Source organism: Pseudomonas akapageensis (genome assembly GCF_011355085.1).
In the GTDB taxonomy this organism is placed as follows: domain Bacteria; phylum Pseudomonadota; class Gammaproteobacteria; order Pseudomonadales; family Pseudomonadaceae; genus Aquipseudomonas; species Aquipseudomonas akapageensis.
In genome coordinates, this window is the sequence record NZ_VXCP01000010.1 from 390327 (window position 1) to 445852 (window position 55526).

General features: G+C 60.4%; 58 protein-coding genes and 1 tRNA gene (2 of these 59 cut by a window edge). 17 read left to right on the plus strand and 42 right to left on the minus strand.

All coding sequences use genetic code 11. The annotated features are described in order from the left end of the window. From xseA to leuA, 3 genes are all read left to right on the plus strand, one after another. Positions 1–501, plus strand: the 3' portion of a protein-coding gene (gene xseA / locus F2S13_RS08845; protein WP_166360089.1) for an exodeoxyribonuclease VII large subunit. The gene continues 879 nt to the left of window position 1, outside the view; the window shows 501 of its 1380 coding nt (coding positions 880–1380); its start codon lies beyond the left edge, outside the window; it ends in the stop codon at positions 499–501. 3 nt (positions 502–504) lie between these two features. After that, positions 505–1332: a peptidoglycan DD-metalloendopeptidase family protein gene (locus F2S13_RS08850; RefSeq protein ID WP_166360090.1), complete on the plus strand. Its 828-nt coding sequence runs from the start codon at positions 505–507 to the stop codon at positions 1330–1332. 310 nt (positions 1333–1642) lie between these two features. Continuing rightward, positions 1643–3313 carry a 2-isopropylmalate synthase gene (gene leuA / locus F2S13_RS08855; protein ID WP_166360091.1) on the plus strand — a complete coding sequence of 557 codons (1671 nt, stop codon included), beginning with the start codon at positions 1643–1645 and terminating at the stop codon, positions 3311–3313. A gap of 171 nt (positions 3314–3484) precedes the next feature. Here leuA and F2S13_RS08860 read toward each other — a convergent pair whose 3' ends face one another. From F2S13_RS08860 to trmJ, 21 genes are all read right to left on the minus strand, one after another. Further along, complete coding sequence (locus F2S13_RS08860) at positions 3485–4276, minus strand: amidohydrolase (protein ID WP_166360092.1); 792 nt, start codon at positions 4274–4276, stop codon at positions 3485–3487. Then, on the minus strand, positions 4264–5412 hold the full coding sequence (locus F2S13_RS08865; protein ID WP_166360182.1) for a pyridoxal phosphate-dependent aminotransferase: 1149 nt from the start codon (positions 5410–5412) through the stop codon (positions 4264–4266). Before F2S13_RS08865 ends, F2S13_RS08860 begins: the two co-directional genes overlap by 13 nt. A 213-nt stretch (positions 5413–5625) precedes the next feature. Continuing rightward, positions 5626–7089, minus strand: a complete 1464-nt coding sequence (gene der, locus F2S13_RS08870; RefSeq protein WP_166360093.1) for a ribosome biogenesis GTPase Der — start codon at positions 7087–7089, stop codon at positions 5626–5628. A 140-nt stretch (positions 7090–7229) separates the two neighbouring features. After that, positions 7230–8381: an outer membrane protein assembly factor BamB gene (bamB, locus tag F2S13_RS08875; protein ID WP_166360094.1), complete on the minus strand. Its 1152-nt coding sequence runs from the start codon at positions 8379–8381 to the stop codon at positions 7230–7232. Continuing rightward, positions 8374–9015, minus strand: coding sequence for a tetratricopeptide repeat protein (locus F2S13_RS08880; RefSeq protein ID WP_166360095.1), 642 nt, complete (start codon positions 9013–9015; stop codon positions 8374–8376). Before F2S13_RS08880 ends, bamB begins: the two co-directional genes overlap by 8 nt. A 39-nt stretch (positions 9016–9054) precedes the next feature. Then, complete coding sequence (gene hisS / locus F2S13_RS08885; RefSeq protein WP_166360096.1) at positions 9055–10344, minus strand: histidine--tRNA ligase; 1290 nt, start codon at positions 10342–10344, stop codon at positions 9055–9057. 36 nt (positions 10345–10380) lie between these two features. Next, entirely contained in the window at positions 10381–11490 is a 1110-nt protein-coding gene (gene ispG / locus F2S13_RS08890) for a flavodoxin-dependent (E)-4-hydroxy-3-methylbut-2-enyl-diphosphate synthase (protein ID WP_166360097.1), read from the minus strand. Positions 11491–11493: 3 nt separating this feature from the next. Beyond that, on the minus strand, positions 11494–12546 hold the full coding sequence (locus F2S13_RS08895; protein ID WP_166360098.1) for a RodZ domain-containing protein: 1053 nt from the start codon (positions 12544–12546) through the stop codon (positions 11494–11496). Beyond that, positions 12546–13304: a type IV pilus biogenesis/stability protein PilW gene (gene pilW, locus F2S13_RS08900; RefSeq protein WP_166360099.1), complete on the minus strand. Its 759-nt coding sequence runs from the start codon at positions 13302–13304 to the stop codon at positions 12546–12548. The genes F2S13_RS08895 and pilW overlap by 1 nt, the downstream gene beginning before the upstream one ends. A 13-nt stretch (positions 13305–13317) precedes the next feature. After that, on the minus strand, positions 13318–14463 hold the full coding sequence (gene rlmN / locus F2S13_RS08905; RefSeq protein WP_166360100.1) for a dual-specificity RNA methyltransferase RlmN: 1146 nt from the start codon (positions 14461–14463) through the stop codon (positions 13318–13320). Between the two features lie 29 nt (positions 14464–14492). Continuing rightward, a complete protein-coding gene (gene ndk, locus F2S13_RS08910) occupies positions 14493–14918 on the minus strand; it encodes a nucleoside-diphosphate kinase (RefSeq protein WP_166360101.1) in 426 nt (141 codons plus the stop codon). An 89-nt stretch (positions 14919–15007) separates the two neighbouring features. Next, a complete protein-coding gene (gene iscX / locus F2S13_RS08915; protein ID WP_166360102.1) occupies positions 15008–15208 on the minus strand; it encodes a Fe-S cluster assembly protein IscX in 201 nt (66 codons plus the stop codon). Positions 15209–15222: 14 nt separating this feature from the next. Beyond that, complete coding sequence (gene fdx / locus F2S13_RS08920; RefSeq protein ID WP_166360103.1) at positions 15223–15564, minus strand: ISC system 2Fe-2S type ferredoxin; 342 nt, start codon at positions 15562–15564, stop codon at positions 15223–15225. A gap of 2 nt (positions 15565–15566) precedes the next feature. After that, positions 15567–17429, minus strand: a complete 1863-nt coding sequence (gene hscA / locus F2S13_RS08925; protein WP_166360104.1) for a Fe-S protein assembly chaperone HscA — start codon at positions 17427–17429, stop codon at positions 15567–15569. A gap of 42 nt (positions 17430–17471) precedes the next feature. Continuing rightward, a complete protein-coding gene (hscB, locus tag F2S13_RS08930) occupies positions 17472–17993 on the minus strand; it encodes a co-chaperone HscB (RefSeq protein ID WP_166360105.1) in 522 nt (173 codons plus the stop codon). An 8-nt stretch (positions 17994–18001) separates the two neighbouring features. Next, complete coding sequence (iscA, locus tag F2S13_RS08935) at positions 18002–18325, minus strand: iron-sulfur cluster assembly protein IscA (protein WP_166360106.1); 324 nt, start codon at positions 18323–18325, stop codon at positions 18002–18004. Positions 18326–18353: 28 nt separating this feature from the next. Further along, positions 18354–18740 (minus strand): Fe-S cluster assembly scaffold IscU, encoded by a 387-nt coding sequence (gene iscU / locus F2S13_RS08940; protein WP_002552476.1) that lies wholly within the window; start codon positions 18738–18740, stop codon positions 18354–18356. Positions 18741–18787: 47 nt separating this feature from the next. Next, positions 18788–20002 carry an IscS subfamily cysteine desulfurase gene (locus F2S13_RS08945; RefSeq protein WP_166360107.1) on the minus strand — a complete coding sequence of 405 codons (1215 nt, stop codon included), beginning with the start codon at positions 20000–20002 and terminating at the stop codon, positions 18788–18790. 55 nt (positions 20003–20057) lie between these two features. Then, on the minus strand, positions 20058–20549 hold the full coding sequence (gene iscR / locus F2S13_RS08950) for a Fe-S cluster assembly transcriptional regulator IscR (RefSeq protein ID WP_166360108.1): 492 nt from the start codon (positions 20547–20549) through the stop codon (positions 20058–20060). A gap of 149 nt (positions 20550–20698) precedes the next feature. Then, positions 20699–21481: a serine O-acetyltransferase gene (cysE, locus tag F2S13_RS08955; protein ID WP_166360109.1), complete on the minus strand. Its 783-nt coding sequence runs from the start codon at positions 21479–21481 to the stop codon at positions 20699–20701. After that, complete coding sequence (gene trmJ / locus F2S13_RS08960) at positions 21481–22254, minus strand: tRNA (cytosine(32)/uridine(32)-2'-O)-methyltransferase TrmJ (RefSeq protein ID WP_166360110.1); 774 nt, start codon at positions 22252–22254, stop codon at positions 21481–21483. The genes cysE and trmJ overlap by 1 nt, the downstream gene beginning before the upstream one ends. Positions 22255–22398: 144 nt before the next feature. Here trmJ and suhB point away from each other — a divergent pair, with 144 nt between their 5' ends. Continuing rightward, entirely contained in the window at positions 22399–23214 is an 816-nt protein-coding gene (gene suhB, locus F2S13_RS08965) for a type III secretion system regulator SuhB (protein WP_166360111.1), read from the plus strand. 163 nt (positions 23215–23377) lie between these two features. Here suhB and F2S13_RS08970 read toward each other — a convergent pair whose 3' ends face one another. From F2S13_RS08970 to queA, 6 genes are all read right to left on the minus strand, one after another. After that, positions 23378–23926, minus strand: coding sequence for a glycine zipper 2TM domain-containing protein (locus F2S13_RS08970; RefSeq protein ID WP_166360112.1), 549 nt, complete (start codon positions 23924–23926; stop codon positions 23378–23380). 123 nt (positions 23927–24049) lie between these two features. Beyond that, complete coding sequence (gene secF / locus F2S13_RS08975) at positions 24050–24961, minus strand: protein translocase subunit SecF (protein WP_166360113.1); 912 nt, start codon at positions 24959–24961, stop codon at positions 24050–24052. A 9-nt stretch (positions 24962–24970) separates the two neighbouring features. After that, complete coding sequence (gene secD, locus F2S13_RS08980) at positions 24971–26839, minus strand: protein translocase subunit SecD (protein ID WP_166360114.1); 1869 nt, start codon at positions 26837–26839, stop codon at positions 24971–24973. A gap of 63 nt (positions 26840–26902) precedes the next feature. Further along, positions 26903–27244 (minus strand): preprotein translocase subunit YajC, encoded by a 342-nt coding sequence (gene yajC, locus F2S13_RS08985; protein ID WP_166360115.1) that lies wholly within the window; start codon positions 27242–27244, stop codon positions 26903–26905. 46 nt (positions 27245–27290) lie between these two features. Further along, positions 27291–28406 carry a tRNA guanosine(34) transglycosylase Tgt gene (gene tgt / locus F2S13_RS08990; RefSeq protein ID WP_166360183.1) on the minus strand — a complete coding sequence of 372 codons (1116 nt, stop codon included), beginning with the start codon at positions 28404–28406 and terminating at the stop codon, positions 27291–27293. Between the two features lie 14 nt (positions 28407–28420). Further along, positions 28421–29485, minus strand: coding sequence for a tRNA preQ1(34) S-adenosylmethionine ribosyltransferase-isomerase QueA (gene queA / locus F2S13_RS08995; RefSeq protein WP_166360116.1), 1065 nt, complete (start codon positions 29483–29485; stop codon positions 28421–28423). 108 nt (positions 29486–29593) lie between these two features. Here queA and F2S13_RS09000 point away from each other — a divergent pair. After that, positions 29594–29678 (plus strand) — tRNA-Leu (locus F2S13_RS09000). A 272-nt stretch (positions 29679–29950) separates the two neighbouring features. On the opposite strand, the gene F2S13_RS09005 is transcribed toward F2S13_RS09000, so the two are convergent. Continuing rightward, on the minus strand, positions 29951–30319 hold the full coding sequence (locus F2S13_RS09005; protein ID WP_166360117.1) for a PH domain-containing protein: 369 nt from the start codon (positions 30317–30319) through the stop codon (positions 29951–29953). Positions 30320–30582: 263 nt separating this feature from the next. Between F2S13_RS09005 and F2S13_RS09010 the strand changes: the two genes are divergently transcribed. Both F2S13_RS09010 and F2S13_RS09015 read left to right on the plus strand, forming a co-directional pair. Further along, a complete protein-coding gene (locus tag F2S13_RS09010; protein ID WP_166360118.1) occupies positions 30583–32004 on the plus strand; it encodes a PAAR domain-containing protein in 1422 nt (473 codons plus the stop codon). Continuing rightward, entirely contained in the window at positions 32001–32390 is a 390-nt protein-coding gene (locus tag F2S13_RS09015) for a hypothetical protein (RefSeq protein ID WP_166360119.1), read from the plus strand. The genes F2S13_RS09010 and F2S13_RS09015 overlap by 4 nt, the downstream gene beginning before the upstream one ends. A 117-nt stretch (positions 32391–32507) precedes the next feature. Here F2S13_RS09015 and F2S13_RS09020 read toward each other — a convergent pair whose 3' ends face one another. Beyond that, a complete protein-coding gene (locus F2S13_RS09020; protein ID WP_218583867.1) occupies positions 32508–33125 on the minus strand; it encodes a hypothetical protein in 618 nt (205 codons plus the stop codon). Positions 33126–33852: 727 nt separating this feature from the next. Between F2S13_RS09020 and F2S13_RS09025 the strand changes: the two genes are divergently transcribed. Then, the gene (locus F2S13_RS09025; protein WP_166360121.1) at positions 33853–34704 is read left to right on the plus strand and encodes a universal stress protein; all 852 of its coding nucleotides are present in this window, start codon (positions 33853–33855) and stop codon (positions 34702–34704) included. A gap of 139 nt (positions 34705–34843) precedes the next feature. On the opposite strand, the gene F2S13_RS09030 is transcribed toward F2S13_RS09025, so the two are convergent. From F2S13_RS09030 to F2S13_RS09045, 4 genes are all read right to left on the minus strand, one after another. After that, entirely contained in the window at positions 34844–36181 is a 1338-nt protein-coding gene (locus F2S13_RS09030; protein WP_166360122.1) for an MFS transporter, read from the minus strand. 67 nt (positions 36182–36248) lie between these two features. Continuing rightward, on the minus strand, positions 36249–37187 hold the full coding sequence (locus F2S13_RS09035) for a hydroxymethylglutaryl-CoA lyase (protein WP_166360123.1): 939 nt from the start codon (positions 37185–37187) through the stop codon (positions 36249–36251). Then, a complete protein-coding gene (locus F2S13_RS09040) occupies positions 37184–38377 on the minus strand; it encodes a CaiB/BaiF CoA transferase family protein (RefSeq protein WP_166360124.1) in 1194 nt (397 codons plus the stop codon). The genes F2S13_RS09035 and F2S13_RS09040 overlap by 4 nt, the downstream gene beginning before the upstream one ends. Positions 38378–38498: 121 nt before the next feature. Beyond that, positions 38499–39410, minus strand: coding sequence for a LysR family transcriptional regulator (locus F2S13_RS09045; protein ID WP_166360125.1), 912 nt, complete (start codon positions 39408–39410; stop codon positions 38499–38501). A 159-nt stretch (positions 39411–39569) separates the two neighbouring features. Here F2S13_RS09045 and F2S13_RS29385 point away from each other — a divergent pair, with 159 nt between their 5' ends. After that, a complete protein-coding gene (locus F2S13_RS29385) occupies positions 39570–39809 on the plus strand; it encodes a prevent-host-death protein (RefSeq protein ID WP_246237815.1) in 240 nt (79 codons plus the stop codon). A 144-nt stretch (positions 39810–39953) separates the two neighbouring features. Here the strand turns inward: F2S13_RS29385 and F2S13_RS09055 are convergent, their stop codons facing one another. Next, positions 39954–40907 carry a GlxA family transcriptional regulator gene (locus tag F2S13_RS09055; RefSeq protein WP_166360126.1) on the minus strand — a complete coding sequence of 318 codons (954 nt, stop codon included), beginning with the start codon at positions 40905–40907 and terminating at the stop codon, positions 39954–39956. A gap of 115 nt (positions 40908–41022) precedes the next feature. On the opposite strand from F2S13_RS09055, the gene F2S13_RS09060 reads away from it, so the two are divergent. The 8 genes from F2S13_RS09060 to phnE all read left to right on the plus strand — a co-directional run bounded on the left by F2S13_RS09060 (position 41023) and on the right by phnE (position 47974). Next, entirely contained in the window at positions 41023–42024 is a 1002-nt protein-coding gene (locus F2S13_RS09060; protein ID WP_166360127.1) for an SLAC1 anion channel family protein, read from the plus strand. Between the two features lie 67 nt (positions 42025–42091). After that, a complete protein-coding gene (locus F2S13_RS09065; protein ID WP_166360128.1) occupies positions 42092–42418 on the plus strand; it encodes a DMT family transporter in 327 nt (108 codons plus the stop codon). Between the two features lie 70 nt (positions 42419–42488). Further along, on the plus strand, positions 42489–43523 hold the full coding sequence (gene selD / locus F2S13_RS09070) for a selenide, water dikinase SelD (protein ID WP_166360129.1): 1035 nt from the start codon (positions 42489–42491) through the stop codon (positions 43521–43523). Then, positions 43523–44626 (plus strand): tRNA 2-selenouridine(34) synthase MnmH, encoded by a 1104-nt coding sequence (gene mnmH / locus F2S13_RS09075; RefSeq protein ID WP_166360130.1) that lies wholly within the window; start codon positions 43523–43525, stop codon positions 44624–44626. The genes selD and mnmH overlap by 1 nt, the downstream gene beginning before the upstream one ends. 102 nt (positions 44627–44728) lie before the next feature. Continuing rightward, positions 44729–45583: a putative selenate ABC transporter substrate-binding protein gene (locus F2S13_RS09080; RefSeq protein ID WP_166360131.1), complete on the plus strand. Its 855-nt coding sequence runs from the start codon at positions 44729–44731 to the stop codon at positions 45581–45583. Next, positions 45580–46389, plus strand: a complete 810-nt coding sequence (locus tag F2S13_RS09085; RefSeq protein WP_166360132.1) for an ATP-binding cassette domain-containing protein — start codon at positions 45580–45582, stop codon at positions 46387–46389. The genes F2S13_RS09080 and F2S13_RS09085 overlap by 4 nt, the downstream gene beginning before the upstream one ends. After that, on the plus strand, positions 46386–47210 hold the full coding sequence (locus F2S13_RS09090) for a PhnE/PtxC family ABC transporter permease (RefSeq protein WP_246237817.1): 825 nt from the start codon (positions 46386–46388) through the stop codon (positions 47208–47210). Before F2S13_RS09085 ends, F2S13_RS09090 begins: the two co-directional genes overlap by 4 nt. Then, positions 47207–47974 (plus strand): phosphonate ABC transporter, permease protein PhnE, encoded by a 768-nt coding sequence (phnE, locus tag F2S13_RS09095; RefSeq protein ID WP_166360134.1) that lies wholly within the window; start codon positions 47207–47209, stop codon positions 47972–47974. The genes F2S13_RS09090 and phnE overlap by 4 nt, the downstream gene beginning before the upstream one ends. A gap of 12 nt (positions 47975–47986) precedes the next feature. Here the strand turns inward: phnE and F2S13_RS09100 are convergent, their stop codons facing one another. From F2S13_RS09100 to cyoA, 8 genes are all read right to left on the minus strand, one after another. Further along, entirely contained in the window at positions 47987–48361 is a 375-nt protein-coding gene (locus F2S13_RS09100) for a YkgJ family cysteine cluster protein (RefSeq protein WP_166360135.1), read from the minus strand. A 120-nt stretch (positions 48362–48481) separates the two neighbouring features. Continuing rightward, complete coding sequence (locus tag F2S13_RS09105; protein ID WP_166360136.1) at positions 48482–49138, minus strand: DUF2238 domain-containing protein; 657 nt, start codon at positions 49136–49138, stop codon at positions 48482–48484. A 77-nt stretch (positions 49139–49215) separates the two neighbouring features. Next, entirely contained in the window at positions 49216–50451 is a 1236-nt protein-coding gene (gene alaC, locus F2S13_RS09110; RefSeq protein ID WP_166360137.1) for an alanine transaminase, read from the minus strand. Positions 50452–50787: 336 nt separating this feature from the next. After that, positions 50788–51675 carry a heme o synthase gene (cyoE, locus tag F2S13_RS09115; protein WP_166360138.1) on the minus strand — a complete coding sequence of 296 codons (888 nt, stop codon included), beginning with the start codon at positions 51673–51675 and terminating at the stop codon, positions 50788–50790. A gap of 10 nt (positions 51676–51685) precedes the next feature. Continuing rightward, a complete protein-coding gene (gene cyoD, locus F2S13_RS09120) occupies positions 51686–52018 on the minus strand; it encodes a cytochrome o ubiquinol oxidase subunit IV (protein ID WP_166360139.1) in 333 nt (110 codons plus the stop codon). Continuing rightward, the gene (locus F2S13_RS09125; protein ID WP_166360140.1) at positions 52019–52642 is read right to left on the minus strand and encodes a cytochrome o ubiquinol oxidase subunit III; all 624 of its coding nucleotides are present in this window, start codon (positions 52640–52642) and stop codon (positions 52019–52021) included. It lies immediately after the preceding gene. 3 nt (positions 52643–52645) lie between these two features. Next, positions 52646–54667: a cytochrome o ubiquinol oxidase subunit I gene (gene cyoB, locus F2S13_RS09130; protein ID WP_166360141.1), complete on the minus strand. Its 2022-nt coding sequence runs from the start codon at positions 54665–54667 to the stop codon at positions 52646–52648. 3 nt (positions 54668–54670) lie between these two features. Beyond that, positions 54671–55526, minus strand: the 3' portion of a protein-coding gene (cyoA, locus tag F2S13_RS09135) for a ubiquinol oxidase subunit II (protein WP_166360142.1). The gene runs 83 nt beyond the window's last position; only the last 856 of its 939 coding nucleotides appear in the window; the start codon falls outside the window, past its right edge; its stop codon occupies positions 54671–54673.

The window sequence follows — 55526 nt, forward strand, 5'->3', positions numbered from 1 at the left end:
CTGAGCCACGACCGCCTGCGCCTGGAAGGCCTGGCCCGGCGCCTGCGTCACCCCGGCGAGCGCCTGCGCCAGCAGGCCCAGCGCCTGGACGACCTGGACATGCGCCTGCGTCGCGCCTTCGAGCAGCGCCTCAACACCCGCCGCGAACGCCTGGCCCGGCTCGACACCCGCCTGGCCGCGCAGCATCCGGGCCGTACCCTGGCCCTGTTGAAGCAACGGATCGACTCGCTCGCCGATCGCCTGCCTCGCGCCATGCGCGAAGGTCTCAAGGCGCGCCGCCTGCAACTGCAAACCCAGGTGCAGACCCTGCAGGTGGTCAGCCCCCTGGCGACGCTGAGCCGTGGCTACAGCATCCTGCTCGATGAGCGCGGCCAGGCCATCCGCCGCGCCGACCAGACCCACACCGGCCAACGCCTCACCGCGCGTCTGGGTGAAGGCGAGTTGCAGGTTCGCGTCGAAGACAACCATCTGACCCCGGTCACGCTTTCTTTACTGGACTGATTCATGCCGCGCCTTTTCGCTCCACTGATGCTGCTGTGCCTGCTCTTTGCCAATCCGGCCCATGCCGACAGCTACATCACCCGCATGCTCAACAAGCCCGTGCCCGGCGGCGTCGCGGTCATCGACCTGGGCCCGGCCGAGCGCGCGCCCCAGGCCAGCTTCGGCGGCCGGCCCGTCATGGTGATCAAGGAACAGAACAACTGGCTGGCCGTCGTCGGCCTGCCATTGACGCTCAAGCCCGGGCCTGCGCAGCTCACGTCGGGCACGCGCACCCTGAACTTCACGGTGGGCAGGAAAGCCTACCCGGAACAACGCATCACCCTGAAAAACCAGCGCCAGGTCAACCCCAACCCGACCGACCTGAAACGCTTCGAGCGGGAAATGGCCGAACAACTGAACGCCTACCGCAGCTTCAGCCCCGGCACCCCAAGCAACCTGCTGCTGGACAAACCCGTGAACGGCCCGCTGTCGAGCCGCTTCGGCGTGCGCCGCTTCTTCAACGGCGAAGAACGCAATCCCCACGCCGGCCTGGACTTCGCCGTCGCCGCCGGCACCCCGATCAAGACCCCGGCCGCCGGCAAGGTGATCCTGGTCGGCGACTACTTCTTCAATGGCAACACCGTGTTCGTCGACCATGGCCAGGGCTTTATCAGCATGTTCTGCCATATGTCGAAGATTGATGTGAAGGTTGGCCAGAGCCTGGCTCGGGGCGGCGTAGTGGGTCGCGTCGGCTCGACCGGGCGCGCGACCGGACCGCATATGCACTGGAATGTCAGCCTCAATGACGCCCGGGTGGATCCGGCGATTTTCATCGGGGCGTTCCAGCCGTAAGACGGCTTGCGCCATTCAAAAAGACCGCGCAATTGGCGCGGTCTTTTTGCTCCAGAAGAAGCAGAATTTCTCGCAAAAGCGCGCAACTCGAACATTTATCTCAATTTTCTCTACAGGCTTGCCATCTTTCACCTCAATGGTTAGGGTTGAAGACATGAAGACCTCTCACACCCTCATCCAGCTCCGCCAACACAGCAGCCTCTGCCTGGTCAGTGCCCGACTGCCAAGCTGAATCGCGTCGCCTCGCCTATTCATCTCTTGTTCTCTTGGCAGGCCCTTTTCAAAGGCCGCACATTAAAGGATTGCTTCCATGACCATGCTCAAAGACCCTTCGAAGAAGTACCGCGCGTTCCCGACCATCGATCTGCCTGACCGTACCTGGCCGTCCAAGGCCATTACCGTCGCGCCGATCTGGTGCAGCTCCGACCTGCGCGACGGCAACCAATCGCTGATCGAGCCCATGGACTCCGCCAAGAAACTGCGCTTCTGGAAGACCCTGGTCAGCGTCGGCGTCAAGCAAATCGAGGCGTCGTTTCCGTCCGCTTCGCAAACCGACTTCGACTTCGTGCGTACCCTGATCGAAGACGGCCACATTCCGGACGACACCACCATCCAGGTACTGACCCAGGCCCGTGAAGACCTGATCGCACGGACCTTCGAATCCCTGCGCGGCGCGAAAAAAGCCATTGTCCACCTGTACAACGCCACCAGCCCATCGTTCCGCCGCATTGTCTTCAACCAGGACAAGGCAGGCGTGAAAGAGATCGCCGTGAACGCGGCCAAGCTGTTCGTCAAATACGCCGCCCAGCAGCCGGAAACCCAGTGGACCTTCCAGTACTCGCCGGAAACCTTCAGCGCCACCGAACTGGAGTTCGCCAAGGAAGTCTGTGACGCAGTGATCGAGGTCTGGAACCCAACGCCGAAGCACAAGATCATCCTCAACCTGCCGGCCACCGTCGAAGTCTCGATGCCTAACGTCCATGCCGACCAGATCGAATGGTTCTGCCGCAATGTGTCCCGTCGCGACAGCGTGATCATCAGTCTGCACACCCACAACGACCGTGGCACGGGTATTGCCGCCACCGAACTGGGCCTGCTGGCCGGTGCCGACCGCGTCGAAGGCTGCCTGTTCGGCAACGGCGAGCGTACCGGCAACGTCGACCTGGTGACCCTGGCCCTGAACCTCTACACCCAGGGTGTCGACCCGGAACTGGACTTCTCCGACATCGACGGCGTGCGCAAGGTCGTCGAAGAGTGCAACCAGATCCCGGTACACCCACGTCATCCCTATGTCGGCGACCTGGTTCACACCGCGTTCTCCGGCTCGCACCAGGACGCCATCCGCAAGGGCTTCGCCCAGCAGAAAGACGACGCCCTGTGGGAAGTCCCTTACCTGCCGATCGACCCGGCCGACATCGGCCGCAGCTACGAGGCAGTGATCCGCGTCAACAGCCAGTCCGGCAAAGGTGGTATCACCTACCTGCTCGAACAGGAATACGGCATCAGCCTGCCACGTCGCATGCAGATCGAGTTCAGCCAGGTGGTCCAGCGTGAAACCGACCGTCTGGGCCTGGAAATGACCGCGCAGCAGATCTATTCCTTGCTGCAGAAAGAATTCCTGCAAGCCAACCTGCCTTATGCCTTGGTCAGCCATCGCCTGCAGGAAGAGAACGGTGTCAGCAAGGTCGAGGTCGAAGTCAACAGCGACGGCGAGACCGTGCACTGGCGTGGCAAGGGCAACGGCGCCCTGGAAGCACTGGTGGCCGGCCTGCCGATTGCCGTCGAGATCATGGACTACAACGAACACGCCATCGGTGCCGGGACCAACGCGAAAGCGGCGGCTTACATCGAACTGCGTGTGGCCGGTGAACGTCCGGTGCATGGCGTGGGTATCGATGAGAACATCACCACGGCCAGCTTCAAGGCGCTGTTCAGTGCACTGAACCGGTCGTTGAGCCAGCAGGAAGCCAAAGCGGCGTAACAACCGTCAGGTACAAAAAACCGGCCTTTTGGGCCGGTTTTTTTATGCCGTCTGGACCGGCCTCATCGCTGGCAAGCCAGCTCCCACAGGATCGTTTCAAGGCCCAAGATCGCAACAATACCTGTGGGAACGGACTTGCCCGCGATCGAGTGCGCAGCACTCGCAGCGAATTCACCGCAATTCGAAGGCATCCGCATCCAGATTCGCCGGAAACCGCGTCCGATACGCCGCCAGCTCCGCCCCACTCAGGCACACCTGAAACACCCCATCGCCCTCCCCCACGCTGAGCAGGCTTTCACCCTGGAAGTCCAGCACCTGGCTGTCACCGGTATAGGCAAAGCCTTTGCCGTCGGTACCCACCCGGTTCACCGCCGCCACATAGCAGAGGTTCTCGATAGCACGCGCCGGCAGCAAACGGTTCCAGTGCAATCGACGCGCGCCCGGCCAGTTGGCGGTGTAGATCAGCAGGTCCGTGTCCTGGGCATCGCGGCTCCACACCGGGAAGCGCAGGTCGTAGCAGATCAGCGGACGGATCCGCCAACCCTTGAGATCGAACTGCACCTGCTGATCACCCGCGGTGTAGTGCTTGTGCTCCCCGGCCATGCGAAACAGATGGCGCTTGTCGTAGTGCAGCAACTCCCCGTCCGGCGCAGCCCAGAGCAGGCGGTTGCGGTAGCTGCCATCGGCGGTCTGAATGATGATGCTGCCCGTGACGACCGCATCGAGTTTTTTCGCCTGGGCCCGTAGCCATTTCGAGGTCGGGCCGCTCTCCGGCTCTGCAAGGTGTTCCGACTCCATGGAGAAGCCCGTGGTGAACATCTCCGGCAGGATAATCAGGTCGGCACCGCTGGCCTGCTCGATCAGTTGCTCGAAATGTTGCAGATTGGCGACCCGGTCATGCCAGGCCAGGGTGGTCTGTACCAGGGCCACATTCAAATTGGGCAAGCTGCTCAGATCGCGCATAGTTTTTCCGCCGCCTGACGCAGCGTCTCCTCGCGTTTAGCGAAACACAGACGCACCAGGCGCTGTTCGGGGATCGGCTGCTGGTAGAAGACCGAAATCGGAATGGTCGCCACACCATGCTCGCGGGTCATCCACAACGACATCTCGACATCATTGAGGTCGGGACGGATGGCAGAGTAATCGACCAACTGGAAGTAGGTGCCCGGTACCCGCTTGAAGGTGAAGCGCGAAGGTACAAGCAGGTCGCAGAACAGGTCCCGCTTGGCCTGGTAGAAACCCGGCAACTCCTCGACATGCTCCGGGTGAGCCGCCATGAAGTCCGCCAATGCCCACTGCAGTGGCGTAACACCACAGAAGTTGACGTACTGGTGCACCTTGCGCAGTTCGGCGGTCAGGGCCGCCGGCGCCACCACATAGCCGGTTTTCCAGCCGGTGACATGGTAGGTCTTGCCAAACGAGCTCACCACGAAGGCCCGTTGGTACAGCGCTTCATGGGCCAGCACGCTGACATGCGGCACACCGTCGTAAACCAGGTGTTCGTAAACTTCGTCGCTGATCAGGTAGATATCTCGACCTTCGATCAGTTTCGCCAGTTGATCCAGCTCGGCGCGAGAAATCAACGCACCGCTGGGGTTGTGCGGGCTGTTGAGGATGATCATCCGGGTGCGCGGGCTCAGCGCGTCTTCGAGCTTCTGCCAGTCGATGGCGAAGTCGTTCGGACTCAGCTGGACATGCACGCAGCGCCCACCGGCAAGCTCCACCGACGGCTCGTAGCTGTCGTAGGCCGGGTCGAAGACGATGACTTCATCGCCGGCATGGATCACAGCCTGAATGGCGCAGAAAATCGCCTCGGTGGCGCCCGGAGTGATAGTCACTTCGGTGTCGGCATTGACGTTCACGCCATAGCTGCGGGCAATCTTTACCGCTACCTGCTCGCGTAGCGCGGGCAAGCCGGCCATGGGTGAATATTGGTTGTGACCGGCGGCGATGTGTCGCCCGACCGCGTCACACAACGCCTGGGGCGCTGCGAAATCGGGGAAACCCTGGGACAGATTGAGCGCGCCGGTTTCATGGGCGAGCGCAGACATGCGGGTGAAGATGGTCGTGCCGACATTCGGCAACTTGCTGCTGATCATGGGCCATTCCCTGCTGAACACCCGGCTCACGACGGCGCGGGTGCCTTCGAGGATATCCCATTGAGCGGGCATGAAAAAGGCGCCTTGTGGCGCCCTTTGGTACTTGAAGGCCCTTTGGGCCTTATCGCTGGCAAGCCAGCTCCCACAGTGTTTGTGTTGCCCCCTGTGGGAGCGGGCTTGCCCGCGATCGGCCGCAAAGCGGCCGCCATGCGATCAACGCTTGTCGCGACGCTTCTTCTCAGCCTTCTTGTGATGTGACATCAAGCGCCGCTTCTTGTTGACCTGACGGTCCGTCAAGGTGTTCTTGTTGCCTTCGTACGGGTTCTCGCCACCCTTGAACTCGATGCGGATCGGCGTACCGACCAGCTTCAACACACGGCGATAGGTGTTTTCCAGATAACGAACGTACGAATTCGGTACTTTCTCGACCTGGTTACCGTGGATCACGATCAATGGCGGGTTGGCACCACCCAGGTGAGCGTAACGCAGCTTGATCCGGCGGCTGTTGACCATCGGCGGCTGGTGCTCGCTGACCGCGTCTTCGAGAATCTGGGTCAGGCGGCTGGTTGGCCAACGGGTGATCGCCGACTTGAACGAAGCCTGCACCGATTGATACAGGTTGCCCACGCCAGTGCCATGCAGCGCCGAGATGAAGTGAATGTCGGCGAAATCGACGAAGAACAGCCGGCGTTCCAGCTCGGTCTTGACGTAATCACGCTCGCTCGGCTGCATCCCGTCCCATTTGTTCAGGGCGATGACGATGGCGCGACCGGCCTCCAGGGCAAAGCCCAGCAGGTTCAGGTCGTGGTCGACCACACCTTCGCGGGCGTCCATGACGAAGATCACGACGTTGGCGTCCTTGATCGCCTGCAGGGTTTTGACCACCGAGAACTTTTCGACTTCCTCGTGGATCTTGCCGCGCTTGCGCACCCCGGCCGTGTCGATCAGGGTGTACTTCTCGTCGTTGCGTTCGAACGGGATGTAGATACTGTCGCGGGTCGTGCCGGGCTGGTCGTAGACGATGACCCGGTCCTCACCCAGCATGCGGTTGACCAGGGTCGACTTGCCGACGTTGGGGCGACCGATGATGGCGATCTTGATGCCATCCTTCTCGCTCGGACCCGGAATCCGGACTGCTTCCTCGCCTTCGGCGACGTTGGCATTCAGGTCTTCTTCTTCGGTATCGCGCGGGAACTCGGCCAGGGCGGCTTCGAGCAGCGTATTCACGCCACGGCCCTGTGCACCGGCGACACCGATGGCATGGCCCATGCCCAGCGGGGCGAATTCGGCGCGGGCCATTTCAGGATCGATGTTGTCGATCTTGTTGGCGACCAGTATCGAGCGCTTGTTACGCTTGCGCAGGTGCTCGGCAATCATCTGGTCGGCAGCGGTGAAGCCGGCGCGGGCATCAACCAGGAACAGAACGACATCAGCTTCTTCGATGGCCAGCAGCGACTGCTCGGCCATCTTTTCGTCCATGCCGTGCTCGTCACCGGAAATACCACCGGTGTCGATCAGGATATAGGAGCGCCCTTGCCACTTTGCCTCACCGTATTGGCGATCACGGGTCAGACCAGAGAGGTCGCCAACAATGGCGTCGCGGCTTTTGGTCAGGCGGTTGAACATGGTGGACTTGCCGACGTTCGGTCGGCCCACCAGGGCGATTACGGGAACCATGCGGCTCTCCACTTCGTTAATTCAGAAAATACAAAAGCCGCTGCGAGGCAGCGGCTGGTGCTCGGGGCAGCACGTGAAGTGCCGCAAGCCTTGCAGAGCAAGGCCGCTTGGGGATGATTACCCCAAGCATAGCTAACGCATTACTTGATTGTCAGCGCTTCCAGCTTGCCGCTGTTGCCATACACATAAATCATGTCGCCAACCACCAGGGGACGCGCCCGCAGACCATCGCTGTCGATGCGCTCGCGACCGACGAAACGGCCGTCTACCTGGCTGAGCAGGTGCAGGTAACCTTCCAGGTCGCCCACCGCTACATAGCTGGAATACACTTCCGGCGCCGACAATTGACGACGGGCCAGCGAGTCGTTGCTCCACAGCGCTGTGGAAGAACGTTCGTCGATGCCTTCTACCGTGCCCGAAGCCAGGCTCACATAGACGTTGCCAAAGCCCTGGGACACGCCAGCATAGCTGGACGCATCACGCTGCCAGAGTACGCGACCGCTTTCGAGGTCAAGACCGGCAACACGACCCTGGTAGCTGGCCACATAGATCGTGCCGCCAGACAGCAACAGGCCACCGTCGATATCGACCACACGGTCGAGCTCGGAACGGCCTTGCGGAATGGCCACGCGCTGTTCCCAGACCGGCACGCCGTTCTGAGTGTCCAGTGCAATGACTTTACCGGTCGAAAGGCCGGCAATGGCCAGACGATTGGTAACGATCGGTGCACCGGTGCCGCGCAGGGTCAGTACCGCCGGCGTGCTTTCGTGGATCCAGCGCTGGTTGCCGGTAGCGGCGTCCAGACCGATCACACGGTCATCCTGGGTCTGCACGACCACCACGTCACCGTTGGTGGCAGGCGGCGCAAGCACTTCGCTGGTGACGCGTGAACGCCACTTCTCTTCACCACTGATGGCATCCATGGCCACGACTTCGCCCTTGAGGGTGCCGATCATGACCAGGCCAGAGCCCACACCTACAGCGCCGGAGACCGGCAACTCGAGGTCCTTCTTCCAGAGCACATCGCCGTTGTAGCGGTCGATTGCCATCACCACGCCATTGACGTCGGCGGCGTAGATACGCTCGTTCTCGATGGCCGGCACCAGCATGTTATAGGTTTCGCCCTGACCGTCACCGATCGAGCGGCTCCATTGCTTCTTCAGGACTACTTCTTCCTTGAAGTCGGTCAACTCGGCCGGTGGTAATTCTTTCTTGCTGTTGCTGCTGCAACCCGCAGCCAGAAGGGCCAGGGCCAGCAATGCTGCATGTTTCCAACGAATCACGTCACGCATCCCCTTTGGCCAGGTCGTCCAGCTTCAATTGCAGGCCACCGACCGCTGCTTCATCAGACAGCGCAGCCTTGGCCTTTTCGTAAGCGGCATGCGCTTCGTCGCTGCGGCCCAGCTGTACCAGCAGGTCGCCCTTGAGCTCTTCGCGGCTGGCCAGGAAGGCTTTTTCGGCATCACCGGCAAGCAGTTTCAGCGCTTCGTCAGCCTTGTTCTGAGCGCCCATCACCCGTGCCAGACGCTGGCGGGCGATCTCACCCAGAGTGGTGTCGACCGGCTTGTCGAGCACGGCCTTGAGTTCGACTGCTGCGTCGTCGAGCTTGCCGGCATCGACGGCCACCTTGGCCACGAACAGGCTGCCGTATTGGGCGTAGGCGGTACCACCGAACTCGCTCTTGAGCTTGCCGGCCAACTCGGCCACCTTGGCGGTATCGGGCTTGCCAGTCGGGGTCAGCGAGGTTTCCAGCAGCGCCTGATAGAGGTTGGAAGCGCCTTGCGCCTGGTTGCTCTGGTATTTCTGCCAGGCCTGCCAGCCGAACACGATCACCAGCGCCATCAGGCCGCCGGTCAACAGGGGCTTGCCGTTACGCTCCCACCAGTCCTTTACAGCCGCGAGTTGCTCTTCTTCAGTACTCGACACCCCAATACTCCTATTCGCTTAATCGGCTGTTTGCCAGCTTCAACCCTGCACGACGCAGGCTGCCAGATGCTCGGCCAGAGCATCGAAGGCAATGTTTTGTTGTTCGCCCTGACCACGCAGGGGTTTGAAACCTACCACTTGTTGCTCCAGTTCGTCGTCCCCCAGGATCAAGGCGTAGAGCGCACCGCTCTTGTCCGCCTTCTTGAACTGGCTCTTGAAGCTGCCGCCGCCGGCATTCACTTGCAGGCGCAAGCCCGGCACGCTGTCGCGCACCCGCTCGGACAGGGCCAGGCCCGCCAACTCTGCCTGTTCGCCGAAGGCGCACAGGTAGACATCGACCTGACGGGCGATGGACTCGGGAATCTGCTCCAGGGTTTCCAGCAGCAGGATCAGCCGTTCGATACCCATGGCAAAACCAACGCCGGTAGTCGGCTTGCCGCCCATCTGCTCGACCAGGCCATCGTAACGGCCACCGGCACAGACGGTGCCCTGGGCACCGAGTTTGTCGGTGACCCACTCGAACACGGTCTTGCTGTAGTAATCGAGGCCGCGCACCAGCTTGGGATTGAGCACGTAGGGAATGCCGGCAGCATCCAGGCGAGCCTTCAGGCCCTCGAAGTGCAGGCGCGACTCTTCGTCCAGGTACTCTTCGAGCTTCGGCGCATCGGCCAGCAATGCCTGGGTTTCCGGCACCTTGGTGTCCAGGATGCGCAGCGGGTTGGTCTTCAGGCGGCGCTGGCTGTCTTCATCGAGCAGGTCCAGGCGCGCCGAGAGGAACTCGACCAACGCATCGCGATAACGTCCACGTGCTTCGCTGGTGCCCAGGCTGTTGAGCTCCAGCTTGACCGCGTCACGGATACCGAGCTGGCCCCAGAGGCGCCAGGTCAGCACGATCAGTTCGGCGTCGATGTCCGGACCGTCGAGGTTGAAGACTTCCACGCCGATCTGGTGGAACTGGCGATAACGGCCTTTCTGCGGGCGCTCATGGCGGAACATCGGGCCGATGTACCAGAGTTTCTGCACCTGACCACCACCGGTGATGCCATGTTCGAGCACAGCGCGCACGCAGGCCGCGGTACCTTCAGGGCGCAGGGTCAGCGAATCGCCGTTGCGGTCCTCGAAGGTGTACATCTCTTTTTCGACGATGTCGGTGACTTCACCGATCGAGCGCTTGAACAGCTCGGTGAACTCGACGATCGGCATGCGGATCTGCCGATAACCGTAGTTATCCAGCAAACCGGCCACGGTGCCTTCGAAATAGCGCCACAGGGGCGTCTGTTCGGGCAGGATGTCGTTCATGCCACGGATGGCTTGCAGAGATTTACTCACAGAAAATCCTTAGCGATTCTTTATCAAAAGGTCCGATCAACCGCGGGCGATCAACGCCGCGTCGGCTTCGACCTTTTCGGCCGCCTTCTGCCGAATGAGCTTTTCCAGCTCATCGACCAGGTTGTCGTTCGTCAATTTTTGCGCCGGCTTGCCGTCGATGTAGATCAGGTTCGGCGTACCACCGGTAAGGCCGACATGGGCCTCCTTGGCTTCACCCGGACCGTTGACCACGCAACCGATCACCGCGACATCCAGGGGTACCAGCAGATCCTCGAGGCGCCCTTCCAGCTCGTTCATGGTCTTGACCACATCGAAGTTCTGCCGCGAGCAGCTCGGGCAGGCGATGAAGTTGATGCCACGCGAACGCAGGTGCAGGGACTTGAGGATGTCGTAACCGACTTTCACTTCCTCGACCGGATCGGCCGCCAGAGAGATGCGAATAGTATCGCCAATCCCCTCGGCGAGCAGCATACCGAGGCCTACGGCAGATTTCACCGTACCGGAGCGCAAACCACCGGCTTCGGTGATACCCAGGTGCAGCGGCTGGATGATCTGCTTGGCCAGCAGGCGATAGGCTTCGACGGCCATGAACACGTCCGAGGCCTTGACGCTGACCTTGAAGTCCTGGAAGTCCAGACGATCGAGGTGCTCCACATGACGTAGCGCCGACTCGACCAGTGCGGCCGGGGTTGGCTCGCCGTATTTCTTCTGCAGGTCTTTTTCCAGCGACCCGGCGTTGACGCCGATGCGGATCGGGATACCCCGGTCACGGGCGGCATCGACCACGGCGCGAACACGGTCTTCCCGGCCGATGTTGCCCGGGTTGATGCGCAGGCAGTCGACGCCCAGTTCAGCGACGCGCAAGGCGATCTTGTAGTCGAAATGGATATCGGCAACCAGCGGCACCTGGACCAATTGCTTGATCTTGCCAAAGGCCTCGGCCGCATCCATGTCCGGGACGGAGATGCGGACGATGTCCACACCGGCATCGACCAGACGGTTGATTTGCGCAACGGTCGCGGCAACATCGTTGGTATCGGTGTTGGTCATGCTCTGCACGGCGATCGGTGCATCACCGCCGACAGGAACTGAACCTACCCAGATTTTACGAGATTCGCGACGCTTGATTGGAGATTCGCCGTGCATGACTTATTGCCCCAGCTTCAGGCGAGCAGTCTCGCCACTGATAAAAGGCGCTACATCAACGGCCTGGCCGTTATAGGTCACTTGCACACCACGGGCATAGCCCAGACGCAGCGAGAAAGGTGGTTTGCCGTTCACAGCAAGGGTCTCGCCCTTGTGCTTGAGCCCGCTATACAGGACCTTGCCGTTGCCGTCGGTGACCTGGGTCCAGCAATTGGCAACGAATTGCACGTGCAACTGACCGGCACCGGCGACGGGCGCTGCGTCCACGGCAGCTGGAGCCAGAGTAGGCGCGGGCGCGGGAGCAGGCACCGCAGGAGCGGTAGTGGCCGGCACGGTTGCCGCGACGACCGGTGCAGCAGGCGCTGCCGGGGCCGGCGTAACGGCAGGAGTGACGACCGCGGCAGTCGGCGCCGGGGTTGCGACCGGAGCGGCCGGAGCAGCTGGAGTGGCCGGAACGACTGGCGCCGTCGCATCGGCTGCCGGCTGGCCCTGATCAAGGCTCAGAGGTGTTTCTTCAGGTTGCTGGGCATCGCTCACGGCCTGGTCTTCAGGTTCGTCGAGCTGGTGAATCTGGGTGGTGCCATCGGCGCTTTCGACTTCGACATGCTCCATGGCCAGGTTGGCCAGGTCCTTGCCGCGCAGGGTAGTCTGGTCCTGCCACCAGATGAAGCCGCCACCGATCACGGCGACCAGCAGCAACAGGCTGACGATACGCAGGATATTGTGCGACATCCGCACCGGCTCTTCGATGCGGCCCAGGCTATGCACTTCACTGCCTTGAGCGTGGGTGCCGGTGTACTGGTCGAAGGCCTGGACCAGCGCGGCCTGATCCATTCCCAGCAGCTTGGCATAGGCCCGGATATAACCACGGGCAAAGGTGTGCCCTGGCAGCTTGTCGAAAGCGCCGGCTTCCAGGTTGGCCAGGGAAACCTGAGTGAGGTTCAACTTTACCGCCACCTCGGGCAGCGACCAGTTTCTGCTTTCGCGGGCCTGGCGCAAGGTCTCACCGGGGTTGACGCGAGTCGCTGCTACTACTTCGGGATGCGCCGCTTTCATCATTGCTCCGACAGGTATTGCTGATATTCCGGCGTACCGGGATAGAGTCGTTTTAATTGCAGGCCAAAACTGGCGGCCTTGTTACGGTCATCGAATACTTTCGCCAACCGTGTACCGAGCAGCAGGCTGCGGGCATTCTGCTCGCTCAACTGGCTGAACCGGTCGTAAAAGTCTCGGGCTGGCACATAATGCCTGTCTTCGTAAGACAACTCAGCCATTTCCAGCAACGCCCGCGGCTGCTGGCGATTCAATCTCAAGGCCCTTTCCAGATACGCCTGGCCGTCTTCGCGCTGCTGCAGCCTCAAGGCGGTCATGCCGAGGTTCTCGAAAACCCGCGAACGCTCGGGATACAGCGAATCGGCGGCGGCCTTGCCGAACATCTCGTACGCCTCCTGGTACCTGCTCTGTTCGTACAGGAAGCTACCGTAGTTGTTCAGGATACGCGCATCGACCGGGCGTGCGGCAAGTGCCTTGCGAAAGCTCTGGTCGGCAAGCTCCGGCTCCTCTTCGGCCTGGAAGACCAAGGCCAGCGCCGCATTGGCGTTGGCATCGGAGCTGTCCAGCTCAAGGGCTTTTTTCAGGGGGATTTTCGCGCGTTCGACCAGACCCTGCTGCAGATAACCAATACCGAGTTGTACATAAGCCTGACGTGCTTCATCGCGCCCCTTGCCGGTGCTCAGCGGATCGACATTGCCCGTGGAGACACATCCAGCCACAAAGTTGACCAACAGCATCAGCAGCGCAACGCGCAGGGTCATGTAGATCCTCTCTTCAGGTCCGATCCGTGGCGCTTTGCGGTATATCGTCGGCGTTCAACTGACGCACGGCGATATAGCGTTCGCTGCGGCGGGTGCGGTCCATCACCTGCCCTACCAATTGGCCACAGGCGGCATCGATGTCTTCGCCGCGCGTGGTGCGCACCGTGACGTTGAAGCCCGCCTGGTGCAAGTGATCCTGGAAACGCCGGATGGCGTTGTTGCTTGGCCGCTCGTAACCGGAATGCGGGAACGGGTTGAACGGAATCAGGTTGATCTTGCACGGTACATTCTTGAGCAGTTCAACCATTTCCACGGCGTGCTCGAGCTTGTCGTTGACGTCCTTGAGCAAGGTGTACTCGATGGTCAGCACGCGCTTCTCGCCCAGTGCGGACATGTAGCGCTGGCAGGAGTCGAGCAACACTTTCAACGGGTATTTCTTGTTGATCGGAACCAGTTCGTTGCGCAGCGCGTCATTGGGCGCGTGCAGCGACAGGGCAAGCGACACGTCGATGTGCTTGGCCAGTTCGTCGATCATCGGCACCACGCCCGAGGTGGACAGGGTCACCCGGCGCTTGGAGATGCCGTAGCCGAGGTCGTCCATCATCAGGTGCATGGCGGCGACCACGTTGTCGAAGTTCAGCAATGGCTCACCCATGCCCATCATCACCACGTTGGTGATGGCACGGTCGACGGTAGCCGGGACACTGCCGAAGGATTTGTTGGCAATCCACACCTGGCCGATCACTTCGGCGGCGGTGAGGTTGCTGTTGAAGCCTTGTTTGCCGGTGGAGCAGAAACTGCAGTCCAGCGCACAGCCGGCCTGGGACGAAACGCACAAGGTACCGCGCTTGCCCTGGGGAATGTAGACGGTCTCGACACAGCTGCCGGACGCTACGCGCACCACCCACTTGCGGGTGCCGTCGCTGGAGATGTCTTCGCTGACCACTTCCGGCCCGCGAATTTCAGCACAGGCCTTGAGCTTTTCGCGCAAGGCCTTGCTGACGTTACTCATGGCGTCGAAATCATCGATGCCATAGTGGTGAATCCATTTCATTACCTGACCGGCACGGAAACGCTTCTCCCCGATTGAGTCGAAGAATTTCTCCATTTCCGGCTGGGTGAGACCCAGCAGGTTGGTTTTAACAGTCGATGTCGTCATGGATTCACCTTCACTCTTTAAGCCGATGCTTAGCGAGTGGTTACCTCGGTAGAAGCGAAGAAGTAAGCGATTTCGCGAGCAGCAGCGGCTTCGGAGTCCGAACCGTGGACGGCGTTGGCGTCGATGGATTCGGCGAAGTCAGCGCGGATGGTGCCGGCAGCAGCTTCTTTAGGGTTGGTGGCGCCCATCAGCTCACGGTTGCGAGCGATGGCGTTTTCGCCTTCCAGAACCTGAACGACAACCGGACCGGAAGTCATGAAGGCAACCAGGTCACCGAAGAAACCACGAGCGCTGTGCTCAGCGTAGAAGCCTTCAGCTTCAGCCTTGGACAGTTGCTTCATTTTCGAAGCTACGACGCGCAGGCCAGCGTCTTCGAAACGGGTCACGATCTTGCCGATCACGTTTTTAGCAACGGCGTCAGGCTTGATGATGGAGAAAGTACGTTGAACAGCCATGGTGTAACTCCAGAAACGGTAATGTGCGAAAAATTAAACCCGCGAATTATACGCGGGTTTAGGGGGATTGCCTAACCTGCCGAGTGCGCTCAGTCGGCTTCTGCGATCCACGCGGCCTGGATGGCCTCGAGAACCTTTTCACCGCCGTGCTTGGGATCGTCGCCGAACTCCGGCAAAGACACGACCCAGTTGTGCAGGTCGACGAAGTTCACGTAACGCGGGTCCACGTCGGGCTTGCTTTCCGCCAGCTCGATCGCAATATCAAGTACATCAACCCATTTCAGACTCATGACAGCTCCTGGAATCAGTGCGGCGCTTCGGCTGCATGGTTGAGCGAATATTTCGGTATCTCGACGGTCAAGTCTTCAGTCCCGACCTTTGCCTGACAGGTCAGGCGCGACTGCGCTTCCAGGCCCCAGGCACGATCAAGATAGTCCTCTTCCAGCTCATCGGCTTCATTGAGCGAGTCAAAGCCTTCGCGAATGATGCAGTGGCACGTGGTGCAGGCACAGACTCCGCCGCAGGCGCTCTCGAGCTCGATATGGTGTTCATGGGCCACTTCGAGAATGGAAGTGCCCGTCTCGGCTTCTACAACCATACCGTCCGGGCAAAACTTTTCGTGTGGCAGAAAAATGATCTGCGGCATCGTTATTCCTCAATCTCATTCAGGTTGCGCCCCGCCAGCGCAGCTTTCACCGTCGAATCCAGGCGGCGGGCGGCAAAGGCATCGGTCACCTGGGACAGACGCTTGGTCTGCTGCTCGATGGCCGGACCATCAGTGCCGCTCATCAATTGACGCAATTCTTCCATCTGGTGCTCGATCACCATGCGCTCTTCGGCATCGAGCAGACGCTCGCCGTCGGCATCCAGGGCGCCTTGCACCGCTTCGAGCAGGCGCTCGGCATCGACTTGATGTTCGCGCAGCTGGCGCGCCACCTTGTCGTAACCGGCATGTTCGAAGGAATCCTTGAGCATCCGGGCGATTTCGCCATCGGTCAGGCCATAGGATGGCTTGACCTGAATGCTGGCCTCGACACCCGAGCCCAGTTCGCGGGCAGCGACGCTGAGCAAGCCGTCGGCATCAACCTGGAAGGTGACGCGGATTTTCGCAGCGCCCGCCACCATGGCCGGGATCCCGCGCAACTCGAAACGCGCCAGGGAACGGCAGTCGCTGATCAGCTCGCGCTCACCCTGCAGCACGTGGATCATCATGGCCGACTGGCCATCTTTATAGGTGGTGAAATCCTGGGCGCGGGCCACGGGGATCGTGGTGTTGCGCGGAATCACCTTCTCCATCAGGCCGCCCATGGTTTCCAGCCCCAGGGACAACGGAATCACATCGAGCAGCAGCAACTCTTCGCCGTCGCGCTTGTTACCGGCCAGGGTATCGGCCTGGATGGCAGCGCCAATGGCAACCACCTGATCCGGGTCGATCTCGGTCAGCGGCTGGCGACCGAAGAGCTCGGCGACCGCTTCACGTACACGCGGCACGCGCGTCGAACCACCGACCATGACCACGGCTTCGACTTCTTCGATCTCGATGCCGCTGTCGCGCACGGCGCGGCGGCAGGCCTTGAGGCTGCGCGCCACCATCGGCTCGATCAGGGCGTCGAATGCCTGGCGGGTCAGTTCGGCACGCCAGTCGCCATGGGCCACTTCCACGGAATCGGCCTGGGTCAGTGCTTCCTTGGCCGCGCATGCCGCTTGCAGAAGGCTGCGCTGGGCACCCGGGTCGAGGTCGGCGGACAAACCGGCCTGCTCGACCATCCAGGTCGCGATTGCATGGTCGAAGTCATCGCCGCCCAGGGCGCTGTCGCCACCGGTAGCCATGACTTCGAAGACGCCGCCCGTCAGGCGCAGAATGGAAATATCGAAAGTTCCGCCACCCAGGTCGTAGATCGCCACCACGCCTTCGGCGTGCTGATCCAGGCCATAGGCCACGGCCGCCGCGGTCGGCTCATTGAGCAGTCTCAGCACATTGAGGCCGGCCAGCTTGGCGGCATCCTTGGTGGCCTGACGCTGGGCGTCATCGAAATAGGCCGGCACGGTGATCACCGCGCCGACGAGCTCACCACCCAGGGTTTCTTCAGCCCGCTGACGCAGGGCCTTGAGGATATCGGCGGAGACTTCGACCGGGCTTTTCGGCCCCTGGACCGTGTCGATGAACGGCATGTGCGATTCGCCACCGACAAAGCGGTAAGGCAGTTGCTCGCCCAATTGCTTGACGTCCGCCAGGCCACGGCCCATCAGGCGCTTGACCGACAGCACGGTGTTGAGCGGGTCACTGGAGGCAGCCGCCTTGGCAATCTGGCCCACATCGATACGATCGGCGTGATAGCGCACCGCAGACGGCAGAATGACCTGCCCTTGCGCGTCGGGAAGAGGTTCGGAAAGACCACTGCGCAACGCAGCGACCAGCGAATTGGTAGTGCCAAGGTCGATGCCAACCGCCAGACGACGCTGGTGGGGCTGAGGACTCTGGCCGGGTTCGGCGATCTGCAGTAGGGCCATGCTTATCTGGGTATCAGGCGTGCAGCCAGCGGCGGCACTGGGTTAATCGTCGAGGCGCTCTTCCAGCTGGCGCACTTCGTAAGAAAGCTTGTCGAGGAACTGCATGCGCCGCATCAGGCGCTCGGCCTGTTCGCGCTGCGCTGCATCATTCCAGCAAGCGGCAAAGCTTTCGTTCAACTCGTCCTGGGCGCCTTTCAAGCGACGCTTGAAGGTTGCCACACCGGCCAGGTCGGCACTGTCCTGCAGATCCTCGAGCTCTTCGCGCAACTCCATCTGTTGCAGCAAGAACTCCGGATCGTGGACGGTGACTTCCTGAGGCACTTCATGACCGCTGATCGCCAACAGGTAGCGCGCCCGCTTGGGCGCACTCTTGAGGGTCTGGTAGGCCTCGTTGAGACCGGCCGAACGCTCGAGCGCCAGGCGCTGCTCACGCTCGGAAGCGTCAGCAAAGCGATCAGGATGAACCCCGCGCGCCAACTCACGGTAGCGCGCAGCCAATTGCTCGAGATCCAGACGGAAACTCGGTTTCAGGTCAAACAGGGCGAAATGACAAGGAGTACCCACGCGCAGCCTCAGATATTGAAGCTTTCGCCGCAGCCACACTCACCGCGCACGTTAGGGTTGTTGAACTTGAAGCCTTCGTTCAACCCTTCCTTGACGAAATCGAGCTCGGTGCCATCGAGGTAGACCAGGCTTTTGGGGTCGATGATCACTTTGACACCGTGACTTTCGAACACCTGATCCTCACTGCCGGCCTCGTCGACGAATTCCAGCACATAGGCCAGACCCGAGCAGCCAGTGGTGCGAACACCCAAGCGGATACCGTCGCCTTTGCCGCGCCCCTCAAGGGAACGCCGGACATGGTTGGCGGCGGCTTCTGTCATGCTGATAGCCATCGAGACTCCTTACTTGCACGCAAGCGACTTAGAGCAAACCTTTCTTCTGCTTGTAATCGCGAACGGCCGCCTTGATGGCGTCTTCCGCGAGTACCGAGCAGTGAATTTTCACTGGTGGCAGCGCCAGCTCTTCAGCCAGCTGAGTGTTCTTGATGGTCTCGGCCTCGTCCAGCGTCTTGCCCTTCATCCACTCGGTGGCCAGGGAGCTGGAAGCGATTGCCGAACCGCAGCCGTAAGTCTTGAACTTGGCGTCTTCGATAACACCCTGCTCGTTGACCTTGATCTGCAGACGCATCACGTCGCCGCACGCCGGTGCGCCAACCATGCCAGTGCCCACATCCGGATCTTCGGCGTTCATCTTGCCGACGTTGCGCGGGTTCTCGTAGTGGTCAATGACCTTTTCGCTGTATGCCATGGTGCTTAATCCTCACTCATCAGGGAGTCGCTCTAGGTGGCGACTACTTAGTGCGCCGCCCACTCGATCTTGGAGATGTCGACACCGTCTTTGTACATATCCCACAGCGGCGACAGAGCGCGCAGCTTGGTCACTGCCTCGCAGACTTTCTGCGCGGCGTAGTCGATTTCTTCTTCGGTGCTGAAACGGCCGAAGGTGAAGCGAATGGAACTGTGCGCCAGCTCGTCGTTGCGACCCAGGGCACGCAGGACGTAGGACGGCTCCAGGGAGGCCGAGGTGCAGGCCGAACCGGACGACACGGCCAGATCCTTGAGCGCCATGATCAGCGACTCGCCTTCAACGTAGTTGAAGCTCAGGTTCAGGTTGTGCGGAACGCGGGCGGTCATGCTGCCGTTGATGTACAGCTCTTCGAGGTGCTCGACCTGCTTGAAGAAGCGCTCGCTCAGGGCCTTGATGCGCACGTTCTCGGACGCCATCTCCTGCTTGGCAATGGCGAAAGCCTCGCCCATGCCGACGATCTGGTGCGTGGCCAGGGTACCGGAACGCATGCCGCGCTCGTGACCGCCGCCGTGCATGGCCGCTTCCAGGCGAACGCGTGGCTTGCGGCTCACGTACAGGGCGCCGATGCCTTTGGGGCCGTAGGTCTTGTGCGCCGAGAAGGACATCAGGTCCACTTTCAGCTTGGCCAGGTCGATCTCGACCTTGCCGGTGGACTGGGCGGCGTCGACGTGGAACAGAACACCGCGCGAACGGGTCAGTTCGCCAATGGCGGCGATGTCGTTGACGGTGCCGATTTCGTTGTTCACGTGCATGACCGAAACCAGGATGGTGTCGTCACGCAGGGCCGCCTCGACCATGGCCGGAGTGATCAGGCCCTCGGGACCCGGCTCCAGATAGGTAACTTCGAAGCCTTCACGCTCCAGCTGGCGCGTGGTGTCCAGGACCGCCTTGTGCTCGATCTTGGAGGTGATCAGGTGCTTGCCCTTGGTCTGATAGAAGTGCGCGACTCCCTTGATAGCCAGGTTGTCGGACTCGGTTGCACCGCTGGTCCAGACGATTTCACGCGGATCGGCGTTTATCAGGTCGGCGACCTGGCGACGAGCGTTCTCGACCGCTTCTTCGGCTTTCCAGCCAAAGACGTGGGAGCGCGATGCCGGGTTGCCGAAGTTGCCGTCAACCAGCAAGCATTCGCTCATCTTTTGTGCGACACGCGGGTCAACCGGGGTGGTCGCGGAATAATCGAGGTAAATCGGCAACTTCATTGAAAATCTCCTATCAGGCAGGCGCACCGCTCATTTGAGTCGAATGTTCAGGCAATCATTCGACGGCGGACGTTTCTATCTTTTCCAGATGCGGCGTCCTGCCAGTACTGCGGCGCAGGTCCTGACGCAGGGCTACTTCTTGCACCTCACGGCGAGTCACAAGATCAGCCAGACTGATACCGCTCAAAAATTCGTGGATCTGCTGGCTGAGATCACACCACAAGTGGTGGGTCAGACAGGTGTCGCCGGCATGGCAATCGCCAAGCCCCTGGCAACGGGTTGCATCGACCGATTCGTTGACGGCATCGATAACCTGGGCAACCTGGATCCCTTCCATGTCCCGCGACAGCTGATACCCGCCACCGGGGCCCCGGACGCTGGACACCAGATTGCTGCGGCGCAATTTGGCAAAAAGCTGTTCGAGGTAGGACAGGGAAATACCTTGGCGCTCGGATATATCGGCCAGGGACACCGGCCCATGCTGCGCGTGCAACGCCAGGTCCAGCATGGCGGTCACGGCGTATCGGCCTTTTGTAGTCAGTCGCATGGCTATTACCACGGAGTTTCGGAATGGGGGCGAGTATGCAATTCCCTACTGTTTAAGTCAACTATATGACCTAGTACCTTAGTAGGGAATACCCGCAAAAGAGCGGCGGCATCATAGCAAAGCCGGGGCGCGAGCACACGCCCCTTGCATCAGCTGGCGCGAGAACTGCTTTGATCCTCGATTTTCACGTCGGCGAAATCCTCGTCGCGCAGGGCCGGCAGCTCCTTGGCGCAGTACGTGCTCCCCAGATCCTTGAGCGCACCGCACATCCCCTCCAGACGCCCGTCCACCGCTTGCAGGTGATCGAGCAACTGGCCGATGGCCCGGGCCACAGGGTCGGGCATGTCCTCGCTGACGCCATAGGCGTCGAAACCGATTTTCTCGGCCATGGCCTTGCGCTTGGCTTCCACCTCATCATCGGACTTCATGATGATGCGACCGGGAATACCGACCACCGTGGCACCGGCCGGCACTGCCTTGGTCACCACCGCATTGGAACCGACCTTGGCCCCCGCGCCCACCGTGAACGGCCCGAGCACCTTGGCGCCGGCACCGACCACCACGCCGTCTTCCAGGGTCGGGTGACGCTTGCCCTTGTTCCAGCTGGTGCCACCCAGGGTCACGCCCTGGTACAGGGTGACGTCGTCGCCGATTTCGGCGGTTTCGCCAATGACGATACCCATGCCATGGTCGATGAAGAAACGCCGACCGACCTTCGCCCCGGGATGGATCTCGATGCCGGTCAGCCAGCGACCGAAGTTCGACACCAACCGCGCCAGCCACTTCCAGCCCCACACCCACAAGGCGTGCGCCGCGCGATGCAACCAGATCGCGTGCAGCCCCGGGTAGCAGGTCAGTACTTCAAAGGCATTGCGGGCCGCCGGGTCACGGTGGAATACGCTTTGGATATCTTCACGCAGACGCTCGAACATCATTGATCCTTCCGCTTATGCGGCTCACCCCGTGCGACCTTCTGGGTCTCGGTGAGAATGCCGCGCAAAATACTCATTTCCGAACGGTTGACCGAGCTACGCCCATATAAACGACGCAACCGCGCCATCAGATGCTTGGGCTTCTCCGGGTCGAGGAATGCGATATCGACCAGGGTTTTCTCCAGATGCTCGTAGAACCGCTCCATCTCGTCCATCGTCGCCAGCTCGCCGCTGCGAACCGAAGCCACTTCGACTTTCTCGACCTTGCTCGCCTGGCCACCGGCTGCCAGCCAGGCCATGCGCACTTCATAGCTGAGCACCTGCACGGCGGCTGCCAGGTTCAGCGAGCTGAAGTCGGGGTTCGAAGGAATGTGCACGTGGTAGTGACATCGCTGCAACTCTTCGTTGGTCAGGCCGGCATATTCACGACCGAACACCAGGGCAATTTCCTCGCCCTGCCCCGCATGCTCGACAGCCATTACGCCGGATTCACGCGGATCGAGCAGCGGCCAGGGGATACGCCGGTCACGGGCGCTGGTGCCCAGCACCAGATTGCAGCCCACCAGCGCGTCCTCCAGGGTCGCGACCACTTGCGCGCCCTCGAGAATGTCGCTTGCGCCGGAGGCACGGGCATCGGCCTCATGGGAGGGAAAATCCAGCGGATCGACCAGCACCAGGCGCGACAACCCCATGTTTTTCATGGCACGCGCAGCCCCACCGATATTGCCGGGGTGGCTGGTATTGACCAGGACAACACGAATATTTTGCAGCAAGGCGAGCGCTCACAGACACGAGAAAAGGGAGCAAATCTTACAGAACCCACCGACATTGCGCTACGAAAGCAAATGTCGTCCTTCATGTCGCAAAGTTTTCTGATAGAATGTTCGGCTTTCTTTAACGACCCAGGTGAAACGTCCATGCAGCCCATGCTGAATATCGCGCTGCGCGCCGCCCGCAGCGCCAGTGAATTGATTTTCCGCTCCATCGAGCGCCTGGATTCCATCAAGGTTGACGAAAAAGACGCCAAGGATTACGTCTCCGAAGTCGATCGCGCAGCCGAGCAAAGCATCATCAATGCCCTGCGCAAGGCCTATCCGACCCACGGTATCTTCGGCGAAGAAACCGGCCTGCATGCAGGCAGCGGCGAAGGCGAAGACTACCTGTGGATCATCGATCCACTGGACGGCACCACCAACTTCCTGCGTGGCGTTCCGCACTTTGCTGTCAGCATCGCCTGCAAATACCGCGGCCGCCTCGAGCACGCAGTGGTTCTGGACCCGGTTCGCCAGGAAGAATTCACCGCCAGCCGTGGCCGTGGTGCCGCCCTCAACGGTCGTCGCCTGCGCGTCAGCCCGCGCAAGAGCCTGGAAGGCGCCCTGCTGGGCACGGGCTTCCCGTTCCGCGACAACCAGATGGACAACCTGGACAACTACCTGGGCATGTTTCGCAGCCTGGTCGGCCAGACTGCCGGCATCCGCCGCGCAGGCGCTGCCAGCCTGGACCTTGCCTACGTGGCTGCCGGTCGCTTCGATGCATTCTGGGAGTCGGGCCTGTCCGAATGGGACATGGCTGCCGGCGCACTGCTGATCCAGGAAGCAGGCGGCCTGGTCAGCGACTTCACCGGTGGTCATGACTTCCTCGAGAAGGGCCACATCGTTGCCGGTAACACCAAGTGCTTCAAGGCAGTACTGACGGCGATCCAGCCGCACCTGCCGGCTTCGCTGAAGCGCTAAGCTTTAGCCGCCCATAAAAAAAGCACCCTTCGGGGTGCTTTTTTTTGCCTCTCGTTCCCACGCTCCGCGTGGGAATGCCTTGTCTGACGCTCCTGCGTCAGAGGTCGCGACGCAGAGCGTCTGTGGATGCATTCCCACGCGGAGCGTGGGAACGAGGTCGCTCTTACTGCTGAGCCTGCCCCTGATCCAACACCAACCGCCCTTCCTTATCCACCGGAATCCGCGATCCTGGATCACGATCCATCCGCACCTGCCCGGCCTTGCCCGCCAACTCGTACTTCACGTTGTAACCGATCACCTTGTTACTGATATCGTTTACCGTGTTGCAACGCGTCTCGGTGGTCGTGTAGGTGTCGTTGTTCTGCATATTCTCCTGCACCTTGTTGCCGGCATAGCCACCGCCCACGGCGCCTGCGACCGTGGCAATCTTCTTGCCGGTGCCGCCACCAACCTGGTTGCCGAGCAGACCACCGGCCACGGCGCCCAGCACGCTACCGACGATCTGATGCTGATCCTTGACCGGCTTTTGCCGGGTCACGGCAACGTCCTTGCACACTTCGCGTGGAGTCTTGATTTGCTGGTTGATTGGCTCGACCGCCAGGACATCGGCATATTCCGGGCCGCTTTTAACCAAGTTGTAGGTTGCGACAGCGCCCCCGGCAGTCACACCGACAGCACCCAATACCGCACCCACCAACATCGACTTGTTCACGTGAACCTCCTGGCCATTACTCGCGGATCAATCTCCGCCCTTCTCCTTGCCTTGGAGTACAAAAAAAGGCGCGAGTTCAAAACTCGCGCCTTTTGGGTGATGCCTCAGACAGGGATGTCGCCGTTATGGACGCTCATCCACCTCCGTGGTTACGGCCGGAGGAATCAGGTCTTCACTGCTCAGATTCAGCCAGATCAGCACCACGTTGGCGATGTAGATCGAGGAGTAGGTACCCGCCAATACGCCGATGAACAGCGCAATGGAGAAACCGAACAGGTTGTCGCCACCGAAGAACAGCAGCGCAACAATGGCCAGCAGCGTCGAGATGGACGTCGCCATGGTCCGCAGCAGGGTCTGGGTGGTCGAGATGTTGATGTTCTCGATCAGGGACGCCTTGCGCAGCACCCGGAAGTTCTCCCGGACCCGGTCGAATACCACGATGGTGTCGTTGAGCGAGTAGCCGATGATTGCCAGCACCGCCGCCAATACCGTCAGGTCGAAGGTGATCTGGAAGAACGAAAGGATACCCAAGGTCACGACCACGTCATGGATCAGCGAAACGATCGCGCCGACCGCGAACTTCCACTGGAAGCGGAAGGCCAGGTAGATCAGGATCCCGCCCAACGCCAGGAGCATGCCGAGGCCGCCCTGGTCGCGCAGCTCTTCACCGACTTGCGGACCGACGAACTCGACGCGTTTGACCACGGCCGGGTTGTCGCCACCGATCTTGTGCAAGGCAGCGGCCACCTGGTTACCCAGGGTCGGGTCGTCGCCCGGCATGCGCACCAGCAGGTCGGTAGTGGCGCCGAAGCTCTGCACCACGGCTTCCTTGTAGCCTGCCTGAACCAGCTCCTCGCGAACCTTGGAAAGGTCCGCTGGGTGCTCGTAGGTCAGCTCGATGAGCGTACCGCCGGTAAAGTCCAGGCCGAAGTTGAGCCCTTTATGGAACCAGCTGAACAACGCCAGCACCGTCAGGAACATGGTAAAGGCGAACGCAATGTTGCGAACGCCCATGAAGTTGATGGTACGTTTCATGGCAGCCCCTTAAATCCACAACTTCTTGAAGTCACGACCGCCATAGATCAGGTTGACCATAGCGCGGGTCACCATGATGGCTGTGAACATCGAGGTAAAGATCCCGAGGGACATGGTGACGGCGAAGCCCTTGACCGGGCCTGTGCCCATCGCAAAGAGAATGCCGCCGACCAGCAGCGTCGTCAGGTTGGCGTCGAGAATCGCCGTGTAGGCACGGTCGAAACCTTCATGGATCGCTCGCTGCACGGACATGCCATTTTCGATCTCTTCGCGAATGCGCGAGAAGATCAGCACGTTGGCGTCCACCGCCATACCCATGGTCAACACGATACCGGCGATACCCGGCAGGGTCAGCGTCGCCCCCAGCAGAGACATCAGGGCCAGCAGCATGACCATGTTCACCGCCAGCGCGACGGTGGCGATGATGCCGAAGAAGCGGTAGATGGCAATGATGAACAGCGACACGAAGAGCATGCCCCACAGGGATGCATCGATACCCTTGACGATGTTGTCGGCACCCAGGCTCGGGCCGATGGTACGCTCTTCAGCGAAGTACATCGGTGCGGCCAGGCCACCGGCACGCAGCAGCAGCGCCAGCTCGGAAGATTCGCCCTGGCCGTTCAGGCCGGTGATCCGGAACTGACTGCCCAGCGGCGACTGGATGGTCGCCAGGCTGATGATGCGCTTCTCTTCCTTGAAGGTCTGGACCGGCACGTCTTTTTCGACGCCGTCGACGACCTGCTTCTCGTAACGAGTGGTCGGGCGTTGCTCGATGAAGATCACCGCCATGCTGCGACCGACGTTGCTGCGCGTGGCGCGGCTCATCAGCTCGCCGCCGTGGCCGTCGAGGCGGATGTTCACCTGTGGCTGGCCGTGCTCGTCGAAGCTGGCCTGGGCATCGGTCACCTGGTCACCGGTGATGATCAAGCCACGCTCGACAGCCGCCGGAGGGCGATTGCCTTCGCGGAACTCGAAGGTTTCGGTGGTAGCCTTCGAAGCACCCGGCTCGGCACCCAGACGGAACTCCAGGTTCGCGGTCTTGCCGAGAATACGCTTGGCTTCGGCAGTATCCTGCACGCCTGGCAGCTCGACCACGATGCGGTTGGCACCCTGGCGCTGAACCAGCGGCTCGGCCACGCCCAGTTCGTTGACCCGGTTACGCACCGTGGTCAAGTTCTGCTTGATCGAATACTCACGAATTTCTGCCAGCTTGTGCGGGGTCAGGGCCAGGCTCAGCACCGACATCCCGTTACGCTCGGTGGTGGTCAGCTCGAAATCGTTGAAATTCTTGCGAATCAGCACTCGGGCCTGCTCGCGCGATTCATCGTCGCTGAAGCCCAACTGGATTGCATTGCCTTGCTGCGGCAGGCTGCGATAACGCACGCGCTCTTTACGCAACAGGGTCTTTACTTCGCCTTCATAGACTTTCAAACGGGCATCGAGGGCTTTGTCCATATCCACTTCCAGCAGGAAGTGCACGCCACCGGACAAGTCCAGACCCAGCTTCATCGGGCTTGCCGCCAGGCTGCGCAGCCACTTGGGTGTGGTCGGAGCCAGGTTCAGCGCCACGACATAGTCGTCGCCCAGAGCCTTGCGCACTACGTCCTTGGCCGGAAGTTGATCTTCCTGCCTGGTCAGACGCAGCAAACCGCCCCTGCCCTTCTCGGCCAGGCTTGCGGCCTTGACCTGGATCCCGGCATCGGCGAGCGCCTTGCTCACGCGATCCAGGTCAGCCTGATTGACCTGCAGCGCAGTGCTTGCGCCACTGATCTGAATGGCTGGATCGTCAGGATAGAGATTGGGAGCGGAATAAATAAAACCGACCACCAGCACCGCCAGGATCAGTAGGTATTTCCACAGAGGGTATTTGTTCAGCATCACGCCGCCCGTTCAAGACGCGGGGCGCCTTGCGCGCCCCGTCGATTGGTAAAAGTGTGAATCTCAGATCGCTTTGAGCGTGCCCTTTGGCAGGGTCGCAGCGATTGCGCCCTTCTGGAACTTCAGCTCAACGTTGTCGGACACTTCAACGACGACGAAGTCATCGGCAACTTTGGTGATTTTGCCGGCAATACCGCCGGAAGTAACGACTTCGTCGCCTTTTTGCAGACTGCTCAGCAGATTTTTCTGCTCTTTGGCACGTTTGGCCTGTGGGCGCCAGATCATCAGATAGAAGATGACCAGGAAGCCAACCAGGAAAATCCACTCAAAGCCGGTACCGGCAGGGCCAGCAGCAGCGGCAGGTGCGGCAGCATCCGCATAAGCGGCAGGGATCAGAAAGCTCATTTAGCACTCCAGTTGCAAAATAGGACTCGAAAGGGTCGTGAAAACATCAGTCCAATGGCGGCACAGGCAGCCCGCGCTTGGCATAGAAGGCATCGACAAAGGCGGCCAATGTACCTTGTTGAATAGCCTCGCGTAAACCAGCCATCAGGCGCTGGTAATGGCGCAAATTGTGGATGGTATTCAACATGCTACCCAGCATTTCGCCGCACTTGTCCAAATGGTGCAGGTAAGCACGGGAGAAGTTCTGGCAGGTGTAGCAGTCACAGGTCGGATCGAGCGGCGAATCGTCATGACGATGGAACGCGTTACGGATCTTCAGCACGCCTGTGTCGATAAACAGATGACCGTTTCGCGCATTGCGCGTCGGCATCACGCAGTCGAACATGTCGACCCCGCGGCGCACACCCTCAACGAGATCTTCCGGTTTGCCCACCCCCATAAGGTAACGAGGTTTGTCAGCGGGCATCTGGCCCGGCAGGTAGTCGAGCACCTTGATCATTTCGTGCTTGGGCTCGCCCACCGACAAGCCGCCGATGGCCAGGCCGTCGAAGCCGATCTTGTCCAGGCCTTCGAGCGAACGCATGCGCAGGTCCTGGTGCATGCCGCCCTGGACGATACCGAACAGCGCCGCGGTGTTTTCACCGTGGGCGTTCTTGGAGCGCTGGGCCCAGCGCAGGGACAGCTCCATGGAGATGCGCGCCACGTCTTCGTCGGCCGGGTATGGCGTGCATTCGTCGAAAATCATCACGATGTCCGAGCCCAGGTCGCGCTGGACCTGCATCGACTCTTCCGGCCCCATGAACACCTTGGCGCCATCCACCGGCGAGGCGAAGGTCACGCCCTCCTCCTTGATCTTGCGCATGGCACCCAGGCTGAACACCTGGAAACCACCGGAGTCGGTCAGGATCGGGCCGTTCCACTGCATGAAATCGTGCAGGTCGCCGTGGGCCTTGATCACTTCCATACCCGGGCGCAACCACAGGTGGAAGGTATTGCCGAGGATGATCTCGGCACCAGTGGCGTGGATATCCCGGGGCAACATGCCCTTGACCGTGCCATAGGTGCCCACCGGCATGAAGGCCGGGGTCTCGACGACACCACGGGGGAACGTCAGGCGGCCACGACGCGCTTTACCGTCGGTGGCCAGCAACTCAAAGGACATACGACAGGTGCGGGTCATGCGGGATCCTCGGGCGCGATTTCCTGGGGGGCTTGCGGCGCCGGATTGCGGGTGATGAACATGGCATCACCGTAACTGAAGAAGCGGTAGCCGTTTTCCACCGCAGCCTTGTAGGCCGCCATGGTCTCGGGGTAACCGGCGAAGGCCGAGACCAGCATCAGCAGCGTGGACTCGGGCAAATGAAAGTTGGTGACCAGGGCATCGACCACATGGAACGGCCGCCCCGGGAAAATGAAGATGTCAGTGTCGCCGCTGAACGGCTTGAGTACACCATCGCGCGCCGCGCTTTCCAGCGAACGCACACTGGTGGTCCCCACCGCCACCACCCGGCCGCCACGGGCACGGCACGCGGTTACGGCATCGACCACATCCTGGCCGACCTCCAGCCACTCTTTATGCATGTGGTGGTCTTCAATGCGCTCGACCCGCACCGGCTGGAAGGTACCGGCACCGACGTGCAGGGTCACGAATGCCATCTCGACACCCTTGGCCTTGATCGCCGCCAGCAGCGCATCATCGAAATGCAACCCGGCAGTCGGCGCCGCCACCGCGCCGGAGCGCTTGGCATACACCGTCTGATAGCGCTCGCGGTCGGCGCCTTCGTCAGGGCGATCGATATAAGGCGGCAACGGCATATGACCGATGCGGTCGAGCAGCGGCAACACTTCTTCAGCGAAGCGCAACTCGAACAAGGCATCGTGACGCGCGACCATCTCGGCCTCGCCGCCGCCATCGAGCAGAATTTGCGAGCCCGGCTTGGGCGACTTGCTCGAGCGCACATGGGCCAACACCCGATGGCTGTCGAGCACCCGCTCAACCAGAATCTCCAGCTTGCCGCCGGAGGCCTTCTGGCCGAACAGACGCGCCGGGATCACCCGGGTATTGTTGAACACCATCAGATCGCCAGGGCGCAAATGCTCCAGCAAATCGGTGAACTGACGGTGAGCCAGCGCCCCGCTCGGACCATCCAGGGTCAGCAGGCGACTGCTATGGCGCTCGGCCAGAGGGTGGCGAGCGATCAGGGAATCAGGGAGCTCAAAGGCAAAATCGGCGACGCGCATGATGGGGTTCGGTTCGACAGGGCCGCAAAGTTTAGCGGAAATCGTAAAAATTGACTATGAAACCTGTTGACCAACGGTAAGCTCATCTCTAAACTTCGCCGCCAGCAAGCCCTGATGGCGGAATTGGTAGACGCGGCGGATTCAAAATCCGTTTTCGAAAGGAGTGGGAGTTCGAGTCTCCCTCGGGGCACCAAACAGCAGTACTGAGAGCCTTCTACCAGGCTCACAGCAAAGAAACCGGCCATTGAGCCGGTTTTTTTATGCCCGCAATTCCTGCGCTTCACACGGTACTTCAGGCACACCGCACCGCCTGCATCGCTGGCAAGCCAGCTCCCACAAGGGAACGGTTGTGCATGGACTCTGTGGGAGCTGGCTTGCCAGCGATGAGGCCCGCCCCATCACCACAAATTCCAAATTCACACCTCAATCCTCACCAATTCGCACTGCCTCTGCGCCCACATCCGCTCAGAGCAGATGTTTGGATATGTACTTCGAAATTTCTACAATCGACGTCTTCCCGGTAAATTCGAACTTAACTTTACCAAGCGACGAAAAGTAAATTTCCAGTTCAGAGTCCAGGTCAAATGTTCCAGATGTTTCCACGGAATAGGCGACGATGTTTTTGTACGGAAGGGAGGTGAAGTCTTTTTTACTTCCGGTAATACCCTGCACATTTACCGAGATGATTCGCTTGTTAGTAAATACCACGCCATCGCGCATGGATTTATAGGAGTCGATCACCTCCTCCCCCTCCAGCAGTAGAGAAGTGACTCGCTCTGCGTACTCATCGTTTTGTTTCAGCTTGAAAAAGCCTTTGTTGTTAAAGTCAATCATTTGCCAATCCTTGCTCTAAAAGTCATATTCCAGAATCATGAAAACTACTGCTGGCTATTGTCTCCACATCAACAACTGGCTGTAAACCCTTTGTTACCTGACCGATACACCAGGAAGCTCTGGCTCATGACCCTGCTGATGACTGCTACCACTTTTCCCATGGAATCTTGGGAAATTTCCGATTTACTCCCGCTCCCCTTGTATCGAGTCTAGGGCCTGGCAATTGGCCCTGACTCAGTTTATTCGTACAAGGAGCTCAATCAATGACCAAAGGACATTTTATTCGCCTGGGTGACAAGACCACCTGCGGTGGCACAGTTCAGGAAGCAGATACACGCGTCATGATGTTTGGAATCGCCCATGCACGTGAAGGTGACCGGGTCACCTGCGGGAAGGATGGAAAGACCTATGTGATCACGGGCGGAGTCTCATACATCACGAGCAACGGCAGGCGCGTGGCCGGACATCTGGATAGCTTCAGCAATTGCCCCTGCAAAGCTGAACTGATTCCTACGATTTTCAACGCCAGCTATGAGTCAAGCCGAAGCGCTGCACCGCAGGCCAGCCGAACAACGGCTACATCGGCTTCCCCGGCCGAAACCAGCAGCCCGGCGGCGCCACGCCAATCCAGTTTCGCTTCTTCTAACAATTCAGCGCCAGCGATTTACGGCAGCCCAGAGGCCCAGGAACCGGGCTTCTACATCGTGCCCCACAGCATGTCCGGTGAACAGGTCCTGCGCCAGCTCAATCCCTACCCAGCGGCGCAATTGATCAATCGACTCAAACAGCTCAACCCTTCCTTTGGTCATGGCTTCAAGGCCGGCGAACTCTTTGTCCTCGGCGACCCGTACAACCCAACAGCCTGCACGCGCGAAGACGCCGCCATGATGGCCGCGGCCGCCCAGGTACGCGAAGCCCTGGCGCCACTGAGCGAAGAAGAGGCCAACTTCATGGCGCGTCATCTCGGCGAAATTGCGCTTCTCACCGGTGGTGCGAGCGAAGCGCTGGGCGTCGGCAAGGACATGCTGGAGAAGGGCGTCAAACAGGTCGAAGGCACCCTGCGCAGTCTCGAGCTTTTGCATCAACGGGAACTCTCGGCCCATGGTCACCTGCGAAGCAAGACGCTCTTCGATACGCGCCGTCAGCTCTACAGCCAACTCGACGCCCAATTGAAAACCACCTTCCTCAACAAGCAAATCGACCTCGGCAGTTACGACAGCCTGCGTCGCGACCTTGGTATGGCCAGCAGCAGCCCGGTGCATCACTGGAGCCGTTCCGGCGCTTCCGGGTACATACTCGGGTATGCCACGTATATGGAGCAGATCGCCAAGGCGGCCAAATATCTGAAGTATGGGGGCTATATTGGCGTCGGATTGGGCGGTTTTTCATCCTATGCGAAAGTTCAGGAGGTATGTCGTGCGGGAGAAACGCAGGAATGCAAAAAAATCCGTTTCACCGAAAGCGGCAGCTTTGCAGTTGGATTAGGTGGCGGAGCGCTAATAGGACGCTTGGGAAGCGTCGCAGGACCTTATATCTGCGCAGCCATCGGCTTGGGATCGGGTGGCATTGGCGGGGTCGCCTGTGTCCTAGTGGTAGTTGGAGGCGCTTCGTACTTTGGCGGTGCTGGCGGTGGTGCGGCTGGCGAATTGGCAGGTGAATTTTTATATGAGCAAATCCAGCCATGAGTGGTTTTTGGCATTCTTGGTGGGCATTCGCCTTTCTGCTAGTCCCCTTGTTGATCGGCCTGTCTGGCATGGCAGTTCTGGCCTACATCACTTACCGCTACTACGACAGAATAATCGCGGCATTTCCCAATAGCCGTGGTGTTCGGACCTATAACCGGCTTTGGTCGGGCTTTGGTTTCTCTTCACGTTGTAGTCAGGTCGCCAACACCGCTAGCTTTGTGCTCTGGCCGAAGATTCAAGTTCGGCGCGGCGAGCTTGATCCCAAGGAAGTTCGTAACTTTCCCGCCGAAATCAAACGGCTTATGGCTGTTTCCGTCGGTCTCATATCGATTGGTGGGGTGTGGTTTCTTTTGGCTGTTGGTTTGCTCAAACTTTCTGGAAGCTAACAGTCGCAAGCTACGCTCAAGATAAACGACACATACAAAAACCCCCTCACTCTGGAGGGGGCTGTCGTGCAACAGGCTCAATCAACTGAACCTGTTTTTCCCAAGCCATACATCAGCTCACCGCGCCGGAATCCCCGCAAACGCCCAGGAAGGCTCCTGAGCCGGCGCTGCCGCATTGAGCTTCCGCGCCCACTGAGTCAACACCACCATCATCGCAAACCCGAGCACGATCAACACCGGATACGCCACCAACAACTCGGTGAGCGAGTACTTCCAGGCCAGTGGCCGACCGACACCGAGCATGGCGGCATACAACCAGGACACACCCGACAGTACGCCGGAGAACAGGGCAAACATCCGCACACCGACCTTAAGATCCAGCAGCGACCCGACCTTCAGCAATGCAGGGCACACATAGCGATGCAACAACATGCCGTTAAAGGTCAGCAACAACACAATAATGACTTTGGCTTGAAGTTTCGGATTGGCAAAATAGGTCATTCCTTTGTCAAGATAATCAATGCCTATTACCGCAGCCCCGGTAATCCACAAAAATATCAGCGCATTGGAAACCGACTTCTGCAGACCTGCCATATGATCGTTATCGTGCCCCGTCGACACACGACCTTTCAATAAATCCTTGACCATTGCGGCATCGCTGGCAAACACCAGGCCAATGGCTACGCAACAGGCTAATAGATGAACATAAACAACCGCCAACCGCAAAAGCTCCATGGATTCTTTCTGCCCGAACAGGCTGATAATTGTATTAATCTCCACGTTTACTTCTCCACTCTATGCAATAGTGCAAAATGATCATGCAACAGGCGTGCGAACTACTTGGTCGCAACTACAGGATCAAGATCACTTTAAAAAACCAAATCAATTATCTGGCACTTCAGGAACGCAGCGACTCGCCTAGCGAATCATTGATGAGGGCATATCGTTACTCCAAGTCTCAGGTAAAAAAAATCCCCATGTGCATTCACTACGATGCAGATGAGGTTGAACGTCCATTTTTTTACTAGGGAGTGCAGTGCGTGGTCACCGGGGACCGGCCTGCTGGAAAATAAGAGGCCTGGTTTTTCCGATCGTTCATTTTTCGAGCCAAACCACCGACGGGCGGTCCGGTGTTCGCCACCAATGAATACTTGCGCGTTTGGCTGTAACCTGCGTAGTCAACAGGCTGAAATGTTTCAGCTCGTGCCCATATAACCTTGGCGGTGTTGCGTTATACGCAAATCGCCTGAACCGACCGATGGCGGACCTTGCCCCTCGGCGCAAGAGGCTCATACTCCTGAATTACGCGGGCAAACCAGTTTCACCACCCGCGTCCTGCGTCCAATGAACGGGCCAGGTTCAACCACTGTCACCGCGAGCATGCCCTGCTGTCCTTTTGCCAATAACCACGAAGAAAGAGAGGCCAGCCCGCAATCATGCTTCCTGTAAGCAGGAGATTGCCATGCGCACGATACAGAGGATCCTGGTTACCATGCCGCCCTTTTCAGACTGCCCCGCCCTGCTGCGTGGGCAGCAGTTGGCCCTGAAACTGGGTGCCGCGCTGGACCTGCTGGTCTTTGACCCGCACAGCGACCAGAGCGAATTCATCGAACGGCAGGTCACCAGCCTGCGCCACTTCGGCGTACGTGCTCGCGGCGAGCAGGCCGGGGAAGACTCCAGCCACGCCGTGCTCACGGCCAGTCGCGCCCAGGAAAGCGACCTGGTGATCAAGCAACATTTCTCCATCCCACGGCTCAAGCAATTGTTCACGGCCAGCGACGACGCGCATCTGATCCGCCAGTTGCCGGTGCCCTTGCTGCTGGTCAGGAACTCCGCGCCCTGGGAAGGAGGAACCGTCCTGGCGGCCATGGATGTCGAACATCATGATGAGGAACACGTCGCCCTGCAGGGTAATGTGATGGACTATGCCGCCAGCCTGTGTGAGCTGTTGGGTGCTTCCCTGCATGTGGTCTGCGCCTATTCTCCCGCCCTCATGCCCCAGGGCGGCCCGGATGTCACCATCGACGAGGTTGTCGCCGCTCACTTGCACGAGCAATGCCAGTGGTTCCAGAACGAATATGAGCTGCCCGAGCACCGACTGCATATCGGCGAAGGGCCGGCCAAGGCCTTGATTCCTCGTATCGCTCACCAACTGGAAGCCGTCGTGACCGTCCTGGGCACCGTGGCCCGGCATGGATTGATGGGTGCACTGCTGGGCAACACGGCCGAGCACGTGCTCGATCACTTGGACGGCGATGTGCTGGTGCTCAAGCCTCATACAGAGCCCGAGCCGACAGGGCATCGGGTGGCCTGAGGATGGATTGGTTTGCCGGGGGCCGCTTTGCGGCCCAGCGCAGCCTTCGGCAGCGGCTACAAGAGTCCGAATCAACTCGGTCGGTGTAGCCGCTGCCGCAGGCTGCGCTCGAGCGCAAAGCGGTCGCAACAAGGCCGGATCAGGTCTCGCTTCGCGCATCCCGGGTCCGCAACCGCTCAGGCAATCCCCACAGTAACAACGCGGCAGTGATCAGCCCTGTCACGGCGATCACATAGAGCGCCGGCGTGGTGCTCCCCGTCAAATCCTTGATCCGCCCGACCATGATCGGGCTGACGATCCCGCCAAACTGCCCCAGGCAGTTCACCAGGGCGATCCCACCTGCCGCACCTGCACCTGCACCTGCCAGCAGTTTCGGCGGCAAGGTCCAGAAGATCGGGATCGAGGCGATCACACCCGCACCCAGCAGGCCAAGAGAAACGATCAGGAAGACGGTGTGGTCGGCAAAGATCCCGGCGCAGAGAAAACCAAAGGCCCCGAGCGCAACCAGCCCCGCCGCGTATTTACGCCGCTCGCCACTGGTATCCGACAGCCTGCCGATCACGACCATGGTAATAGCGCCGCAGATGTAGGGGATGGCGGTGAGCAGCCCAATGATGGTCGGGCTTTCGGTGCCAGCGCTGCGAATCAATTGCGGCGCCCAGAAATTCAGGCCGTAGGAGCCCACCTGGATGAGGAAGTAGATCAGCGCCAGGGTGAGAAAACCGGGAATGCGGATGGCGGCGAACAACGAGCTGCCGGACTTGTGCGGTTCCTGTTGGCTGATGCGGCTGCTGAGGAAGGTCTTTTCCTCGGCCGTGAGCCATGGTGCGTCCTGCACGCGGTCCTTGAGCAGGGTCAAGACCATCAGCCCGAGCGCAATGCACGGCAAGCCACCGAGCAAGAACAGCCAGTGCCAGCCGCGAATGTTCATGAAGCCATCGAGATGACCGAGCACAAGACCCGATACCGGTGCGCCGACCAGCCCGGAGAAGGCCGAGGCCAGGAACAGGATGGAGGTGATGCGCCCCCGGTAGTTCTGCGGGAACCACAAGGTCAGGTAGTAGAGAATGCCAGGGGCAAAGCCGGCTTCCATCGCACCGATGATGAAGCGCAGCCCGTAGAACTGCCATTCGGTGGTGACGAAGGCCATCATGGCCGTTGCCAGCCCCCAGGAGATCATGATGCGCGCGATCCAGCGCCGCGCGCCGACCTTGTAGAGCATCAGGTTGCTGGGCACTTCGAACAAGACATAGCCAACCACGAACAGACTGGCGCCAAGGCCATAGGCGGTGTCGCTGAAACCCAGGTCCGTCTGCAGCTGGAACTTGGCAAAGCTGATGTTGATACGATCGAAAAAGGCGAACAGATAACAGATCATTATCAGCGGCATCAGGTGCCAGGCGACTTTGCGGATCAGGGCCTTTTCCATATCGACGGCGGCCGGCAAGGCTGCCCCTTCGAGGACATTGGTTTTCATGGTATCTCCACTTGGACTGCCCCGTGGTGCAGTCCTGTTGTTTTTGTAGTGTGGCGGGTTGGTTGTGTTAGTCGATCAGGCCGACCGGCGCTGCATGCAAGTCACAGTTGCGACCGGCCTTGGCCACCTGGCCAGGCAGTTCATGGCCGAGCAGCGCCGGCAATGTGCGTGAAAGCTGCAACAGGTGCGGCAGGTCGATGCCGGTGGGGATGCCGACTTCTTCGCAGAGGTTCACCAGGTCTTCGGTGCAAATGTTGCCCGAGGCACCCGGGGCGAACGGACAACCGCCCAGCCCGCCCAGCGCGGAATCGAAACGGCGAGCGCCGACTTCATACGCGGCCAGCACGTTGCACAGCCCCAGGCCGCGGGTGTTGTGGAAATGCAGGGTCAGCGCGTCGGCGGGCAATCGGGTCAGCACGCGAGCCACCATGCGTTCGACCTGGCGCGGGTTGGCCATGCCGGTGGTATCGGCCAGGGTCACGCCTTGAACGCCGAGTGCCAGATAAGCGTCGACGATGCGCATGACGTCGTCTTCATCGATCCTGCCTTCGAATGGACAGCCGAAAGCGGTCGCGACACTGGCATTGAGGCTGACAGGCTGCCCCTGGACCGCCGCGACGATCTCGCCGAAGCCTGCCAGCGATTGTTCGCGCCGCATGCGCATGTTGGCCAGGTTGTGGGTCTGGCTGACGGACATCACCAGGTTCAGCTCGTCGGCATTGGCAGCCAGGGCCCGTTGTGCCCCCTTGAGGTTGGGAATCAGCGCGACGTAGATGACGCCAGGCTGGCGCTGGATGCCCTGGAACACCTGTTCGCCATCGCGCAGCGCCGGGATGGCCTTGGGCGAGACGAAGGAGCCGGCCTCGATGCGGGTGAAACCGGCGAGCGACAGTTGGTTGATCAAGGCGATCTTGTCCCGGGTTTCGACCCAGGTCGGCTCGATCTGCAGGCCATCGCGCGGAGCGACTTCCTGCACGATCAAGGTGCTGCTGTAGTCGCGGATCATTGCACCACTCCTTCGCTTTGCAGCCGTTCGATATCACCCGGGGTCATGCCCAGCCGGGCGAGGATGGAACCGGTGTGCTGGCCCAGTGCAGGACCTTGCCAGTTGACCTCACCCGGAGTCTCGGAGAGCTTGGGCACGATGCCGGGCATCTTGACCCGGGTGCCGCCGGGCAGTTCGGCGTCGAGCAGCATGTCCCGGGCCAGGTAATGCGGGTCGGCCACGATGTCGGCCACCGAGTAGATGCGTCCGGCAGGCACTTCAGCGGTTTCCAGTGCCGTCAGCACGTGTTCGATGGGGTGGGCCGATGTCCATTCGGTAATCGCGGCATCGAGCAGGTCGCTCTGCCGCGCGCGGCCATCGTTCTGGGCAAACTCGGGCGCTTCAGCCAGGTCCATGCGGCCGATAGTGCGCATCAGTCGCTTGTAGATCGGGTCACTGTTGCCGGCAATCACCACATAGGCACCGTCTGCAGTGGGGTAAGTGTTGGACGGGGCGATACCCGGCAACGCGCCGCCAGTGCGCTCGCGCACATTGCCCAGCAGGTCGTATTCCGGCACCAGGCTCTCCATCAGGTTGAATACGCTTTCAACCAGGGACACATCCACCACCTGTCCTTCGCCCTGCCCTGTCTTGACCCGCAACAACGACATCAGCGCGCCGATTACCGCATGCATCGATGCCAACGAGTCACCCAGACTGACCCCGACCCGCGCCGGTGCCGAATCCGGCGAACCCGTGGTGTAGCGAATGCCACCCATGGCCTCGCCAATGGCGCCGAAGCCAGGTCGATCACGGTAGGGCCCGGTCTGGCCGTAGCCGGAGATACGCACCAGGGTCAGCTTCGGATTCAAGGCGTGCAGGACATCCCAGCCCAGACCGAGCTTTTCCAGCGCACCGGGGCGCAGGTTCTCGATCAGGACGTCGGTGTCTTCGAGTAATTGCTTGATGATGGCGACGCCCTGGGGCGACTTGAGGTTCAGCGCCAGCGACTGCTTGTTGCGCGATTGCAGGTACCACCAGAGCGAGGTGCCTTCGTGGAGTTTTCGCCATTTGCGAAGGGGGTCGCCCTGACCGATCGATTCGATCTTGATGACCTCGGCGCCGAATTCCGCCATCAAGCGTGCGGCGAACGGGGCGGCGATCAGCGTACCGATCTCTAGAACCCGGATGCCGGTGAGAGGGGCAGTCATCTTGGTTACCTCTTTTGTTCTTGGAGTTGGAACCAAGACTAAAAGAGCGCCGGGCGCCTGATCCAACCGTATGTTGGCAAGCATCGTTCGCCAAACACGAACGCTTGCTCAACACCGCACACTAGAGCTCCGGAGCACGCAGGTGCTCGAACAATAATCGGCTGACCGGTGACAACGAAGCATGATCACGCACCACCAGCAACAGTTCGCGTTCGGCCCAATCATCGCGCAGTGCCACGGCGCGCAGGCCGAGGGCCTGGCCAAACAGCTCGAAGGCCTTGCGCGGCAGGATGCCGATGCCCATTCCGGCCTGAACCATCCGGCACACGGCATCGAAGCTGGGAACATGGATGCGCAGGCGCAACACCCGCCCGGCCTTGCGCGCAGCGGCATGGGTGCGCATGTTGATGGAACTGGCCGAGTGCAGGCCGACGTAGTCGAAATCCAGCGTATCGGCGAAATCCAGCAGCTGTTCGCCTGCCAGCGGGTGCTCGGCGCGCATCACCACCACCAGTTGATCGCGCTTGTAACCCATGCTGACCAGCCCTCGGGTGTCGCTGTCAGCCGAACAGATGCCGATATCCGCAGCGCCATCGAGCACGCCCTGGATCACGCCGTCGCTGGGCCGCTCTTCAAGGTCGACCTTGACCTGTTCGTGACTGGCGACGAAAGCGCGCAGGTCCTCGGGCAGGAATTGAATGATCGCCGACAGGTTGGCCAGCATGCGCACATAACCGCGCATGCCCTGCACATGCTCGCCCAGTTCAAGGCCGATCTTCTCGACATTGCCCAGCATGCGCCGGGCATGGTGCAGCAAGGTCTCGCCCGCCGCCGTCAACACCATGCCCTTGGCCTGACGCACGAACAGCGTCACGCCCAGCGCCTCCTCCAGCTCCTGCAGGCGCTTGCTCGCCGCGGAAACGGCAATGGCTTCGCGCACGGCGGCACGGGTCAGGGTGCCTTCTTCGTGCACCGTGACGAACAGCTGCAGGGTGACCAGGTCGAGGCGGCGGATGAGGTGTTTCAGCTGCATGCGGGGGGGCTCATTAGGGTTGGCATGGATAATACGCCAGAAATTTCGTACTGATCTGGCCTCGAAAAGCTGACAGCCAATTTGGAGGCGCACGCCCACAATCGCTCGAACACATTGCATGAACTTTTGATCATGCTGGATAGAACGAAGAGAACGACAATGACTCAGCTAGGAACCTTGGAGGATTCAAAGCTCCTGACTGATGACGACACTATTGCGGAATTTCTGGCAGATGGCCGCAGAGACGAGAATCCCGATGTGTTTCTGCGGGCATTGCAGGAAGTCGCCATGATGGAAACAGCATTTCTGTTGCGATCCCCTGCCAATGCTAAACGTCTGATCAAGTCGATCAACAGCCTGCGCAGCGGTAAAGCTGAAGCCAGGCAACTCATCGAATGAATCAATTTATTACGTGTTGCTATCGCCATTGAGATAACAAAAATGCACCGCGGCGCCTGCATCGCGGGCAAGCCCGCTCCCACAGGGACCGACCCTGGCACCAACTCTGTGGGAGCTGGCTTGCCCGCGATGAGGCCATCAGCCTCACCCCGAAAATCGCTTCCGGTAATCACTCGGCCCAACCCCCAACCGCCGCACAAACGCCCTTCTAAATCCATCCAGATTGGCATACCCCACCGTATCGGCCAGCCGTTTGAGCGACACATCCGAATCCTCAATCAGCCGCCTGGCGGCATCGATGCGCGCCAGTTCGACGAACTCGGCCGGGGTCGAGCCTGCTTCGGCCTTGAAGGTACGGGCGAAGTTGCGTTCGCTCATGCCGGCGCGAGCGGCCAGGGTCGGCACACTCAAGTCGGCCTTCAGGTTTTCCAGCACATAATCCTGCACGTCTCTGATCACGCTGCGTTCGGCGGTCTGGGCCGCTAATTGAGCGCTGAACTGCGACTGTCCGCCCGGCCGCTTGAAGAACATGACCATTTCGCGCGCGACGCTCAACGCCAGTTCCCGGCCGTGATCCTCTTCGACCATCGCCAGTGCCAGGTCCATGCCCGCCGTGACACCCGCCGACGTATAGATGTTGCCATCCTTGATGAAGATGCTGTCGGGGTCGACGTGGGTTTGCGGGTGCTCCCTGGCCAGCCGCGCGCTGGAGTTCCAGTGGGTAGTCACGTGGCGCCCGTCGAGCAGGCCCGCGGCAGCGAGGGCGAAGGCGCCGCTACAGACGGAGCCGATACGGCGCACGGACTTTGCTTGTTCGCGCAGCCAATCCTGCAACGCCGGATTACTGGCAATCTCGTCGATGTGCGGGCTGCCGGCCACGAGCAGGGTGTCGATCTTGCCTTTGTAGTTTTCAAAGGTTTCGTCGATGGCCAGTCTCAAGCCGCTTGAGCATTTGATCATTCCCCCTTCGGTGCCGAGGACCTCGACCCGATAGGCACGTGGATTGCCGAGCTGCCTGGCCGCCTCGGCGAAGACGTCGGCCGGGCCGACCACGTCCAGCAGCTGCACGCGAGGGAATGCAAGAAGGGTTATGCGCATGATGTCTGTCCTCGTCGAATCATTGGCTGAAAACGTCGTTACATGACTATTTCAGCCAAATGCCATTTGGCTGAAAATAGCTCTAACGGCAAATTCAGTCAAACGGGAGACCGCCATGAACTCTGCATACACCCCCTCCGTCGCTGCAAGTCAATCGGTATCGACCAGCACGACATCCATCAAAAATCTGCCGATCAATCTGTTCGGTTCGGTCATGGGCCTGGCCGGGTTGAGCCTGGCCTGGCGCCTGAGTGGCCAGTATTTCGGTATCGGCGCTGTGCTGGGTGAGGCGATCGGCATCTTTGCCGGGCTGGTGTTCATCCTGCTGACACTGGGCTATCTGACCAAGTGGGCAAAACACCCTGAAGCGGTACGAGCGGAATTCAACCATCCGATCGCCAGCAACTTCTTTGGTACCGTCACCATTGCGTTGTTGCTGCTCTCGGCAGTCGCAGCCCCCCATAGTCAACTGCTTGGCCAGGCACTTTGGGTGCTGGGCAGCGTGTCGACTGTCCTGCTGGCAGGCCTGGTGGTTTCCCGTCTGCTGTCGGGTAACCAGGACCCGCAAAATGCCGTACCTGCATGGCTGATCCCGGGCGTTGCCACCCTTGATATCGCGGTCACCGGTGCGCATATGCCCATGGCCTGGGCCGCGGAATTCAATCTGTTTGCGTTGGCCGTGGGTGCGGTGCTGGCACTGATTTTCTACACCCGGATCTTTTCGCGGCTGGTGCACCAGGCAGCCCTGGCCAAAGGCATGGTGCCTTCGCTGATGGTTCTGATTGCACCGTTCGAAGTGGGCTTTCTGGCGTATACCAATGTGTTTGGCGAGATCGATCGGTTTGCCAGCGTGCTGTTCTACTTCGGCCTGTTTCTGTTCGTGGTGCTGAGTTTCAAAGTGTTCCGTCGGGATGTGCCCTTTACCCCTTCGTGGTGGGCAATCAGCTTTCCCATCGCGGCCTTGAGCAACGCGGCACTCAAATATGCACATGCCCAGGACAGCACTGTGCTGATGGTTATCGCTGCTTTGATTCTGCTGTTTCTGTCCCTGGCGCTGTTGGTGCTGACCGTGAAAACCCTGGCCAGCCTGTTCAGTGGAAAACTGCTGGCCAACTGAATCTTTCCCCCCTTTTGCGAGCCCTCAGCGGCTCGCTTTTTTTTTGACGTACAAAAGGCCCGCTTCAATGACATACAACGCATCGTGGTTACTGTTGATTATTGCCGGCTGCCTGGAGATTGCCTTTGCAGTCGGGCTGAAGTCGGCCAATGGTCTGGAGCGGCCGTGGATTCTGGCGGGGACCGTGGTCGTACTGGCTGGCAGCTTGTACCTGTTGACTATGGCGCTGCGCGTGTTACCAGTTGGAACTGCCTACGCGGTATGGACGGGAATCGGTGCCGCCGGCACCGCTATCGTGGGCATGTACTGGCTGGGCGACGGGGTATCGCTCTGGAGAATTGTCTGGATCGGGCTGATTCTGTTGAGTGTTGCCGGGCTGCGCTGGGCAACCTGAGTCGAGCGAGCGGCATGTCCGCCACCATTTGTTAGACTCCAATGACCACCCTTCGAGGAAGCCCCCCGACATGACCGACCCCATCCGCCTCACTCAATACAGTCACGGCGCTGGCTGCGGATGCAAGATCTCGCCCAAGGTCCTGGAGGTCATTCTTGCCGGCAGTGGCGCGCAGAATCTCGACCCCAACCTCTGGGTCGGCAATGCCTCGCGGGACGATGCGGCGGTTTATGCCATTGATGATGAGCGCGGCGTGGTCTCGACCACCGACTTTTTCATGCCGATCGTCGACGATCCGTTCGACTTCGGCCGCATTGCTGCCACCAATGCCATCAGCGATATCTACGCCATGGGCGGCGACCCGCTGATGGCCATTGCGATTCTGGGCTGGCCGGTCAATGTGCTGGCGCCGGAGGTGGCCCGTGAGGTGATTCGTGGCGGACGAGCGGTGTGCGACGCTGCGGGGATTCCCCTGGCCGGCGGGCACTCGATTGATGCGCCGGAGCCGATTTTCGGCCTGGCAGTAACGGGCCTGGTCGAGAAGCGCTTCATGAAGCGCAACGACACCGCTACCGAGGGCTGCAAGCTGTACCTGACCAAGCCGCTGGGTATCGGCATTCTGACCACGGCCGAGAAGAAGGGACTGCTGCGGCCGGCAGACCAGCATGTGGCGCGCGACCTGATGTGTACGCTGAACAAACCCGGGAGCCGCTTCGGCAAGCTGAACGGAGTCAAGGCAATGACCGACGTCACCGGTTTCGGCCTGCTCGGTCATCTGGTCGAAATGGCCGATGGCAGCCGGCTGACCGCGCGCATCGAGTACGACCGCGTGCCGCGCATTGCCCACATCGAATCCTATATGGATCAGGGCTGTATCCCGGGCGGCACCCTGCGTAACTTCGACAGCTATGGCGAGCGCATCGCCCGGCTGCCGGAAATGCGCAAGCTGCTGTTGTGCGATCCGCAGACCAGTGGCGGGCTGCTGGTAGCCGTCGAACCGAGCGGCGAGGCAGAGTTCCTCGCCGTGGCCGCCGAACTGGGCCTTGACCTGGCGCCAATCGGCGAACTGGTGAGCCGACAGAGCCACGCGGTCGAGGTGGCGTGATGCGCGAGGACACCACCGATTATCGCGGGATTTTCCTCGACGACATCCCGCTGATGGATGTGCGCGCCCCGGTCGAGTTTGCCAAGGGCGCCTTCCCGCACACGGTCAACGCCCCGTTGATGAACGACAACGAGCGCCAGCGGGTGGGCACTTGCTTCAAGCAGCACGGCCAGAAAGCCGCCATCGAACTCGGTCATACCCTGGTGTCCGGCGCGGTCAAACAGGCGCGCATAGAGGCCTGGGTCGCCTTCGCCCGCTCGCAACCCCAGGGATATCTTTATTGTTTTCGAGGCGGCCTGCGTTCGCAGATCACTCAACAGTGGCTCAAGAGTGAAGCCGGGATCGAGTATCCGCGCGTGCTTGGCGGCTACAAGGCGCTGCGTAATTTCCTGATCGACACCACCGAGAACGCCGTGGCCGAGTGCAACTTCGTGCTGGTCGGCGGCCTGACCGGCACGGGCAAGACCGAAGCGCTGGCAGCATTGAGCAACACCCTGGACCTGGAAGGCCACGCCAACCATCGGGGCTCCAGTTTCGGCAAACATGCAACGCCGCAACCGGCGCAAATCGATTTCGAGAACACGCTTGCCATCGACATCCTGAAAAAGCGCGCCCAGGGCATCAACCAGTTCGTGCTTGAGGATGAAGGGCGCATGGTCGGCCGCTGCACGGTTCCGCTGGCGTTGTATCAGGGCATGCAGCAATTTCCGGTGGTGTGGCTGGAAGACAGCTTTGCCGACCGGGTCGAGCGTATCCTCAAGGACTACATCCTTGATCTGTGCGCCGAATTCATCGCCGTCCATGGCGATGAGCAGGGTTTTGCCTTTTTCGCAGAGCGCCTGCGCCAGAGCCTTGCGAGCATCGTCAAACGCCTGGGCGGCGAGCGCTATCAGCGTCTGGCGTTGATCCTGGACGATGCGCTCACCGAACAGGAAAACAGTGGCAACGTCGAGCTGCATCGCGAATGGATCACAGCCCTGCTCCAGGAGTATTACGACCCGATGTATGCCTATCAGCGCGACGCCAAAGGCCACCGCATCGAGTTCAGTGGCAATCGCCACGAAGTGATCGAATACCTGCGCGCACGTGCTGAGCGGCGCTGAGATCAATCATCGCCCCATCGCGACGGCTACAAACGGCAGGGGCATCTATAATTCGGCCCAGCTCGCTGTCTTTTTCCCCGCAGATGAATTGGAGATTTCCCCATGCTCAAGCGTTCCCTTGCGTTCGCGGTCGGCGTTGCCCTGTCCCTTTCTGCCATCATGGCGCAAGCAGCCGATGTGCTGCGCGTGTCGGCCATCCCCGATGAGGCACCCACCGAATTACTGCGCAAGTTCGAACCCCTGGGCAAGTACCTGCAGAAGCAGTTGGGCATGGAGGTGAGGTTCGTGCCGGTGTCCGACTACGCGGCAGTGGTCGAGGCGCTGGCCTCGGACAAACTGGACCTGGCCTGGCTGGGCGGCTTCACGTTCGTGCAGACGAGCCTGAAGACCAATGGAACGGCCATTCCGCTGGTCCAGCGCGAACAGGATCAGCAATTCACCAGCAAATTCATCACCGCCGACCCCGACGTGCATTCGCTCAAGGACCTCAAGGGCAAGACATTCAGCTTCGGCTCGGTCTCGTCGACATCGGGTAGCCTGATGCCGCGCTATTTCATGCTCCAGGACGGCATCAAACCTGAGGAATATTTCAGCCGCGTAGGCTATTCCGGTGCCCATGACGCCACCGTTGCAGCGGTCCAGGCTGGCAAGGTCGATGCCGGTGTACTCAATGCCTCGGTCTGGCAGAAGCTGGTCGATGCCGGCAAGGTCGACACCGACAAGGTCAAGGTATTTGCCACCACTCCAGCCTATTACGATTACAACTGGACCGTGCGCGGCGACCTTGACCCGGCCCTGAGAGAGAAAATAAAGGCAGCCTTCCTCGCACTGGACCCGGCCAAACCCGAGGACAAGGCGATCCTTGACCTGCAGGCTGCGAGCCGCTTCATCGAGACCAAGCCGGAAAACTACAAAAGTATCGAGGACGCGGCCCGCTCCGCCGAACTACTGAAGTGATATTGCAACTTTCCGGCGTGAGCCTGTCTCACGCCAGTGGCATCGAAGCCCTCAAGCACATCGACTTGACCATCGAAGCCGGTGAAAGGGTGGCAATCATCGGCCCTTCGGGCGCCGGAAAAACCACCCTGCTACGCGTGCTGGCGACCCGCTTGCAACCGGGCGCGGGTTTAGTCGAATTGCTCGACGCCAAACCCTGGACCCTCAGCGCTCGCGCCCGGCAAAAACTGCGGGCGCGCATCGGCATGATCCATCAGGCGCCTCCTTTGCCACCCCGGCAGCGGGTGGTCACCGCAGTCAGCGCGGGTCGGCTTGGTCAATGGTCGTTTCTCAAGGGCATGCTCAATCTCTGCTATGCACTGGATGCTGCCGGCGTACGAGAAGAACTGGCGCGCCTGGACATCGCCGACAAGCTGTTTGTCCGCTGCGACGAGCTGTCCGGAGGACAGTTGCAGCGCGTCGGCATCGCCCGTGTGCTGTATCAGGCCCCCGAATTGATCCTGGCCGACGAACCGGTGTCGGCGATGGACCCGACCCTGGCCGGGCACACCCTCGAAGTCCTCAACCAGGAAGCCCGGCAGCGCGGCACCACGGTGCTGGCCAGCCTGCACGCGGTGGATCTGGCCCTCACCCACTTCGAACGGGTGATCGGCATGCGTGACGGCAGGATTGCCTTTGATCTGAAGCCGTCCGAGGTCAGTAGCGAGCAATTGACGGCGTTGTACGCCAATGAACAATTGCTGCACGACAGCGACCCGGTCGCGCTGGCCAAACCCCACATCAAGCCGTTTCCGGAATGCGGATGAAGGCCCAAATAAACGACCCGGCGGGCTTCCCGCGCCTGGCCTTGAGCCTGCTCGCCGTGCTGCTGCTCTGGCCCGGCCTGAACCTGAGCGAGCTGGACTTGAAGGTGCTGGTAACCGGCGACAGCGCGCGGACCATAGGCAAGTTCATCGCCGGATTCTGGCCACCGGCGTACAACAGCGATTTTGTCGCCCTGCTGTACAAGAGCACCCTGGAAACCCTGGCCATCGCCACGGCCGGCATGGCACTCGCCCTGCTGATTGCCATCCCCGGCGCCTTGCTGGCGACCCGGGCGATTTCCCTCTCGGCGCTGTCCCGGGGCGGGCGCCCCGTGTGGTGGGCGCAATTGCTGCGCTGGCCGGTGCGCATCGCCCTGATCGGCCTGCGCAGCGTGCCCGAGATTGTCTGGGCCTTGTTGTTCGTGCGCGCCGTGGGTCTTGGGCCCACGGCCGGGGTTTTGGCGATTGCCATTACCTACAGCGGCATGCTCGGCAAGGTCTACGCCGAGATCTTCGAGTCGGTCGACATCCGCCCTACCCATGCCTTGCTCGAAGCCGGCAGTTCGCGGTTGGCGGCGTTCGCCTACGGAATATTGCCCAATGCCGCCGAAGAGTTGGTGTCCTATACCGTGTACCGCTGGGAATGCGCGATTCGAGCCTCGGTTGTGATGGGTTTTGTCGGTGCCGGTGGCCTGGGCCAGCAGATGGACCTGTCGCTGCGCATGTTCGCGGGTGGCGAGGTTGCGAGCCTGTTGCTGACCTTCCTGTTGCTGGTATTGCTGGCTGACGTGCTCAGTCGTCTGCTACGAGGACGACTGGCATGAGACGGCTGGGCAATCCGGTGTTGTTGTTGGCCATCCTGGCGACGATTGCACTGAGCTTCGGCTTTCTCGAACTGGACATGGGCAACCTGGCCAGCACCGAAGGACTCGGACAAATGGGCAAGTACGCCAGCCGTTTTCTGAGCCCCGATTTCTCCACTGCGCATCTGCTGAATGTCGGCCGGGGCGCTCTGGAAACCATTGCCATGTCGGCCATGGGCACGCTGCTGGCAGCGATCCTTGGCCTGCTGCTGGCGCTGCCTGCAGCCGGACGTTATGGCTGGGCATTGCAAGGCCTTTCACGGCTGCTGCTCAACGCCCTGCGCGCCATACCGGAGCTGGTCTGGGCCGCGCTGATGGTATTGGCAGCGGGCCTTGGGCCCAATGCCGGCACCCTGGCCCTGGCCCTGCACACCGCGGGTGTACTGGGCCGGCTGTTCGCCGAAGCACTGGAGAACACCCCTGCCGAGCCTGCCGAAGCCCTGCGCGGCGCCGGAGGTGGGCGAGTTGTGGCCTTCTGTTACGGCACCCTGCCGAATGTCTGGCCACAAATCCTGGCTTATAGCTTGTACCGTTGGGAAAACAACATCCGCATGGCCAGCGTGCTCGGTTTCGTCGGTGCCGGCGGTCTTGGCCAGATGCTGTACATGAGCCTGAGCCTGTTTCAGGAAGCTCAGGCGGCGACGGTCATCCTGGCCATGCTGATACTGGTACTGGGCGTAGAGCTGCTCAGTTACTGGGCCCGGCAGCGTTGGGTGAGTGTTTGAGCTGGCGGTTGCTCAGGCCACTTCCAACTCACTCACATCGATCATTCCAACCGGCTTTTCCAGCGGTGCCAGGCCATAGGCCGCGCGCGCCGCGTCGCAGTGGGAATTGGCCTCGCCATTTTCCCAGGATGCCTCGAACTCGCGGCAAGTGCTGGAACGCTGTTCGTACAGCGAACAACTCACGCCCTTCCCGACCTCACCTTTGAGCCCGGTGCAGCGCGAAGGTCGGCTTTCGGTACCGAGCATCGCCACGCGCGTGGGGCCGACCTGCACCACCAGGTCATCGGGCACGGGACCTCCGGCCGAGGTGCATTCACCCCAATAGAAAGACACACGAAAATGCGCGCAGCAGGCGCCGCAGGTCAGGCAAGGATTTGCTTCGGACATGATCAGGAGGACTGGATTTTGTAGTTGTGGAGGTGCAGCGTTGGGCGCCTATTCTATGGATTGGCCAAGCCTTGAACAGGGGGGCCGAGAGGTTTATTTTCGGCCTGCGGACAGACGGTGTCAGGGGCTGTTCCAGGCAACGGACACCTGCCTGCGCCGCTCGCGCCAGACCAGAACCGGCAACACCAGAACCGCCCCGAACATGGCCAGGGCCATATCTTTTTGCGCATCCCAGCTGTCATCCTGGGCCCCGACAAACGCAGCCGATTGGTCGCCGCCCAGAAACTCTCCACCTACCCACTCGACCAGTTCGTACAGGGCGGACGTGGCAAGGATCAGGTTCAGCGCAAGAAAGCCGCTCCAGACACCTTTGGTCGTCACGCAGCGGCGCATGATTTCGCGGATCGGATAGATCAGAAACAAGCCGTAACACAGGTGCACCAGCCGGTCGAAATTGTTGCGCCGCCAGCCCATGGCATGGTTCAGCGTCTCGCCGGTCAGGGCTTTGCACCAGGTGTCGTAAGGCACCCGGGAATAGGTGTAGTGCGCGCCCAACTCATGCACGCACAGAAACAGAAAAATCAGCAGTAATGATTGTCGCGAGAACTTGAAGTAGCGATAGCTGACGGCCAACGCCAGAATCACCAACAGCACCAGCACATTCTCCAGTGCCCAGTCGCCCCAGTTTTGCGGGGCAATGGCCAGCAGGCCGAACAACAGGGCAAAGAGAATGGCCAGCGTCAGGTAAAACCGTTCATAAGACCGATCGCTGTGCATGGGAGCTCCGCGCCTGGGGTCATTCCCTTGGTTGGACCCCAGGCGCCGGCAGAGGTGCGATCACGGCTGTCGGCAGGTCAGCGTGGCGCCTTGGCCGGTTTCGTCGTTGCCGGTTCGAACCCATCAGCCCGGAACATCTGCCGAATGCCGCGCACGGCCTGGCGAATCCGGTCCTGGTTCTCGATCAGGGCAAAGCGCACATGGTCGTCGCCGTAGTCACCGAAACCGATCCCCGGCGACACGCAGACCTTGGCTTCGGCCAGAAGCTTCTTGGCGAACTCCAGCGAGCCCAGGTGCGCATACTGCTCGGGAATCTTCGCCCAGATGTACATGGACGCCTTGGGCACCTCGACCATCCAGCCCAGTTCGTGCAAGCCCTTGGCCAGCACATTGCGGCGTTGACGATACTGCTCGGCGATTTCGTGGACGCAGGTCTGATCGCCTTCCAGTGCAGCAATGGCCGCCACCTGCAGCGGGGTGAAAGTGCCGTAGTCGTGGTAGCTCTTGATCCGCGCCAGGGCGTTGACCAGTTCCGGATTACCGACCATGAAGCCGATACGCCAGCCGGCCATGTTGTAGCTCTTGGACAAGGTGAAGAACTCCACCGCAATGTCCTTGGCCCCGGGGACCTGCATGATCGATGGCGCTTTCCAGCCGTCATAGACGATGTCGGCATAGGCCAGGTCGTGTACCACCAGCACATCGTACTGCTTGGCCAGGGCTACCACGCGCTCGAAGAAATCCAGCTCGACACACTGGGCGGTCGGGTTGGACGGGAAACCGAGGATCATCATCTTCGGCTTGGGGATCGACTCGCGAATCGCCCGCTCAAGCTCATTGAAGAAGTCCACACCGGGCACCAGCGGCACCGAACGGACCTGGGCACCTGCAATCACTGCGCCGTAGATATGAATCGGGTAGCTGGGATTGGGCACCAGCACCGTGTCGCCATGGTCGAGGGTGGCAAGCATCAGGTGCGCCAGGCCTTCCTTGGAGCCGATGGTGACGATGGCTTCGCTTTCCGGGTCGATATCGACCTCGTAGCGGTCCTTGTACCAGCGTGAGATGGCGCGACGCAGACGCGGGATGCCGCGCGAGGTCGAATAACCGTGGGTATCTTCGCGCTGGGCGACCTGCACGAGTTTTTCGACGATATGCGGCGGGGTCGCACCGTCGGGGTTGCCCATGCTCAAGTCGATGATGTCTTCGCCACGGCGGCGAGCGGCCATTTTCAGCTCGGCGGTGATATTGAAGACATAGGGGGGGAGACGATCGATGCGCGCAAAGCGGCGCGACGAACCTTGTTCGGCCATGATTTCCTCGGCTACGTAAGCGCCCGGAACCGTCCGAGCGACGCCGGCCACTGTGGTGGCCGTAGGGCTGAAGATAAATCCTGTGGTCAGTGGCTGTCCAGAATATTTTCCTGTTTTATTTAATATTTTTGGGATTTTAATTTGTATACATGCTTATTTTCGGCATATGGCTCCGAATCCTAACCAGCCTCGTTCCCACGCTCTGCGTGGGAATGCAGGTATAGACGCTCCAGCGTCGACGTACGACGCAGAGCGTGGGAACGAGGTGTGACTGGCGCACAAACAAAAACGCCCCGAGCTCTGCAGCCCGGGGCGTTCTTGTTTAAAGCATCAATCTCAATGCGCGTAAGTCAGCAACAACTCGGTCGGTGCCTTGAAATCCAGCGACATCGCCACGCTCAACGCGGTGATGGTGAAGATCGAGAACACGAACAGCTTGCGCGCCCAGAGACGATCGTCCACGGCCTTGTAGCCAGTCCAGGCCATGTACAACCAGTACATGCCCATGGCTGCGGCCACGGCCAGGTAGCTCATCCCGGCGTAGCCGCCCAGGGTCAGCATCAAGGTCGCCACGAGGAAGGCCAGGATGTAGAACAGGATGTGCTTCTTGGCCACGACAATACCGCGCTTGACCGGCAGAACCGGAATCGAAGCGGCCAGGTAGTCGTTGAAGCGGAAGATCGCAATGGCATAGGAATGCGGCATCTGCCACAGGCTGAACATCACCAGCAGGGTCAAGGCAGCCAGGTCGAAGCTGTTGCTCACGGCGCAGTAGCCGATCACCGGAGGCATGGCGCCGGAAAGGCTCCCCACCAGGGTGCCGTGCACCGATTTGCGCTTCAGGTACAGGCTGTAGAAACCTACATAGATGATGAAACCGATCAGGCCGAACAAGGCAGCCAGCGCATTGGCCTGCTGATACAGCAGGCCAAGCCCCGCCACCCCCAGGAGGGTGGCATAGGCCAGCGCGACCTTGGTCGAGATCAGGCCCTGGACCATTGCACGGTTCTTGGTGCGCTCCATCTTCACGTCGATGTCACGGTCGATGCAGTTGTTGAACACGCAACCGGACGCCACCACCAACGAAGTACCAATCACCGCGGCCAGGAACAAGGCGAAATCGACATGCCCTTGCGAGGCCAGGAAAAAGCCGCCTGCCACAGAAAGCACGTTACCGAAAATGATCCCCGGTTTGGTGATTTGGATAAAGTGCTTAATGGACATGCCTTCTTCCTCAGTGCGCCATCATGACGGTATGGATGCTGGACATGATCCACAGCGCCAGGCCGACCAGGAACGCGATGACCATCGCCGTAAAGGCAAAGGCGGTCACGTTCCAGCGCTGCTCGGCAGAGCGGTCCAGGTGCAGGAAGTAGACCAGGTGCACCAGCACCTGGATCGCGGCGAAGGCCACGATGATCCACAGGGTCATCTCCTTCGGCAGGCTCGGGTACATCACCAGGCCGAACGGAATGATCGTCAGGATGACCGAGAGCACAAAGCCGATGCCGTAGGACTTCACGCTGCCGTGGCTATGCGCTGCGTGGGAGTTGTGTGCATTTGCCATTTACAGAGTCCCCATCAGGTAGACAACGGTGAACACGCAGATCCATACCACGTCCAGGAAGTGCCAGAACAGGCTCAGGCAGCTCATGCGGGTGTTGGTGGTAGCGCTCAGACCGTTCTTGTTGATCTGATACATCATCACGCCCATCCAGATCAGGCCGCTGGTCACGTGCAGGCCGTGGGTACCGACCAGCGTGAAGAAGCCCGACAGGAAGCCGCTGCGCTGAGGACCGAAGCCCTCGGCGATCAGGTGATGGAACTCGTTGACTTCCATGCCGATGAAGCCCAGGCCGAACAGGAAGGTGATGGCCAGCCAGGCCAGCACGGCATTTTTCTTGCCCTTGTACATCGCCAGCATGGAGAAGCCGAAGGTGATACTGGAGAACAGGAGCAGCGCGGTTTCACCCAGCACGTAATCCAGTTCAAAAATATCGTGGCCCGACGGCCCACCAGCAAAGTTGTTGGACAGCACGGCGTAGGCAGCGAAGAGCGACGCAAACAGAATGCAGTCGGTCATCAGGTACAGCCAGAAACCGAATACGGTCATCGGGCCTGCGTCGTGGTGGTCATCGTGCCCATGGTCGTGACCATGAGCAGCATCAGCATTCATTACCAGATTGGACATTATTTACACCCGCTCCAACTGTTCGACACGTGCGCCGTGCACCGGGGCAGCCGGAGCCAGACCCAGAGCCTTCAAGCGCTCGCCTTCAATACGCGCCACTTCTTCGGCCGGAACCATGTAGCCCTGGTCGTCACGTGCAGCGTGAGCGACGAAGACAGCGATGGTGCCCACCAGGCTTGCGCCGGCCAGCCACCAGATGTGCCAGATCATGGCAAACCCGAAGACGGTCAACAGCAGGCCCATCCACAGACCGGTAGCGGTGTTGTGTGGCATGTGAATCGCGGTGTAGCGACCCGGAACCTTGTATGCCGAACCGTTGCGCTTGGCTGCGGTGAACGCGTCCAGGCCAGCATTTTGCGGCAGGTGCGCGAAGTTGTAGAACGGTGGTGGCGACGAAGTCGACCATTCCAGGGTGTGGCCGTTCCATGGGTCACCGGTCACGTCCAGGTTGTCCTTGCGATCACGGATACTCACGTAGATCTGGATCAACTGGCAGGCGATACCGAACAGGATCAGCACCGCACCGGCCAACGCGACGTACAGGTACGGGGTCCACTCAGGGTTGGTCGAGCTGTTCAGGCGACGGGTCATGCCCATGAAGCCCAGTGCGTACAGCGGCATGAACGCTACGTAGAAACCGGAGATCCAGAACCAGAACGCTGCCTTGCCCCACTTCTCGTTCAGCTTGAAGCCGAAGGCTTTCGGGAACCAGAAGGCGAAACCTGCGATGTAACCGAATACCGCGCCGCCGATGATCACGTTGTGGAAGTGCGCGATCACGAACAGGCTGTTGTGCAGAACGAAGTCAGCACCCGGTACGGCCAGCAGAACGCCGGTCATGCCACCGATGGAGAAGGTGATCATGAAGCCCAGGGTCCACATTACCGGGGCGGTGAAGCGCAGGCGGCCCTGGTAAATGGTGAATAGCCAGTTGAATAGCTTCACACCCGTGGGGATGGAAATCAGCATCGTCGCCAGGCCGAAGAAGGCGTTGACGCTGGCACCCGAACCCATGGTGAAGAAGTGGTGCAGCCAGACCACGAAGCCCAGGACGCTGATCGCGCCGCTGGCGTAGACCATGGACTTGTGACCGAACAGTGCTTTACCGGTAAAGGTCGAGATCACTTCCGAGAACACACCGAAGGCCGGCAGGATCAGGATGTAAACCTCAGGGTGGCCCCACGCCCAGAACAAGTTGACGTACATCATGGGGTTGCCCCCCAACTCGTTGGTGAAGATGTGGAAGCCCAGGTAACGGTCGACAGTCAGCAGTGCCAGGGTAGCGGTCAGGATCGGGAAGGAAGCGACGATCAGGACGTTGGCCCAGCTGCAGGTCCAGGTGAAGATCGGCATGTCCATCAGCTTCATGCCAGGGGCGCGCATTTTCAGCACGGTGGCCAGGAAGTTGACCCCGGTCAGCGTCGTACCCAGACCTGATAACTGTAGTGCCCAGATGTAGTAGTCCACACCCACGCCCGGGCTATAGCCCAGCTCGGACAGCGGCGGATAGGCAACCCAACCGGTCTTGGCGAATTCACCCACGCCCAGCGACAGGTTGATCAGCACCACGCCCGACACCAGCAGCCAGAAGCTCAGGGAGTTCAGGAACGGGAAGGCCACGTCACGGGCGCCGATTTGCAGCGGCACCACGATGTTCATCAAGCCGGTGAAGAATGGCATCGCCATGAAGATGATCATGATCACACCGTGAGCGGTGAAGATCTGGTCATAGTGTTCAGGCGGCAGGTAGCCTTCGCCACCGCCGGAGGCCAGTGCCAGTTGCGAGCGCATCATGATGGCGTCGGCAAAACCACGCAGCAGCATGATCATGGCGACAACGATGTACATCACGCCGATTTTCTTGTGGTCGACCGAAGTCAGCCACTCGGTCCACAAGTAGCTCCACTTGCGGAAATAGGTGATAGCACCCACCACCGCGAGACCGCCGAGCGCGATCATGGCAATGGTCACCATGACTATCGGCTCGTGGAACGGTATCGCGTCCAGACTTAGTTTACCGAACATCTTTTACTCCTCTGCCCCAGCAGCTGAATGCATACTCATGTCCATCCCTTCCATCGCGGCGACTTCTTTGCCCTCGTGGTGGTGCGGCTTGCCTTTGTTCATGCCTTCATACTTGTCGATGATGGTCTGGAACAGGTTCGCCGGAACCGAGGAATAGAGCTCGACCGGGTTGTTTTCGCTAGGTTTGGCCAAGGCGTCGTATTCAGCTTTTTCAAGCTGTTTAGGTGCCTTCTTGACTTCACTGACCCAGGCATCGAAATCGGCCTGAGAGGTGGCGTACGCTTTGAATTTCATGCCGGTAAAACCTGCGCCACTGTAGTTGGCGGAGATACCGTCGAACTCGCCGTTTTCATTGGCGATCAGGTGCAGCTTGGTCTGCATGCCCGCCATGGCGTAGATCTGGCCACCGAGTGCCGGGATGAAGAACGAGTTCATCACCGAGTCGGAAGTAATCTTGAAATTGACCGGGGTGTTGGCCGGGAAGACGATCTTGTTGACCGTGGCAATGCCTTGTTCCGGATAGATGAACAGCCACTTCCAGTCCATGGCGACCACTTCGATGGTCACAGGCTTCACGTCGGATTCAAGCGGACGATACGGGTCCAGCTTGTGGGTCGAAATGTAGGTGAAGTAACCCAGGGCGATGATGATCATCACCGGAACAGCCCAGACCGCGATTTCGATCTTGGTCGAGTGGGACCAGTCAGGCGTGTAGGTGGCTGCCTTGTTGGACGCGCGGTATTTCCAGGCGAACGCGATGGTCATAATGATCACGGGGATCACCACCAGCAGCATCAGCCCGGTTGCGATGAGAATCAGGTTTCTCTCGTCCATGCCCACCTGCCCTTTCGGGTTGAGC

What these genes read in the sequence shown, in the direction of transcription:
- F2S13_RS08850 (WP_166360090.1), top strand. Translation starts at nt 505, where the DNA reads ATGCCGCGCCTTTTCGCTCCACTGATGCTGCTGTGCCTGCTCTTTGCC.
- leuA (WP_166360091.1), top strand. Translation starts at nt 1,643, where the DNA reads ATGACCATGCTCAAAGACCCTTCGAAGAAGTACCGCGCGTTCCCGACC.
- F2S13_RS08860 (WP_166360092.1), bottom strand. Translation starts at nt 4,276, where the DNA reads ATGCGCGATCTGAGCAGCTTGCCCAATTTGAATGTGGCCCTGGTACAG.
- F2S13_RS08865 (WP_166360182.1), bottom strand. Translation starts at nt 5,412, where the DNA reads ATGATCAGCAGCAAGTTGCCGAATGTCGGCACGACCATCTTCACCCGC.
- der (WP_166360093.1), bottom strand. Translation starts at nt 7,089, where the DNA reads ATGGTTCCCGTAATCGCCCTGGTGGGCCGACCGAACGTCGGCAAGTCC.
- bamB (WP_166360094.1), bottom strand. Translation starts at nt 8,381, where the DNA reads ATGCGTGACGTGATTCGTTGGAAACATGCAGCATTGCTGGCCCTGGCC.
- ispG (WP_166360097.1), bottom strand. Translation starts at nt 11,490, where the DNA reads ATGCACGGCGAATCTCCAATCAAGCGTCGCGAATCTCGTAAAATCTGG.
- F2S13_RS08895 (WP_166360098.1), bottom strand. Translation starts at nt 12,546, where the DNA reads ATGAAAGCGGCGCATCCCGAAGTAGTAGCAGCGACTCGCGTCAACCCC.
- pilW (WP_166360099.1), bottom strand. Translation starts at nt 13,304, where the DNA reads ATGACCCTGCGCGTTGCGCTGCTGATGCTGTTGGTCAACTTTGTGGCT.
- rlmN (WP_166360100.1), bottom strand. Translation starts at nt 14,463, where the DNA reads ATGACGACATCGACTGTTAAAACCAACCTGCTGGGTCTCACCCAGCCG.
- ndk (WP_166360101.1), bottom strand. Translation starts at nt 14,918, where the DNA reads ATGGCTGTTCAACGTACTTTCTCCATCATCAAGCCTGACGCCGTTGCT.
- iscX (WP_166360102.1), bottom strand. Translation starts at nt 15,208, where the DNA reads ATGAGTCTGAAATGGGTTGATGTACTTGATATTGCGATCGAGCTGGCG.
- fdx (WP_166360103.1), bottom strand. Translation starts at nt 15,564, where the DNA reads ATGCCGCAGATCATTTTTCTGCCACACGAAAAGTTTTGCCCGGACGGT.
- hscA (WP_166360104.1), bottom strand. Translation starts at nt 17,429, where the DNA reads ATGGCCCTACTGCAGATCGCCGAACCCGGCCAGAGTCCTCAGCCCCAC.
- iscA (WP_166360106.1), bottom strand. Translation starts at nt 18,325, where the DNA reads ATGGCTATCAGCATGACAGAAGCCGCCGCCAACCATGTCCGGCGTTCC.
- iscU (WP_002552476.1), bottom strand. Translation starts at nt 18,740, where the DNA reads ATGGCATACAGCGAAAAGGTCATTGACCACTACGAGAACCCGCGCAAC.
- F2S13_RS08945 (WP_166360107.1), bottom strand. Translation starts at nt 20,002, where the DNA reads ATGAAGTTGCCGATTTACCTCGATTATTCCGCGACCACCCCGGTTGAC.
- iscR (WP_166360108.1), bottom strand. Translation starts at nt 20,549, where the DNA reads ATGCGACTGACTACAAAAGGCCGATACGCCGTGACCGCCATGCTGGAC.
- cysE (WP_166360109.1), bottom strand. Translation starts at nt 21,481, where the DNA reads ATGTTCGAGCGTCTGCGTGAAGATATCCAAAGCGTATTCCACCGTGAC.
- suhB (WP_166360111.1), top strand. Translation starts at nt 22,399, where the DNA reads ATGCAGCCCATGCTGAATATCGCGCTGCGCGCCGCCCGCAGCGCCAGT.
- secF (WP_166360113.1), bottom strand. Translation starts at nt 24,961, where the DNA reads ATGAAACGTACCATCAACTTCATGGGCGTTCGCAACATTGCGTTCGCC.
- secD (WP_166360114.1), bottom strand. Translation starts at nt 26,839, where the DNA reads ATGCTGAACAAATACCCTCTGTGGAAATACCTACTGATCCTGGCGGTG.
- yajC (WP_166360115.1), bottom strand. Translation starts at nt 27,244, where the DNA reads ATGAGCTTTCTGATCCCTGCCGCTTATGCGGATGCTGCCGCACCTGCC.
- tgt (WP_166360183.1), bottom strand. Translation starts at nt 28,406, where the DNA reads ATGTCCTTTGAGTTGCTGGCCACCGACGGTAAAGCGCGTCGTGGCCGC.
- queA (WP_166360116.1), bottom strand. Translation starts at nt 29,485, where the DNA reads ATGCGCGTCGCCGATTTTGCCTTTGAGCTCCCTGATTCCCTGATCGCT.
- F2S13_RS09005 (WP_166360117.1), bottom strand. Translation starts at nt 30,319, where the DNA reads ATGATTGACTTTAACAACAAAGGCTTTTTCAAGCTGAAACAAAACGAT.
- F2S13_RS09010 (WP_166360118.1), top strand. Translation starts at nt 30,583, where the DNA reads ATGACCAAAGGACATTTTATTCGCCTGGGTGACAAGACCACCTGCGGT.
- F2S13_RS09015 (WP_166360119.1), top strand. Translation starts at nt 32,001, where the DNA reads ATGAGTGGTTTTTGGCATTCTTGGTGGGCATTCGCCTTTCTGCTAGTC.
- F2S13_RS09020 (WP_218583867.1), bottom strand. Translation starts at nt 33,125, where the DNA reads ATGGAGCTTTTGCGGTTGGCGGTTGTTTATGTTCATCTATTAGCCTGT.
- F2S13_RS09025 (WP_166360121.1), top strand. Translation starts at nt 33,853, where the DNA reads ATGCGCACGATACAGAGGATCCTGGTTACCATGCCGCCCTTTTCAGAC.
- F2S13_RS09030 (WP_166360122.1), bottom strand. Translation starts at nt 36,181, where the DNA reads ATGAAAACCAATGTCCTCGAAGGGGCAGCCTTGCCGGCCGCCGTCGAT.
- F2S13_RS09035 (WP_166360123.1), bottom strand. Translation starts at nt 37,187, where the DNA reads ATGATCCGCGACTACAGCAGCACCTTGATCGTGCAGGAAGTCGCTCCG.
- F2S13_RS09040 (WP_166360124.1), bottom strand. Translation starts at nt 38,377, where the DNA reads ATGACTGCCCCTCTCACCGGCATCCGGGTTCTAGAGATCGGTACGCTG.
- F2S13_RS09045 (WP_166360125.1), bottom strand. Translation starts at nt 39,410, where the DNA reads ATGCAGCTGAAACACCTCATCCGCCGCCTCGACCTGGTCACCCTGCAG.
- F2S13_RS29385 (WP_246237815.1), top strand. Translation starts at nt 39,570, where the DNA reads ATGACTCAGCTAGGAACCTTGGAGGATTCAAAGCTCCTGACTGATGAC.
- F2S13_RS09055 (WP_166360126.1), bottom strand. Translation starts at nt 40,907, where the DNA reads ATGCGCATAACCCTTCTTGCATTCCCTCGCGTGCAGCTGCTGGACGTG.
- F2S13_RS09060 (WP_166360127.1), top strand. Translation starts at nt 41,023, where the DNA reads ATGAACTCTGCATACACCCCCTCCGTCGCTGCAAGTCAATCGGTATCG.
- F2S13_RS09065 (WP_166360128.1), top strand. Translation starts at nt 42,092, where the DNA reads ATGACATACAACGCATCGTGGTTACTGTTGATTATTGCCGGCTGCCTG.
- selD (WP_166360129.1), top strand. Translation starts at nt 42,489, where the DNA reads ATGACCGACCCCATCCGCCTCACTCAATACAGTCACGGCGCTGGCTGC.
- mnmH (WP_166360130.1), top strand. Translation starts at nt 43,523, where the DNA reads ATGCGCGAGGACACCACCGATTATCGCGGGATTTTCCTCGACGACATC.
- F2S13_RS09080 (WP_166360131.1), top strand. Translation starts at nt 44,729, where the DNA reads ATGCTCAAGCGTTCCCTTGCGTTCGCGGTCGGCGTTGCCCTGTCCCTT.
- F2S13_RS09090 (WP_246237817.1), top strand. Translation starts at nt 46,386, where the DNA reads ATGAAGGCCCAAATAAACGACCCGGCGGGCTTCCCGCGCCTGGCCTTG.
- phnE (WP_166360134.1), top strand. Translation starts at nt 47,207, where the DNA reads ATGAGACGGCTGGGCAATCCGGTGTTGTTGTTGGCCATCCTGGCGACG.
- F2S13_RS09100 (WP_166360135.1), bottom strand. Translation starts at nt 48,361, where the DNA reads ATGTCCGAAGCAAATCCTTGCCTGACCTGCGGCGCCTGCTGCGCGCAT.
- F2S13_RS09105 (WP_166360136.1), bottom strand. Translation starts at nt 49,138, where the DNA reads ATGCACAGCGATCGGTCTTATGAACGGTTTTACCTGACGCTGGCCATT.
- alaC (WP_166360137.1), bottom strand. Translation starts at nt 50,451, where the DNA reads ATGGCCGAACAAGGTTCGTCGCGCCGCTTTGCGCGCATCGATCGTCTC.
- cyoE (WP_166360138.1), bottom strand. Translation starts at nt 51,675, where the DNA reads ATGTCCATTAAGCACTTTATCCAAATCACCAAACCGGGGATCATTTTC.
- cyoD (WP_166360139.1), bottom strand. Translation starts at nt 52,018, where the DNA reads ATGGCAAATGCACACAACTCCCACGCAGCGCATAGCCACGGCAGCGTG.
- F2S13_RS09125 (WP_166360140.1), bottom strand. Translation starts at nt 52,642, where the DNA reads ATGTCCAATCTGGTAATGAATGCTGATGCTGCTCATGGTCACGACCAT.
- cyoB (WP_166360141.1), bottom strand. Translation starts at nt 54,667, where the DNA reads ATGTTCGGTAAACTAAGTCTGGACGCGATACCGTTCCACGAGCCGATA.